General features: G+C 69.8%; 54 protein-coding genes (1 of these 54 only partly in view). 30 read left to right on the top strand and 24 right to left on the bottom strand.

Going from position 1 to position 54084, the window contains the following annotated elements; all coding sequences use genetic code 11:
• From glnK to K343_RS0116995, 4 genes are all read left to right on the top strand, one after another.
• Positions 1 to 114, top strand: partial view of a P-II family nitrogen regulator gene (gene glnK, locus K343_RS0117010; protein WP_020650661.1) — the end only. Its footprint begins 225 nt before the window's first position; the window shows 114 of its 339 coding nt (coding positions 226-339); the start codon falls outside the window, past its left edge; its stop codon occupies positions 112 to 114.
• Between the two features lie 19 nt (positions 115 to 133).
• Entirely contained in the window at positions 134 to 1573 is a 1440-nt protein-coding gene (locus K343_RS0117005) for an ammonium transporter (protein ID WP_043113060.1), read from the top strand.
• A 171-nt stretch (positions 1574 to 1744) separates the two neighbouring features.
• Complete coding sequence (locus K343_RS0117000) at positions 1745 to 2083, top strand: P-II family nitrogen regulator (protein ID WP_028009086.1); 339 nt, start codon at positions 1745 to 1747, stop codon at positions 2081 to 2083.
• 105 nt (positions 2084 to 2188) lie between these two features.
• Positions 2189 to 2557 (top strand): DUF4124 domain-containing protein, encoded by a 369-nt coding sequence (locus K343_RS0116995; RefSeq protein ID WP_154662632.1) that lies wholly within the window; start codon positions 2189 to 2191, stop codon positions 2555 to 2557.
• Between the two features lie 75 nt (positions 2558 to 2632).
• Here K343_RS0116995 and speE read toward each other — a convergent pair whose 3' ends face one another.
• Complete coding sequence (speE, locus tag K343_RS0116990) at positions 2633 to 3484, bottom strand: polyamine aminopropyltransferase (RefSeq protein WP_028009084.1); 852 nt, start codon at positions 3482 to 3484, stop codon at positions 2633 to 2635.
• Between the two features lie 140 nt (positions 3485 to 3624).
• Here speE and speA point away from each other — a divergent pair, with 140 nt between their 5' ends.
• From speA to K343_RS0116975, 3 genes are all read left to right on the top strand, one after another.
• Positions 3625 to 5529 (top strand): biosynthetic arginine decarboxylase, encoded by a 1905-nt coding sequence (speA, locus tag K343_RS0116985; protein ID WP_043113058.1) that lies wholly within the window; start codon positions 3625 to 3627, stop codon positions 5527 to 5529.
• 102 nt (positions 5530 to 5631) lie between these two features.
• Complete coding sequence (locus K343_RS0116980) at positions 5632 to 6081, top strand: SRPBCC family protein (RefSeq protein ID WP_028009082.1); 450 nt, start codon at positions 5632 to 5634, stop codon at positions 6079 to 6081.
• Between the two features lie 45 nt (positions 6082 to 6126).
• Positions 6127 to 7155 (top strand): DUF72 domain-containing protein, encoded by a 1029-nt coding sequence (locus tag K343_RS0116975; RefSeq protein ID WP_028009081.1) that lies wholly within the window; start codon positions 6127 to 6129, stop codon positions 7153 to 7155.
• On the opposite strand, the gene argH is transcribed toward K343_RS0116975, so the two are convergent.
• Positions 7152 to 8537 (bottom strand): argininosuccinate lyase, encoded by a 1386-nt coding sequence (argH, locus tag K343_RS0116970; RefSeq protein WP_028009080.1) that lies wholly within the window; start codon positions 8535 to 8537, stop codon positions 7152 to 7154. The two genes, K343_RS0116975 and argH, sit on opposite strands and share 4 nt — an antisense overlap.
• A gap of 116 nt (positions 8538 to 8653) precedes the next feature.
• Between argH and K343_RS0116965 the strand changes: the two genes are divergently transcribed.
• The 6 genes from K343_RS0116965 (at position 8654) to K343_RS0116940 (ending at position 14529) form a co-directional block, all read left to right on the top strand.
• Positions 8654 to 9739, top strand: a complete 1086-nt coding sequence (locus K343_RS0116965) for a sensor histidine kinase (RefSeq protein ID WP_028009079.1) — start codon at positions 8654 to 8656, stop codon at positions 9737 to 9739.
• 41 nt (positions 9740 to 9780) lie between these two features.
• Positions 9781 to 10524 (top strand): LytR/AlgR family response regulator transcription factor, encoded by a 744-nt coding sequence (locus K343_RS0116960; protein WP_028009078.1) that lies wholly within the window; start codon positions 9781 to 9783, stop codon positions 10522 to 10524.
• Positions 10525 to 10605: 81 nt separating this feature from the next.
• Complete coding sequence (hemC, locus tag K343_RS0116955) at positions 10606 to 11532, top strand: hydroxymethylbilane synthase (protein WP_028009077.1); 927 nt, start codon at positions 10606 to 10608, stop codon at positions 11530 to 11532.
• Positions 11529 to 12302, top strand: coding sequence for a uroporphyrinogen-III synthase (locus K343_RS0116950; protein ID WP_028009076.1), 774 nt, complete (start codon positions 11529 to 11531; stop codon positions 12300 to 12302). The genes hemC and K343_RS0116950 overlap by 4 nt, the downstream gene beginning before the upstream one ends.
• A complete protein-coding gene (locus K343_RS0116945; RefSeq protein WP_028009075.1) occupies positions 12299 to 13345 on the top strand; it encodes a uroporphyrinogen-III C-methyltransferase in 1047 nt (348 codons plus the stop codon). Before K343_RS0116950 ends, K343_RS0116945 begins: the two co-directional genes overlap by 4 nt.
• Entirely contained in the window at positions 13342 to 14529 is a 1188-nt protein-coding gene (locus K343_RS0116940; RefSeq protein ID WP_028009074.1) for a heme biosynthesis HemY N-terminal domain-containing protein, read from the top strand. The genes K343_RS0116945 and K343_RS0116940 overlap by 4 nt, the downstream gene beginning before the upstream one ends.
• A 128-nt stretch (positions 14530 to 14657) precedes the next feature.
• On the opposite strand, the gene K343_RS0116935 is transcribed toward K343_RS0116940, so the two are convergent.
• Complete coding sequence (locus K343_RS0116935; RefSeq protein WP_028009073.1) at positions 14658 to 15473, bottom strand: alpha/beta fold hydrolase; 816 nt, start codon at positions 15471 to 15473, stop codon at positions 14658 to 14660.
• A 73-nt stretch (positions 15474 to 15546) separates the two neighbouring features.
• Positions 15547 to 16707: a hypothetical protein gene (locus K343_RS0116930; RefSeq protein WP_161628915.1), complete on the bottom strand. Its 1161-nt coding sequence runs from the start codon at positions 16705 to 16707 to the stop codon at positions 15547 to 15549.
• Between the two features lie 65 nt (positions 16708 to 16772).
• Between K343_RS0116930 and K343_RS24820 the strand changes: the two genes are divergently transcribed.
• From K343_RS24820 to K343_RS0116910, 4 genes are all read left to right on the top strand, one after another.
• Positions 16773 to 17180: a DoxX family membrane protein gene (locus tag K343_RS24820; protein ID WP_161628914.1), complete on the top strand. Its 408-nt coding sequence runs from the start codon at positions 16773 to 16775 to the stop codon at positions 17178 to 17180.
• A gap of 78 nt (positions 17181 to 17258) precedes the next feature.
• Positions 17259 to 18344 carry a sensor histidine kinase gene (locus K343_RS23655; protein WP_161628913.1) on the top strand — a complete coding sequence of 362 codons (1086 nt, stop codon included), beginning with the start codon at positions 17259 to 17261 and terminating at the stop codon, positions 18342 to 18344.
• Positions 18341 to 19096, top strand: coding sequence for a LytR/AlgR family response regulator transcription factor (locus K343_RS22675; protein WP_051278639.1), 756 nt, complete (start codon positions 18341 to 18343; stop codon positions 19094 to 19096). Before K343_RS23655 ends, K343_RS22675 begins: the two co-directional genes overlap by 4 nt.
• A gap of 108 nt (positions 19097 to 19204) precedes the next feature.
• Positions 19205 to 19891 carry a hypothetical protein gene (locus K343_RS0116910; RefSeq protein ID WP_028009071.1) on the top strand — a complete coding sequence of 229 codons (687 nt, stop codon included), beginning with the start codon at positions 19205 to 19207 and terminating at the stop codon, positions 19889 to 19891.
• Positions 19892 to 19946: 55 nt separating this feature from the next.
• On the opposite strand, the gene K343_RS0116905 is transcribed toward K343_RS0116910, so the two are convergent.
• Entirely contained in the window at positions 19947 to 20966 is a 1020-nt protein-coding gene (locus K343_RS0116905) for a 2Fe-2S iron-sulfur cluster-binding protein (protein ID WP_028009070.1), read from the bottom strand.
• On the opposite strand from K343_RS0116905, the gene K343_RS0116900 reads away from it, so the two are divergent.
• On the top strand, positions 20965 to 21873 hold the full coding sequence (locus tag K343_RS0116900; RefSeq protein ID WP_028009069.1) for an NAD-dependent epimerase/dehydratase family protein: 909 nt from the start codon (positions 20965 to 20967) through the stop codon (positions 21871 to 21873). The genes K343_RS0116905 and K343_RS0116900 overlap by 2 nt on opposite strands.
• A complete protein-coding gene (mscL, locus tag K343_RS0116895; protein WP_028009068.1) occupies positions 21873 to 22280 on the top strand; it encodes a large-conductance mechanosensitive channel protein MscL in 408 nt (135 codons plus the stop codon). The genes K343_RS0116900 and mscL overlap by 1 nt, the downstream gene beginning before the upstream one ends.
• 20 nt (positions 22281 to 22300) lie before the next feature.
• On the opposite strand, the gene K343_RS0116890 is transcribed toward mscL, so the two are convergent.
• On the bottom strand, positions 22301 to 23539 hold the full coding sequence (locus K343_RS0116890) for an SGNH/GDSL hydrolase family protein (protein WP_028009067.1): 1239 nt from the start codon (positions 23537 to 23539) through the stop codon (positions 22301 to 22303).
• Positions 23540 to 23676: 137 nt separating this feature from the next.
• A complete protein-coding gene (locus K343_RS0116885; protein WP_028009066.1) occupies positions 23677 to 25161 on the bottom strand; it encodes a DUF3336 domain-containing protein in 1485 nt (494 codons plus the stop codon).
• Positions 25162 to 25226: 65 nt separating this feature from the next.
• Between K343_RS0116885 and K343_RS0116880 the strand changes: the two genes are divergently transcribed.
• Positions 25227 to 25718 carry a DUF456 domain-containing protein gene (locus K343_RS0116880; RefSeq protein ID WP_028009065.1) on the top strand — a complete coding sequence of 164 codons (492 nt, stop codon included), beginning with the start codon at positions 25227 to 25229 and terminating at the stop codon, positions 25716 to 25718.
• Positions 25719 to 25733: 15 nt separating this feature from the next.
• Here the strand turns inward: K343_RS0116880 and K343_RS0116875 are convergent, their stop codons facing one another.
• Complete coding sequence (locus K343_RS0116875) at positions 25734 to 27506, bottom strand: lytic transglycosylase domain-containing protein (protein ID WP_245585225.1); 1773 nt, start codon at positions 27504 to 27506, stop codon at positions 25734 to 25736.
• Between the two features lie 136 nt (positions 27507 to 27642).
• On the opposite strand from K343_RS0116875, the gene pip reads away from it, so the two are divergent.
• Both pip and K343_RS0116865 read left to right on the top strand, forming a co-directional pair.
• Positions 27643 to 28590 carry a prolyl aminopeptidase gene (gene pip, locus K343_RS0116870; protein WP_028009063.1) on the top strand — a complete coding sequence of 316 codons (948 nt, stop codon included), beginning with the start codon at positions 27643 to 27645 and terminating at the stop codon, positions 28588 to 28590.
• Positions 28591 to 28594: 4 nt separating this feature from the next.
• The gene (locus K343_RS0116865; protein ID WP_169716655.1) at positions 28595 to 30022 is read left to right on the top strand and encodes an FAD/NAD(P)-binding protein; all 1428 of its coding nucleotides are present in this window, start codon (positions 28595 to 28597) and stop codon (positions 30020 to 30022) included.
• 54 nt (positions 30023 to 30076) lie between these two features.
• On the opposite strand, the gene K343_RS0116860 is transcribed toward K343_RS0116865, so the two are convergent.
• The 4 genes from K343_RS0116860 to K343_RS0116845 all read right to left on the bottom strand — a co-directional run bounded on the left by K343_RS0116860 (position 30077) and on the right by K343_RS0116845 (position 33755).
• Positions 30077 to 31603, bottom strand: a complete 1527-nt coding sequence (locus tag K343_RS0116860; protein WP_028009061.1) for a DHA2 family efflux MFS transporter permease subunit — start codon at positions 31601 to 31603, stop codon at positions 30077 to 30079.
• Positions 31604 to 31613: 10 nt separating this feature from the next.
• Positions 31614 to 32711: an HlyD family secretion protein gene (locus tag K343_RS22670; protein ID WP_051278637.1), complete on the bottom strand. Its 1098-nt coding sequence runs from the start codon at positions 32709 to 32711 to the stop codon at positions 31614 to 31616.
• A 4-nt stretch (positions 32712 to 32715) separates the two neighbouring features.
• Complete coding sequence (locus tag K343_RS0116850; RefSeq protein WP_043113037.1) at positions 32716 to 33171, bottom strand: MarR family winged helix-turn-helix transcriptional regulator; 456 nt, start codon at positions 33169 to 33171, stop codon at positions 32716 to 32718.
• Between the two features lie 116 nt (positions 33172 to 33287).
• Complete coding sequence (locus K343_RS0116845; RefSeq protein ID WP_028009059.1) at positions 33288 to 33755, bottom strand: Lrp/AsnC family transcriptional regulator; 468 nt, start codon at positions 33753 to 33755, stop codon at positions 33288 to 33290.
• 144 nt (positions 33756 to 33899) lie between these two features.
• Here K343_RS0116845 and phhA point away from each other — a divergent pair, with 144 nt between their 5' ends.
• From phhA to maiA, 3 genes are read left to right on the top strand one after another with little or no spacing between them, the layout of a single operon-like run.
• Complete coding sequence (gene phhA, locus K343_RS0116840; RefSeq protein WP_028009058.1) at positions 33900 to 34757, top strand: phenylalanine 4-monooxygenase; 858 nt, start codon at positions 33900 to 33902, stop codon at positions 34755 to 34757.
• 38 nt (positions 34758 to 34795) lie between these two features.
• Entirely contained in the window at positions 34796 to 35896 is a 1101-nt protein-coding gene (gene hppD, locus K343_RS0116835) for a 4-hydroxyphenylpyruvate dioxygenase (protein WP_028009057.1), read from the top strand.
• 44 nt (positions 35897 to 35940) lie between these two features.
• Positions 35941 to 36585, top strand: a complete 645-nt coding sequence (gene maiA / locus K343_RS0116830; RefSeq protein ID WP_043113035.1) for a maleylacetoacetate isomerase — start codon at positions 35941 to 35943, stop codon at positions 36583 to 36585.
• Between the two features lie 157 nt (positions 36586 to 36742).
• Here the strand turns inward: maiA and K343_RS0116825 are convergent, their stop codons facing one another.
• The 3 genes from K343_RS0116825 to K343_RS0116815 are packed head-to-tail and all read right to left on the bottom strand — an operon-like array spanning position 36743 to position 39148.
• Positions 36743 to 37285, bottom strand: coding sequence for an acyl-CoA thioesterase (locus K343_RS0116825; protein WP_020650624.1), 543 nt, complete (start codon positions 37283 to 37285; stop codon positions 36743 to 36745).
• Between the two features lie 8 nt (positions 37286 to 37293).
• Positions 37294 to 37641 (bottom strand): carboxymuconolactone decarboxylase family protein, encoded by a 348-nt coding sequence (locus tag K343_RS0116820; RefSeq protein WP_020650623.1) that lies wholly within the window; start codon positions 37639 to 37641, stop codon positions 37294 to 37296.
• A 37-nt stretch (positions 37642 to 37678) separates the two neighbouring features.
• Positions 37679 to 39148 carry a WS/DGAT/MGAT family O-acyltransferase gene (locus K343_RS0116815; RefSeq protein WP_028009055.1) on the bottom strand — a complete coding sequence of 490 codons (1470 nt, stop codon included), beginning with the start codon at positions 39146 to 39148 and terminating at the stop codon, positions 37679 to 37681.
• 138 nt (positions 39149 to 39286) lie between these two features.
• Here K343_RS0116815 and K343_RS0116810 point away from each other — a divergent pair, with 138 nt between their 5' ends.
• Positions 39287 to 40045, top strand: a complete 759-nt coding sequence (locus K343_RS0116810) for a hypothetical protein (protein ID WP_154662630.1) — start codon at positions 39287 to 39289, stop codon at positions 40043 to 40045.
• Here the strand turns inward: K343_RS0116810 and K343_RS22665 are convergent.
• Positions 39988 to 40947, bottom strand: a complete 960-nt coding sequence (locus tag K343_RS22665) for a bile acid:sodium symporter (RefSeq protein ID WP_051278635.1) — start codon at positions 40945 to 40947, stop codon at positions 39988 to 39990. The genes K343_RS0116810 and K343_RS22665 overlap by 58 nt on opposite strands.
• Before the next feature lie 131 nt (positions 40948 to 41078).
• Here K343_RS22665 and K343_RS0116800 point away from each other — a divergent pair, with 131 nt between their 5' ends.
• Entirely contained in the window at positions 41079 to 41876 is a 798-nt protein-coding gene (locus tag K343_RS0116800) for an SDR family NAD(P)-dependent oxidoreductase (protein WP_028009053.1), read from the top strand.
• 124 nt (positions 41877 to 42000) lie between these two features.
• On the opposite strand, the gene K343_RS0116795 is transcribed toward K343_RS0116800, so the two are convergent.
• The 4 genes from K343_RS0116795 to K343_RS24870 form a co-directional block, all read right to left on the bottom strand.
• Complete coding sequence (locus K343_RS0116795; RefSeq protein ID WP_028009052.1) at positions 42001 to 42813, bottom strand: phytanoyl-CoA dioxygenase family protein; 813 nt, start codon at positions 42811 to 42813, stop codon at positions 42001 to 42003.
• A 19-nt stretch (positions 42814 to 42832) separates the two neighbouring features.
• Positions 42833 to 45295, bottom strand: coding sequence for a TonB-dependent receptor (locus K343_RS0116790; RefSeq protein ID WP_028009051.1), 2463 nt, complete (start codon positions 45293 to 45295; stop codon positions 42833 to 42835).
• 185 nt (positions 45296 to 45480) lie between these two features.
• The gene (locus tag K343_RS0116785; protein WP_028009050.1) at positions 45481 to 47193 is read right to left on the bottom strand and encodes a neutral/alkaline non-lysosomal ceramidase N-terminal domain-containing protein; all 1713 of its coding nucleotides are present in this window, start codon (positions 47191 to 47193) and stop codon (positions 45481 to 45483) included.
• A 232-nt stretch (positions 47194 to 47425) separates the two neighbouring features.
• Positions 47426 to 47689 (bottom strand): hypothetical protein, encoded by a 264-nt coding sequence (locus K343_RS24870; protein ID WP_028009049.1) that lies wholly within the window; start codon positions 47687 to 47689, stop codon positions 47426 to 47428.
• A gap of 106 nt (positions 47690 to 47795) precedes the next feature.
• On the opposite strand from K343_RS24870, the gene K343_RS0116775 reads away from it, so the two are divergent.
• A complete protein-coding gene (locus K343_RS0116775) occupies positions 47796 to 48827 on the top strand; it encodes a right-handed parallel beta-helix repeat-containing protein (RefSeq protein ID WP_245585224.1) in 1032 nt (343 codons plus the stop codon).
• A gap of 29 nt (positions 48828 to 48856) precedes the next feature.
• Here K343_RS0116775 and arfB read toward each other — a convergent pair whose 3' ends face one another.
• Positions 48857 to 49270 (bottom strand): alternative ribosome rescue aminoacyl-tRNA hydrolase ArfB, encoded by a 414-nt coding sequence (gene arfB / locus K343_RS0116770; RefSeq protein WP_028009047.1) that lies wholly within the window; start codon positions 49268 to 49270, stop codon positions 48857 to 48859.
• Positions 49271 to 49419: 149 nt separating this feature from the next.
• Between arfB and K343_RS0116765 the strand changes: the two genes are divergently transcribed.
• A complete protein-coding gene (locus K343_RS0116765; RefSeq protein ID WP_028009046.1) occupies positions 49420 to 50664 on the top strand; it encodes a patatin-like phospholipase family protein in 1245 nt (414 codons plus the stop codon).
• A 1-nt stretch (position 50665) separates the two neighbouring features.
• On the opposite strand, the gene K343_RS0116760 is transcribed toward K343_RS0116765, so the two are convergent.
• From K343_RS0116760 to K343_RS0116750, 3 genes are all read right to left on the bottom strand, one after another.
• Positions 50666 to 51292, bottom strand: a complete 627-nt coding sequence (locus tag K343_RS0116760; protein WP_028009045.1) for a cytochrome c oxidase assembly factor Coa1 family protein — start codon at positions 51290 to 51292, stop codon at positions 50666 to 50668.
• A gap of 78 nt (positions 51293 to 51370) precedes the next feature.
• Positions 51371 to 51964, bottom strand: a complete 594-nt coding sequence (gene yjgA / locus K343_RS22660) for a ribosome biogenesis factor YjgA (protein ID WP_051278634.1) — start codon at positions 51962 to 51964, stop codon at positions 51371 to 51373.
• Complete coding sequence (locus tag K343_RS0116750) at positions 51964 to 52515, bottom strand: DUF1415 domain-containing protein (protein ID WP_028009044.1); 552 nt, start codon at positions 52513 to 52515, stop codon at positions 51964 to 51966. The genes yjgA and K343_RS0116750 overlap by 1 nt, the downstream gene beginning before the upstream one ends.
• Before the next feature lie 122 nt (positions 52516 to 52637).
• Here K343_RS0116750 and K343_RS0116745 point away from each other — a divergent pair, with 122 nt between their 5' ends.
• The gene (locus tag K343_RS0116745; protein ID WP_028009043.1) at positions 52638 to 53939 is read left to right on the top strand and encodes an acetamidase/formamidase family protein; all 1302 of its coding nucleotides are present in this window, start codon (positions 52638 to 52640) and stop codon (positions 53937 to 53939) included.
• Positions 53940 to 54084: the final 145 nt, after the last annotated feature.

The following is a 54084-nucleotide window of genomic DNA, read 5'->3' as shown; positions in this document are numbered from 1 at the left end:
TCGATCAGCAAGGCCGCTCATACCGGCAAGATCGGCGACGGCAAGATCTTTGTTTACAGCCTGGACCAGGCCATCCGCATCCGCACCGGCGAAACCGGCAAAGACGCTCTCTGAGGGGGAACCAGCAATGACGATGCGCAAAATTTTGGGTGCCGCGCTGCTTGCGGCCATGTTCGGCCTCGCGCCCACGGCGTGGGCGCAGGATGAAACGCCGCCGCCTGCGGCCGAGGCTCCGGCTGCGGAAGCGCCGGCCGCCGAGGCGCCTGCGGCCGAAGCTCCGGCCGCTGAAGCTCCGGCTGCCGAGGAAGCCGCTCCGACGCCGACGCTGAATTCCGGCGACACCGCCTGGATGCTGACCTCGACGGCGCTCGTGCTGTTCATGACGATCCCGGGTCTGGCGCTGTTCTACGCCGGCATGGTGCGGGCCAAGAACGTGCTGTCGCTGATGATGCAGTGCTTCGCGATCACGTCGCTCGTGTCGGTGCTGTGGGTGGTCTATGGCTATAGCTTGGCCTTCGACACCACGGGCATGGAAGCCGGCGTCGTCAACCTCAACAGCTTCGTCGGCGGCTTGGGCAAGGCGTTCCTGTCCGGAACGACGCTTGAGAGCCTGACCGCGGCGGTTCCGGAGTCGGTGTTCGCGACCTTCCAGATGACCTTCGCGATCATCACCCCGGCGCTGATCGTCGGCGCCTTCGCCGAGCGCATGCGCTTCGCCGCGATGCTGGTATTCATCGCCCTCTGGGTGACGATTTGCTACTTCCCGATGGCTCACATGGTGTGGAGCGGCAACGGCGGCCTGCTGTGGGACTGGGGCGTGCTCGACTTCGCCGGCGGCACTGTCGTGCACATCAACGCCGGTATCGCTGGCCTCGTCGCCGCGTTGGTCCTCGGCAAGCGCAAGGGCTACGGCAAGGACGCGATGGCGCCCAACAACATGGGCTACACCGTCATGGGTGCCAGCATGCTGTGGGTCGGCTGGTTCGGCTTCAACGCCGGTTCGGCGGTCGCCGCCAACGGTGCGGCCGGCATGGCCATGTTCGTGACGCAGGTGGCGACGGCGATGGCCGCGCTGTCCTGGATGTTCGCCGAATGGATCTCGCACGGTAAGCCGTCGGTGCTAGGCATCGCGTCGGGTGCGGTTGCGGGCCTCGTCGCCATCACCCCGGCGTCCGGCACGGTCGGCCCGGCCGGCGCGCTGGCCATCGGCCTCGCCGCTGGCGTGATCTGCTTCCTGGCTTCGACCAAGCTCAAGAAGGCGATTGGCTATGACGACTCGCTCGACGTCTTCGGCGTGCACTGCGTGGGCGGCATCGTCGGCGCGATCCTGACCGGCGTGTTCTGCTTCCCGTCGATGGGCGGCGTGTGGTCGCCGACCGAGGGTGCGACGATCGGTAGTCAGCTCTGGATCCAGACCAAGGGTGTGTTGTTCACCCTGATCTACACCGGCGTTCTGACCTTCGTCATCCTCAAGGTCGTCGGCCTGTTCACCAAGCTGCGCGCGACGGACGAGGAAGAGAGCGAAGGCCTCGATATCAGCCAGCACAACGAGCGCGGCTACATTCTTTCGTAAGCGGTTAGACGATTCATCTCCGGTGGGTTGGGGCGGGTCCTTCGGGACTCGCCCCTTTTCTTTGCGCGATGTCGTGCGCGTCTGTCGCGGATGCGCATGATTCTTGCGGAACTGCCGGCAGGCGCGAGCGTGCGCTAAACTCCAAGCCCAACACAGACGCGAGTCCCGACCATGAAAATGCTCATCGCCATCATCAAGCCGTTCAAGCTCGACGCCGTGCGCGAGGCCTTGGCCGACATCGGTGTGCAGGGCATGACGGTCACCGAGGTGCGCGGTTTCGGTCGTCAGAAGGGCCACACCGAGCTGTACCGGGGCGCCGAGTACACCGTCGATCTGCTGCCGAAAGTGAAGATCGAAGTCGCCGTTTCGCCGGAGATGGCCGAGAAGGCTGCCGATGCGATTCTCAAGGCGGCCAAGACCGGCCAGATCGGCGACGGCAAGATTTTCATCTACGACCTGGAGCAGGCGGTGCGCATCCGCACCGGCGAAGCCGGCGTCGACGCGGTCTGAAGGCCTTCCGTCAGCCCGCGGTGCCCGTCGGCGCCGCGGGTTTTTTGCGTCCGCCGCGGCGAGCGGCGAGACTGTGAGTCATCGATCTTGCGGGGGAGGCGGGCAGTGCGCATAGCGGCAGTGGCGATGGGCATCCTGTTCAGCGCGTCGGCGCTGGCGGGGCCGGTATACAAGTGGGTCGATGCCGCGGGGCGCTTTCACTTCAGCGACACGCCGCAGCCGGGCTGGACGCGTGTCGAGGCCGGGCGCGTCAACACCGTCACCGCCGAGGTGCCCGCGGATGAGAGCCAGGGCGAGGCCGAGCGTGCCGCGCAGTGCAAGCAGAAGCAGGACACGCTGGCGAGCTTCCGAAACTCGTCCAAGGTGATCGAGCGCGATGCGCTGGGCAACGAACGCGAGTACACGCCGGAGCAGCGGCAGAAGCTGATCGAGCAGACCGAGCGGCAGGTGCGCGAGGCCTGCGGCGAACCCTGAGCCGGCGCCAGCGGGATGCTATAAAAAAGGCCGCCGTCTCCCGGGGAGACGGCGGCCTTTTCCGTGCCGGCCGGTTCAGCGCTGCAACGCGCGCTTGACGTAGGTCGGCAGCGCGAACGCGCCGTGGTGCGTGTCGGCGTTGTAGAAACGGCAGTCGAGCGCGTCGATCGCCTGGGCGTCGAGGCGGGCGGCGAGCGGGCCGGCCTTCTTGCAGGCGATCGAACCCGACCACCAGCCGGACGGATAGATCACCTGCGGGAAGTGCAGCAGATGCGTCTGCGCGAAGCCGGCTTCGCGCATCGCGGCGTGCATTTCCTGGATCAGTTCCAGATGCAGTAGCGGCGACTCGGACTGCTGGACCAGCATGCCGTCCGGCTTCAGGGCCTTGATGCAGTCGAGATAGAAGCGCTTGCCGAACAGGCCCTCGGCCGGGCCGACCGGGTCGGTCGAGTCGATGATGATCAGGTCGACCGAGCCCGGCGCCACATCCTTCATCCACTGGATGCCGTCGCCGAAGAACAGCGTCGCGCGCGGATCGTCGTTGCGATCGCACAGTTCCGGGAAATACTGCTCGGACAGGCGCGTGACGCGCTCGTCGATCTCGACCTGCGTCGCCGACTTCACTTCCGGGTGTTTGAGCACCTCGCGCAGCGTGCCGCAGTCGCCGCCGCCGACGATGACGACGGTCTCGGGATTCGGGTGCGAGTTCAGCGCCGGGTGCGACATCATCTCGTGATAGAGGAAGTTGTCGCGGGTCGAGACCATGGTGCAGCCGTCGATCGTCATCAGCCAGCCGAAGGTCTCGGTCTTCCAGATTTCGATCTTCTGGTACGGGGTCTGCTCCTCGTGGACTTTCTCGCCCTTCAGCGAAAACGCCGTGCCGGTGCTTTCCATCGGCTCGGTAAACCAGGTGCGATCCAGCGTCATGACGACCTCGTAGGCTGCAGATTCGGGAACAGGGTGGACGGGCGCTCGCGGGTGGGGCCCGTCGCTCCTACAATGGCCGCCCTCCGCTGCGAGGCGGCGCGAGTATATCGAGTGAATGAGGCCGGTGGGTGACGCGCGAGATGAATGACGAACGGGTGGCCGGCACGCCGGCGTGGGACGCGGCACAGGCCTGCGAGCTGTACAACGTTCCGCAGTGGGGCGAAGGCTATTTCGACGTGGCGGCCGACGGCCGTATGCGTGTGCGCCCCTACCGCGATCGTTCGGGTGTCGAGATCGACCTCTACGAACTGGCCAGGCGCCTGCCCGGCGAAGGCCTGCCGCTGCCGGTGCTGGTCCGCTTCGTCGACATCCTGCACGACCGCGTCGACCAGCTGACCGGCGCCTTCGCCTCGGTCATCGAGGAACTCGGCTACGAAGGGCGCTACACGGCCGTCTACCCGATCAAGGTCAACCAGCAGGGCGATGTCGTCGAGGAGATCGTCCGCCACGGCGGCGCGCGCGTCGGCATCGAAGCCGGCAGCAAGCCCGAGCTCGCCGCCGTGCTCGGCCTGGCGCGGCCGGGCAGCATCATCGTCTGCAACGGCTACAAGGACCGCGCCTACATCCGCCGCGCGCTGATCGGCAGCAAGCTCGGCCACCGCGTCTACATCGTCGTCGAGAAGCTCTCCGAGCTGCCGATCGTGCTCGAGGAGGCGCGTGCGCTCGACGTGGCGCCGCTGATCGGTCTGCGTGTGCGCCTGTCGTCGAACTTCACCAGCACGCAGCAGAACACCGGCGGCGAGAAGGCCAAGTTCGGCCTGTCGGCGCCGCAGATTCTCGAGGCGGTCGAAATGCTGCGCGCCGCCGGCCGCCTCGACGCCGTGCAGATGATCCACTTCCACCTCGGCTCGCAGGTCGCCAACGTCCAGGACGTCGCGCGCGGCCTGCGCGAGGCCTCGCGCTTCTACGTCGAGCTGCGCCGGCTCGGCGCGCCGGTGGAGGTCGTCGACGTCGGCGGCGGGCTGGGCGTCGACTACGAGGGCACGCGCTCGCGCTCGTTCTGCTCGATGAATTACTCGCTGCGCGAGTACGCGCGCAACATCCTGCGTACGCTGCAGGAAGTCTGCCTCGCCGAAGGGTTGCCGCAACCGAACGTGATTTCCGAGTCGGGGCGCGCCCTGACCGCGCACCACGCGGTGCTGATCGCCGACGTCGTCGAACACGACGAGGCGCCGACGCAGCGCGTCGAGGCCCCGGCCGCGGACGCGGCGGCGGTCCTGCAGGAGCTTTACGCGCTGTTCCGCGAGATCGACGTGCAGGGGCCGATCGAGAGCCTGCACGATGCCGCGCAGTACTTCGCCGACGCCCAGGCCCAGTACGCGCAGGGCCTGCTGACGCTGCCGGAGCGTGCCTACGCCGAGCGCGTCTACTACGCGCTGGCGCGGGCGGTGCTGCCGCAGCTCGATCCGACGATTCGCGCGCAGCGCGAGGCCTACGACGAACTGCGCGAGAAGCTCGCCGCGAAATATTTCTGCAACTTCTCGGTGTTCCAGTCGGTGCCGGACGCCTGGGCGATCGATCAGGTCTTCCCGATCATGCCGATCCACCGGCTCGACGAGCGGCCGCAGATCCGCGCGCGGCTCTGCGATCTGACCTGCGACTCCGACGGCCGGCTCGACCAGTACGTCGATCGCGAGGGCCTGATGCCGACGCTGGCGCTGCATCCGCTGCGCGCCGGCGAGCCGTACCTGATCGGTTTCTTCATGGTCGGCGCCTATCAGGAAATCCTCGGCGACATGCACAACCTGTTCGGCGATACCAACGCCGTCAACGTCGCGCTCGATGGCGACGGCGGCTGGCACCTCGAAGGCGCCGAGCAGGGCGACCGCACCGACGAGCTGTTGCGCTACGTGCATCTGGAGCCGGAGAAGCTGGCGGCCGCCTATCGCGCCAAGCTCGACGCGCTGGCCCTGCCGGATGCGCAGAAGGATGCGCTTTACGCCGAACTCGAAGCCGGTCTCAGCGGCTATACCTATCTGTCCTGAGCGTTTCGTTCAGCGAGGCGTCGGCTGGAGTGTGGTGTAGTTCGCGGCGTTGTCGCCTCGTTCGGGCGACACTGATTCCACGCTTTCGTTGCGTTGACGCCGATGATTACCGTCGCCTGCTCCATCCGCATTCACCGTCCGGCCGACGAGGTCTTCGCTTACGCCGGTGACTATCGCAACGATGCCCGCTGGCGCTCCGGGGTGAAGGCGATGCGTTGCGAGCCGGACGTCGAGCCGGCGCTTGGTGTGCAGACGCACGAGACCATGCAGATGTTCGGCCTGCGCGCCGAGACGCTCGCCGAGATCATCGCCTGGGAACCGGGCCGGCGTACCGCGTTCCGCTCGATCAGCGGCCCGGTGCCCTGCGAGGGGCGCCGCCTGTTCGAGCCGACCCCGGACGGCACCCGCGTGACCTACCAGTTGCATCTGCGCCCGCAGGGCAGCTGGCGCGTACTGGAGCCGCTGCTGGCGCTGCTGTTCCGTCTGCAGGCCTTCGCCGACCTGCGTCGCCTGCGCCGGCGGATCGAGGCGCCGCTCCTGCAGCCGGCTTAGGCATCGCGCTTTGCCGGCGCCCGGCCGGCCCCGCACAATCGGCGCATGCAGGACTCCCTGTTTCCCGACACCGCGCCCGCGCCGCTTGCCAGCGTTTTGCCGTCGCGCCGCCGCGTCGGCGGCGTCGAAGCGGCGACCCCGTCGGCCCGTTTACTCGCCCTGCGCGAGGCGCTGCCGGCGACGCTGCGCCTCGGGACCTCGTCGTGGAACTATCCGGGCTGGGTCGGCAGCGTCTGGGCGCAGGATTACGCCGAGGCGACGCTGTCGAAGAAGGGGCTGCGTGCCTATGCGCGCCATCCGCTGCTGCGCACGGTCAGTCTCGACCGCGCGTTCTATCGCCCGCTCGACGCCGGGCGCTACGCCGCCTACGCGGCGCAGGTCCCCGATGACTTCCGCTTCGTCGTCAAGGCGCCGAGCGTGGTGACCGACGCGCTGATCCGCGGCGAGGACGGTCGTGGCCTGGAGGCCAACCCGAACTTTCTCGATCCGAAGCTGGCGGTGCACGCCTGCGCCGCGCCTGCGCTCGAGGGCCTGGGCCACAAGCTCGGCGCGTTGGTGTTCCAGCTCAGCCCGCTGCCGGACACGCTGCTGCACGATCGCGACGCGCTGCTGCGGCGTCTGGCGGCGATGCTGCGGGCGCTGCCGGATCTGCGCGCGACGGCGCCGGATGCGGTCCTGGCCGTCGAGGTGCGCAACGCCGCCTGGCTCGGTCCCGATTTCGTCGCCGTGCTGCGCGAGTGCGGTGCGACCTACTGCCTGGGCCTGCACGCCAAGATGCCACCGATCGCCGAGCAGCTGCCGACCCTGCGCGCGCTGTGGCCGGGGCCGCTGGTCTGCCGCTGGAACCTGCACCGGCGCCACGGCGCCTACGGCTATGAAGAAGCGAAGCGGCTCTACGGCACCTTCGACCGCATCGTCGACGCCGATCCGCAGACGCGCGAGACGCTGGCGCGCGTCATCAAGGGCACGACCGCCGCCGGCTGGCCGGCGTACGTGACGATCGGCAACAAGGCCGAGGGCTCGGCGCCGCTGTCGGCGCTGGCGCTCGCCGAGGCGGTCGTGGCCTTGCCTTAAGCCTTCTTCGCGGCGCGCGCGCGGGCGATCGCGGCGCGCACCTGGGCCGGCGCGGTGGCGCCGTAGTGATTGCGTGCGTTGAGCGAGCCTTCGAGCGTGATGCGCGCGTAGACATCGGCCTCGACCAGCGGCGAGAACTGCTGCAGCTCGGCGAGCGTCAGCTCGGCGATGTCGCAACCCTTCTGCTGCGCGTAGGCGACCGTGCTGCCGACGGCGTGGTGCGCATCGCGGAACGGCAGGCCCTTCATCACCAGATAGTCGGCGAGGTCGGTCGCCGTCGAGTAGCCCTTGGCGGCGGCGGCGCGGCAGTTGTCGCGGCGGACTTCGATCGCCGGGATCATCTCGGCGTACACCGACAGGCAGATCGAGACGGTATCGACGGTGTCGAACAGCGGCGGCTTGTCTTCCTGGTTGTCGCGGTTGTACGCGAGCGGCTGGCCTTTCATCAGCACCAGCAGCGCGTTGAGGTTGCCGATCACGCGGCCGGTCTTGCCGCGCACCAGCTCCGGCACGTCCGGGTTCTTCTTCTGCGGCATGATCGAGCTGCCGGTGCAGAAGCGGTCCGGCAGGTTGACGAAGCCGAACATCGGCGTCGACCACAGGATCAGCTCCTCGCTCCAGCGCGACAGGTGCACGAGGATCAGGCTCGCGGCGGCGCAGAACTCGATCGCGAAGTCGCGATCGGAGACGGTGTCCAGCGAGTTCTCGGTGACGCCGTCGAAGCCGAGCAGCTCGGCGACGTAGTGGCGGTCGATCGGGTAGACCGTGCCGGCCAGCGCCGCCGCGCCGAGCGGCAGCAGGTTCATCCGCTTGCGGCAGTCCACCAGGCGCGAACGGTCGCGCAGCATCTGCTCGCGCCAGGCCAGCATGTGGTGGCCGAAGGTCACCGGCTGGGCGATCTGCAGATGCGTGAAGCCGGGCATCACGGTGTCGGCCTCGCGCTCGGCGAGGTCGAGCAGGCCGTCGGCAACGCGGTCGAGCAGCGCCAGCAGCTCGTCGATGACGTCGCGCACGTAGAGGCGCAGGTCGGTGGCGACCTGGTCGTTGCGCGAGCGGCCGGTGTGCAGGCGCTTGCCGGCGTCGCCGATCGCCGCCGTCAGCCGCGCCTCGATGTTCATGTGCACGTCTTCGAGCTTCTCGCTCCATTCGAAGCGGCCGGCTTCGATGTCGGCGAGGATGGCATCGAGCCCGGCGACGATCTGGCTCACGTCGTCGGCCGACAGCACGCCGACCTTGCCGAGCATCTTCGCGTGCGCCTGCGAGCCGCGAATGTCCTGGCGGTAGAGGCGCGCATCGAAGCTGACGGATTCGGAGAACTTCTCGACGAGCGCGGACGTGGATTCGGCGAAGCGGCCGCCCCAGAGTTTCTGGTTCCCGGACATGGACGCAGGATCGGTGATGGAAAAGGGGGCCGATTATAGGCGCGACGCTTGCCGGTAGCCCGCGCGGCACTGCAAAGTGGCGTCCGCCGGCAGGTGCCGGTGACCCGCCAGACCCCGTGCAGCAGATCGCGCCGTCGCCCCGCCATCGCCTCGACCTGATTCCGAACTTCTGCGAGGCGCGACCGGTCCTGTCGCTGGCCTTCATCATGGCGCTGGTGGCGGCCGTGCTGACGCTGGCGAACGGCGCCTCGGGCGAGCTGGCGCTGCAGCGCTGGCTGCTGATCACGCTGTACCTGCAATGGATCGGCTTCTGCGCGGCGGCGACGCTGTGCTGGGCGCGGCGCTGGCTGCGCTACGCGCGGCCCGGCGTCGTGTTCTTCGTCTGCTGGGGGCTGCTGGTCGTCATCGTCACGCTGATTTCGGACATCGCCTACCGACTCAGCGCGTACATGCACTGGGATTTCGCCGCCATCGGCGAGTCGCGGCTGATCTTCATCCTGCGCCACGCAGTGATCGCCGCGATCGTCGCGCTGATGCTGCTGCGCTACTTCTGGGTCCGCCACCAGTGGACGATGCAGGTCCGCGCCGAGGGTGAGGCGCGCTACCAGGCGCTCAACGCGCGCATCCGGCCGCACTTTCTGTTCAACTCGCTGAACAGCCTCGCGGCGCTGATCCAGGTGCGTCCGGACGAAGCGGAAATGATGGTCGAGGATCTTTCCGACCTGTTCCGCGCCAGCCTGCAGAAGGGCCTGCAGATCGCCCAGCTGCTCGAGGAGATCGGCCTCTGCCACGCCTATCTGCGCATCGAGAAGCTGCGGCTCGGCGACAAGCTGGTGGTCGAGTGGGACATTCCCGAGGAAGTGCTCGAGTGGCCGGTGCCGAAGCTGATCCTGCAGCCGGTCATCGAGAATGCGATCCATCACGGCATTTCGCGGCTCGCCGGGCGCGGCACCATCCGTATCGCCGCGCGCGAGATCTTCGGGCGGCTCGTCATCGAGGTCAGCAACCCGATGCCGCCGCAGAACGAACCGATGGTGCACGGCAACCGTGTCGCCACCGACAATATTGCCCAACGCCTCAAGCTGATTTACGGTGGCGGTGCGCGGCTCGAACTGGGCCGCGACCTGCGCCTGGAAGGCGGCGTGTTCCGGGCGCGGCTGGTACTGCCGCGCATCAGCATGCCGGAGCCGGTGCCGGTCTGAATTCGAACCAGGGAAGCGGGACAGGGGAGAGGCAAGAACCAATGCGCGTCGTAATCGTCGATGACGAACCGCTGGCGCGGGAGCGCCTGAAACGGCTGCTGCAGGAATTTCCGGGCTACGAGGTGGTGGGCGAGGCCGACAACGGCGAAGCCGCCCTCGACGTCATCGATGACGAAGAGCCGGATCTGGTCCTGCTCGACATCCGCATGGGCGGCATCGACGGCCTGCAGGTCGGCCGCCAGCTCGCCGAGATGGACGTGCCGCCGGCGGTGATCTTCACCACCGCCTACTCCGAGCATGCGCTGTCGGCCTTCGACGCCAATGCCTCGGCCTATCTGCTCAAGCCGATCCGCATCGAGAAGCTGCGCGACGCGCTGCAGCGCGTGCGCAAGCCGACGCGCGCGCACAAGCCGCAGGCCCAGCCCGGGGCCGAGACCAAGCCGCTGAAGCGCGAGTTCATTCTGGCGACGACGCGCGACGGCCTGATCCGCGTGCCGACCCACGAAGTCGTCTACTTCCTCGCCGACCAGAAGTACACGACGGTCGCCCACCTGCACGGCGAGGTGCTGATCGAGGAGTCGCTGAAGACGCTGGAGGAAGACCTGCAGCCGCAGTTCCTGCGCATTCATCGCAAGGCGCTGGTCAACACCAACTTCATCGCCAGCCTCGAACGCGACCGCCACGGTGAGCAGCATCACTGGCTGAAGATGAAGCACGCCTCGCAGTCGCTGCCGGTGTCGCGCCGCCGTCTGGCCGAGGTGCGCCGCTTCCTCACCGAGACCTGAGCCGACCGGCGCGACCGCGGTTCCGCGGCGGCGGAATCGTGTGACAATGCGCGCCCCGCATCGTCACGTTCCCCGAGCCCGATGAATCTCCGCATCGCGACCCGCGAATCGCCGCTGGCGCTCTGGCAGGCCCAGCACGTCAAAGCCCGCCTCGAGGCTGCCCATCCGGGGCTCGAGGTCAGCCTCGTGCCGATGACCACGCGCGGCGACCAGCTGCTCGGCAGCCCGCTCGCCGCCGCCGGCGGCAAGGGGCTGTTCGTCAAGGAACTCGAGCAGGCCATGCTCGAGGATCGCGCCGACATCGCCGTGCACTCGATGAAGGACGTGCCGGTGCAGCAGCCGGAGGGCCTCGCGCTCAGCGCCTATCTCGACGGCGAGGACCCGCGCGATGCCTTCGTCTCGAACCGTTTCGCGACGCTCGACGCGCTGCCGCAAGGCGCCGTCGTCGGCACGTCGAGCCTGCGCCGGCAGGCGCAGCTGCGCGCGCAGCGTCCGGATCTGACGGTGCGCGATCTGCGCGGCAACGTCGGCACGCGGCTGCGCAAGCTCGACGAGAACCAGTACGACGCGATCCTGCTCGCGCACGCCGGTCTCGCCCGGCTCGGGCTCGGCGAGCGCATTCGCGAAAGCTTCGCGGTGACGCGCTTCGTGCCGGCGATCGGCCAGGGCATCATCGGCATCGAATGCCGCGCCGGCGACGCGCCCACGCAGGCGCTGCTCGCGCCGCTCGCCAGCGCGGCTTCGGCAGCGCGGCTGGCGGCCGAGCGGGCGATGAACGCCAGGCTCGGCGGCGCCTGTCAGGTTCCGGTGGCCGGTCATGCCGTGATCGACGGCGGGCGCCTGCGCCTGACCGGTCTGGTGGGCGCGCCCGACGGCTCGCAGCTGATTCGCGACGCCGTCGAAGGCGCGGTCGCCGATGCCGCCGCGCTCGGCGGCGAGCTGGCCGAGCGCCTGCTGGCACGCGGCGCACGTGCCATCCTCACCGCACTGGGTATCGCGCTGGCGTGAACGCGAGCGCGCCGCTGCAAGGCCTGCGCGTGCTGGTGACGCGTCCGGCCGCGCAGGCGGATGCGCTGTGCCGTCTGCTCGAGGCGCGCGGCGCGCAGGTGCAGCGCCTGCCGCTGCAGGCGATCGAGCCGGTGCGCCAGCCGGCGCTTGCGGCGCGCGCGCTGGCCGGCATGCGCGATGCGGTCGCCTGGATCTTCACCAGCGCCAACGCCGTGCGCTACGCGCAGCAGCTCGATGCCGGCGTCTGGCCGGCGACCGTCGCCGTCGGCGCCGCGACCGCCGCGGCGCTCGAAAGACTCGGCCACGCGCCGCTGGTGCCGGCCCAGGACTTCAGCACCGAAGGCTTGCTCGAAATGCCGGAGCTGCAGGATCTGGCCGGCCGCCGCGTCGCCGTGATCAGCGGCGAGGGCGGCCGCGAGGCGCTGGCGCCGGCGCTGCGCGCGCGCGGCGCCGAGGTCGAACGGATCGCCGTCTATCGCCGCGTGCCGCTGCCGCACGACGCGGACGCCGTCGCCCGCGCACTGGCCCAGGCCGACGCGCTGGTCGTCACCGGCGGCGAGGCGCTCGCCCAACTGCTGCAACTGGCGCCGGCCGCGGAGCGCCCGCACCTGCTCGGCCTGCAACTGGTTGTGCCGAGCCGGCGTGTGGTAGAACAGGCCCGGCAGCTCGGCTTCGGGCGCGAGCCGCTGGTGCCGGATCAGGTTGCCGACGCGGCTTTCGTGCGCTGCCTCGAAGCCTGGCGTCGCGCCGACAACAAGTTCATGCAATGACCGAACCGGAAGTCTCCAAGCCGTTCTCCGTCGAACCTGCGCCCGCTTCGCGGGCGTACGGCCGCTGGTTGCTGCTGATCGTCGCCGCGGCGCTGCTGGCCGGCGGCGGCGCCTGGCTCTACGCGCGCGTCGGCAGTCTGTTCGCCGCGCAGGAAGAAGCGCTGCGCCGCACCGGGCGCGACCTCAATGCGCTCGAAGTGCAGGCCGACCGGCTCGAGTCGCGGCAGACCGATCTGGCCGCCGCCAATCAGCGCAACGCCGCGGAAATCGCCGAGTTCGCGAGCCGCATCGACGCGCACGACCAGATCGTCGGCCAGCTCAAGGAGCAGCTCGCCGGCGGGCGCGGCCACTTCCAGCTGGCCGCGGTCGAACAGCTGCTGCTGCTCGCCAACGACCGCCTGCAACTGGCGCGCGACGTGCCGGCGGCGATCGTCGCGATCGACGAGGCCGACACGCGCCTGGTCGCGCTCAAGGAGCCGCGCCTGTTCCCGGTGCGCCAGGCGCTGGCGCAGGAGAAGGCGGCACTGCAGGCGGTACCGCTGCCGGACTACGCCGGCGCCGCGCTGACGCTGTCGAGCCTGATCGAGCGTGCGCCGCGCCTGCCGCTGGTGGCGCGCGTGCCCTCGCATTTCGAGGCGACGCCGGAGCATGTGCTGCTGCCGGACGACGCGCGCTGGTATCAGCGTGCCGCCGCGTCCATCCGCGAAGCGCTGTCCGGCGTGTTCAGCGTGCGTCGCGACGCCGGTCCGTCGCCGCGCCTGCTCGATGCCGAGCAGGAAGCCCTGGTCGTGCAGGTGCTGGCGCTCAAGCTCGAAGGCGCGCGCGTGGCGCTGCTGCGCGGCGACACCACCAGCTTCCGCGATCTCTGCGAGTCGGCCGCCAGCTGGCTCGATACCTACTTCCAGCGCGACGACCCGAGCGTCGCCGCGGCGCGCGCCGAGCTCGAACGGCTGCGGCCGCTGGAGCTGTCGCCGCCGCTGCCCGACATCAGCCGCAGCCTGAGCCTGCTGCGCGCCTTCATGCGGCCGGCCGAGACGCCATGATCCGCCTGCTGCTCGTTGCGCTCGCCGTGCTCGCCTGCGGCGCCGCCGCGGCGTTCTACCTGCGTGCCGAAACCGGCTACGTGCTGATCAGCTTTCATCACTGGATCGTCGAGACCTCGCTGCTCGGCCTGATGACGGCGATCGTCGCCGCGCTGTTCGGCGCCTATGCGCTGCTGCGCCTGCTGGTCGCCGGCGTCAGCCTGCCGCTCACGGTGCGCCGCGTTCTGCAGCGCCGCCGCGAGGAAAAGGCGCAGGCCTCGTTCGAGACCGGTCTGCTGCGGCTGCTCGAGGGCAACTGGAAACGCGCCGAGATCGAGCTCGTGCGCCGTGCCGCCGATCATCACGCCGGCCATCTCAACTATCTGGCCGCGGCCCGCGCCGCGCAGCGGCTCGGCGCCGGCGACCGCCGCGACCACTACCTGCGGCTGGCCGGCGAGATCGCGCCGGAGATGGAGTTCGTGACCTTGCTGACGCAGACCGAGCTGCAGATCGAGCGCGGCGAGTTCGCCGCCGCGCGCGATACGGCCCTGAAGCTGCGCGGCATCAACGCGCACCACCCGTACGTGATCGAGCTGCTGGCGTCGAGCTACGACGGCCTGCAGGCCTGGGAGTCGTTGCGCCAGCTGCTGCTCGACGCCGGTACCCGCGAGGCGCTCGGCGAGGAACGCTACCGCGAGCTGATGACGCGCACCCTGCGCGAATGTCTGCTGGAGGCGCAGCGCCTGGCGCGCCTCGATCGCCTGAAGACGGTGTGGGATGCGGCGCCCAAGGATTTCCGTCTCGTGCCGGAGGTTCGCAACGAGTATGTGCGGGGCCTGGCGCGTCTCAACGCGCATGCCGAGGCGCTGGCCTTCGTCGCCGACGTGCTGGCCAGGAACTGGGATCCGCAGCTTGCAGAGCTGTACGGCGAACTGCATGCGAGCGATCCGCTGACGCAGCTGGCGGCGATCGAGGAATGGCTCAAGCAGTACGGCGAGCGGCCGGAGCTGCTGATCACCGCCGGCCGCGTCTGTCTGCGCAATCGCCTGTGGGGCAAGGCGCGCAGCTACCTCGATGCGGTCGTTCGCGTCGCGCCCTCGGCCGGTGCCTATCTGGAGCTGGCGCGGCTGTGCGAGATGACGCAGAACGGCGAGGAAGCGCAGCGCTTCTATAAGCAGGGCCTGGAATTCTCCGCGGGCCTTTGACACTCGGCGGATGCCTCGCGATCGGCATTTCCTGCCCGTCGCGCCGGCGATCGACGTTCAGCGCGACGGCGGCCCCGTCACGTCCGGCGCCGACGGGTAGCCAGGCGCAGCTGTCGGAGACGCCGCGCTCATTCGCTCGGCGCGGCCGCTGATTCCGCCAGCGCTTCGCGTATCGCCGAAATCACCGCGTCGGGCTTTTCCAGCGGAATGCCGTGCCCGCTGTCCACCCATATCTGCCTGGCGCCCGGATAAAGCCGCTGGATGTCTTCGCGCTTCGCGTTCGCATCGGCGGCTTGCCGCGATGTCTGTTTCAGCGGCTCGGCCGCGCTCAGAACGAATACCGGCCTGCCGGCGAAGGTGGGCAGGTCAAGAACCTGCTGCCCGGTTTGCGGCAGCAAGGCGAGCTCCTGCTCGGCTGCCCCCGACAGCGACACGTCCAGCACGGCACGGACCAGGAACGACTGCCGGTTCAGGGCGCCGTCGCCGTCGAGCTGCCGGGGGTGCGTGGAGTCGACGAGAACGAGTGCGGCGACCTCGTCCGGATAGCGGCGAGCATAAAGCTGCATGTAGAGACCGCCGAGCGAGTGTCCGACCAGAACGTACGGAGGCTTCAGCCCTTCGCTGCGCAGCAACGCTCGAAGCTCGTCGACGATATGGACGCCGTCACGCGGCGACGAAACCGGATCGCTTTTGCCGTAGCCGGGGCGGTTGTAGGCGAAGGTCGTGGTGTCTTTCGAGATCTCGGGGATGACTTTCTTCCACCATTCCATTCTGCCGCCAAGCCCGTTTTCGAAGACGACTGCGATGGTGGGGTGACGGGTCAGCGCGAACTCGACACGGCGATCGCCGACTTTCCCGGTCGTCGCTTCCGGCAGCGACGCGCAACCGGACAGCAGCGCCACCAGAAAGACAGCGACATGGGCGACGGGAAATCTGTTTCTCATGGTTGCAGGCGGTTGCTGACGAAAGGCCGGCGCGGGAGTGTTCCCCGGTCGCCGAGCGCCTGATCGCGGGTGCTCAAGGGGCTTGCCGGCAGTCGGCGAGCTTCATGCTGCCCGGATATATCGCGGTGACGGTGCCCATGAGCTTGATCCAGTTTCCGTCATTCAAGGTCGCGAACAGCTTGGCCTGGTCTGCGGCGAGCACGCATGTGACGGCGAAATTGAGATCGTTGTAGGACGACTCCTGGCGAATGCCGAGCAAGCCTCTCGTTTTCGTCACCAGATAAGCGAGCTGCATCTCGCCGGTGATGCGATCTTGCGACACCGTATAGATCTGACCGTCGATGCGATAATTTCTGCCGATGTACTTGGCGCGTATCGGCGCGAAAGCATCTTCGTAGTCCTTGCTGGTCGCCGACGGGCCGGTGCCGATGAGAAACTTGCTGAAACGGCCGATGCTGGCGACCGGTGCCAGCGTTTTTTTCACGTCGCCGCCCACGTCAGCCGAAAGTTTCTCGGCTTTGACGTCGATGAACTGGTCGGTGTGGGTTTTTGCGCGGGCTGCGGATGCAATCGCTTCGCCCTCCGGTCCGGTTTTTAGCTTGCCCAGCATGGAGCAGAATTCCGTCCTCACGGCTTCTTCTTTGACCGTTTGCCCGGCGGCTAGTTTCATGGCCAGCGACACTTGGCCGACGTCACTGGCGGTCGCGCGCACGACGACGGCGGGATGGTTGCTGGTTTGCAGGAAGGACAACTCCCCCGCGTTGCCCCTGATCAGCTCGCCGCCGACCTCATAGCCGCCGTCGAGGGCCAGCTGCTGGAGCTGGCCCAGCGCGCTTGCGGCACGCAGTCCAGGCAGCCGGACTTGCCCGGTGAAGAGCAGGCCGTTGCGCGCGTCGCCGATCGCCTGAAAACTCTCCTCGCAGGTGCCGGCTTCCGCGCAGATCGATGCCGTCAGCAAGCAGAGCGCGCCGATCACTTTCCTCATTTTCTGGCTCCTTGAACTTTTCGCCGTTTCAGAATCGGCCCATTCACCCGTGCCTTTCCGCTGGCGCCATGAGCGGCGCTGCGAGGCGCGCGTCGGCGCAGTGGCGAAATTCCATGCGGGTTGTTCGGGCGGATCAGTCTGCTTTTGTTGTGCAGTTCGCCGCGGCCGCGCCGGGACGAACCGCACGCGGAGATGGGCGAACGTCCTGCGGCGCAGGGTGCCGGCATGCGCAAACGTGCTGTTGGTCACGTTCGGCTTGCCGGGCGTGGCGTCTCCGCGTATTTGCTCGGTGCAGACCCTGTCCGGACCCGACGATGCCGTTACCCGTACCGACGCTGTCGCACGCCCTGTTGATGTTGCGCGGCACCGTTGCGCTGATGTTCCTCGCGCACGCCGTGGTGCGCGTCGTCAGCGGCAGCATTGCCCAGTTCGGGGCCTTCATGGAGGCGCACGGTTTCGCGCAAGGTCTGGTCTGGGTGCTGCTGATCACGGTCTATGAAATCGGCGGCGGCTTGCTGCTCGCGCTCGGCCTCGGCGTCACCTGGGTTTGTGCCGGGCTGGCGTTCATTGTCCTGATGGGCATCGTCATCATTCACGTGCACCTCGGCTGGTTCGTCGGCGAGCACGGCGTCGGCGGCATGGAGTACAGCGTGCTGCTGCTGGCCAGCTTGCTGGTCGTCGCCGCCGCCGATCGTGCCGAGCGGCCTGCGGCGCCGGCATGAGCGGTCCTGCGGTGGCCGAGAGTTGGCGTCCGGCCGCCGCTGCGGGATAGTGCGGCCTGCGCTCCAAGACCGATGCCGATGTCCAAACGCCTGCTCTTCGTGCTGGGGATCGTCCTGCTCTGGTGGACGGCGTATGCGCTGATGTTCGCGAGTCAGGTCGTCGGCATGGGCGAGGAGCAGGGCGCGCCGGTGTCGTGGCGCGAGGCGCTGCGCTACAGCTTCGGTGGCTGGATGACCTGGGTGCCGCTGAGCCTGGGGCTGTATCTGGCGGTGCGCCGCTTCCCGCTCGAACGCGGCCGTTTTTTTGCGTCGGCCGCGGCGCTGGCGCTGGCGGCGCTGCTGGTGGTCGTGCTGCGCGCCGTACATGTCTACTGCACGAACCCGATCTTCGGCTGGTATGCGCAGCTGCCCGATTTCGGCAGCGTGCTCGCGGCCAGTCTCAGCAAGAATTTCATGATGGCCTGGACCGTCATCGGCGCGGCGCACGCGCTGCTTTTTTACGAGCAGGCGCGCGAGCGGGAACAGCGCGTCGCAGATCTCGAGCGCGGCCTGACCACGGCGCGCCTCGAAGCCCTGCGTGCGCAATTGCATCCGCACTTTCTGTTCAACGCGCTGAACTCGGTCGCCGAGATGGTGCACGAGGATGTCGAGCTCGCCGATCGCATGCTGGTCTCGCTGTCGGCGCTGCTGCGCGATGCGCTGTCGCTCGAACGGGAGCAGGAGCGTCCGCTGCGCCGCGAGCTCGAACTGCTGCGCCACTACCTGACGATCGAGAAGATCCGCCTCGGCGAGCGTCTGCGCATCGACTGGTCGGTGCCCGAGGAATGCCTCGACGTGCCGGTGCCGGCGCTGATCCTGCAACCGCTGGTCGAGAACGCGATCGTTCATGCGCTCGCGCGCCGCCGCGAGCCGGGCGTGCTGTCCTTGTCGGCGGCGCGATGCGACGGTCTGCTGCAGCTGCGTGTCGAGAACAGCCTGGCGCCGGGCGAACCGCCGGCGCCGGGCTTCGGCGTCGGTTTGCGCAGCGTCGAATCGCGGCTGCAATTGCTATACGGCGGCCGCGCCCGCTTCGAGCGGCGGAAAATCGGGCACGAGCGCCATGTCGTGGCGATCGGCATTCCGCTGCCGGTGGCGGCGCCGGGCGTGGCGGGCCTGGCGGCATGAGCGCGCCGCTGCAGGTGGCGATCGTCGACGACGAGCCGCTGGCGCGCGCGCGCCTGCGCCGCCTGCTGCAGAAGATCGACGGCGAGCGGATTCGCATCGCGCTGGAATGCGTCGATGCCGAGGAATTGCTGCACGAGGCCGGCCGCGTGCCGCTCGACGCATTGTTCCTCGATATCGAGATGCCGGGCGGCGGCGGTTTCGGCGCGCTGCAGCGCTGGCCCGGGACGCCGCCGGTGGTGGTCTTCGTGACCGCCTACTCGGAACATGCCGTGCGCGCCTTCGACGCGCGCGCGCTCGACTACCTCGTCAAGCCGGTCGCCGAGGACCGTCTGCGCGACACCGTTGCGCGCCTGCGGGCGCTGGACGGACGCTCACCGCCGGCGGCGGATGCGCCGCACGCGCGCATCGCCTTGCCGCTCGGCCCCAGCACGCATCTGGTCGCGCTTGACGACATCGATCTGATCGTCGCGCGCGGTAACTATCTCGACATTCACGCGATCGACCGGACCTACGTCGTGCGGCGCACGCTGCGCGAATTTCTCGCCGGCCTCGATCCGGCGCGCTTTGTGCAGCTGCACCGTTCGGCGGTGGTGCGCGTCGGCGCGATCCGAGCGATCCGGCCGCAGGGCTCCGGGCGCTTTCGCCTGGAGCTGCGTGGCGAGCGGCGGGTCCATACCGGGCGCAATTTCCGCGCGCGCGTGCAGGCGCTGCTGGTCACGCCGGTCGCCGGTTCCGCCGGCGAGACCGACTGAGCGATGTGTGGCCATTCGCACACTTGCGCGACAACTGAGGACTGCCGCGCAACAAGGCCGGTGATGGCTACCTAGACTGCGCGCCGTCATACACAGGGAGCGTGGCTCATGTTCAAGGAAATCCTGCGCGGCGGTCTGCTGCTCGGTCTGGCCGCCACCGTCGCCTGTGGCAAGAAATCGCAGGATGCCGTGCCGGACGCCAGCGCGGCGGCGCCGAGCGCCGAGTCCGCCGCTGCCGCCGGCACGGAGGCCGCCGATCCGGCCATGCGCGAGGCGCTGCAGAAAAAGCGTGCCATCGAGCGGGCGCTGGCCGAGCAGGCGATCCTCGACGAGGCCAAGGGCCAGTGGGCCGTGGCGGCAAGCGCGAGCTCGACCTATTCCGCCGAGAAGGATGCGACATCGACCGACGGCTATGCGCCGATGCAGGCGACCGGCAAGCCCGACGTCGAACACTACGGCGACGATGCGCGCGCGTGGGCGGCGGCGCGCGCCGACGGCGGCATCGAGTGGCTGGAGGCCTCGTTCGCGACGCCGGTCAGCGCGCGCGAACTGCGCGTACGCCAGAACTCGGCGCCGGGCGCGATCATCAAGGTCGAATTGATCGACGAGGCCGGCGGCCGGCACACGGTCTGGGAAGGCACCGACGACACCGTCTACGAGAGCGGCGAGATCCAGTGGTTCGTGCGCAGCTTCGCGCCGACCGCATACAAGACCAGGGGCGCGCGACTGACGCTGGCGACCAGTGCGGTCGAAGGCTGGAACGAGATCGACGCGGTGCAGCTGATCGGAGAGTGAACGAGGCGCCGGCCGCGGCCGCGCGCCTTTTTCGCGATGCGGATGCCGGCCGCGCTCAGCCGAGCTGCGGCCAGGTCTCGAAGGCGTAATCGAAGGAGTCGTAGTAGAGGTGGTCGGCATCGAGGCCGGCGCGCACGAAAGCCTCCTTGCCGGCGCGCACCATGACCGGCGGTCCGGACAGGTAGGCTTCATAGCCGCTCAGCACCGGATATGCGGCGAGCACGGCTTCGTGCACCAGGCCGCGCGCGCCGGTCCATGCGGCGTCGGCATCCGACAGCACCGGCGTGTAGCGGAATTGCGGGTGCGCCGCCGCCCAGCCGCGCAGGCGCGCGTCGAGATAAAGATCGCGCTCGCCGCGCACGCCCCAGAACAGGTGCACGCTGCGCGGCCGGCCGCCCGACAGCAGTTCGCCGAGCATGGCGTGGATCGGCGCGATGCCGGTGCCGCCGGCGACCATGACGATCGGGCGTGACGAATCCTCGCGCAGATAGAACGCGCCAAGCGGACCTTCGAGACGCAGGATCGCGCGCTCCGGCATTTCGTTGGCGGCCCAGTTCGCGAAGCGGCCGTTCGGTGTCACGCGCACGTGCAGCTCCAGCGTCTCGCCGTTCGGTCGATTGGCGACCGAGAAGCTGCGCCGGCGGCCATCATCGAGCAGCAGGTCGATGTACTGGCCGGGCAGATACTGGAAGCCGTCGCCCTTCGGCAGCTTCAGCGTCAGGCCGAGCACGTCGTGCGCGAGCCATTCCTTCTTCACGGCGCGCACCGGCAGCTGGCGCGGCCGCAGGCTGTCGATCTGCGGCGGCTGGTGCAGCGCGATCGTCAGGTCCGAGGTGGCGCGCGTCAGGCACATCAGGATGTAGCCGGCGTCGCGCTCGGCCTGCGACAGCGCCGGCGGCGGAAACGGATAGTCGATCGTGCCGGACACCAGCCGCACGCGGCAGGAGCCGCAGCCGCCCGACTGGCAGCCGAACGGCAGCGCGAAGCCATGGCGCAGACCCGCCGTCAGCAGGGGCTCGCCTTCGGCGACGTCGAAATGCTGCGGCCGGTCGGCCAGGTAAACTCTGTGACTCATGGATACCCTGCAAGCGAAGCTGCCGCCGTCGGCGCTGATTGCCGGATGCGGCGACGTCGGTCTGCGCGTCGCCCGGCGGCTGCGCGCGCTGGGCCGCGAGGTTACGGCAATCGTCCGCGACCGGCAAAAGGCGGCGCCGCTCGCCGCGCTCGGCGTGCGGCCGCGCATCGAGGATCTCGACGCGCCGGGCGACGTCGGCGATGTGCCGCTGCTGTTCTGGTTCGCGCCGCCGCCCGACGGCGGCGAGCGGGACGCGCGCCTGCGTGGCTGGCTCGCCGCGCAGCGCGGTCGCATCGACCGCATCGTCTACATCTCGACCTCGGCGGTCTACGGCGATTGCGGCGGCCGCTGGATCGACGAGGACGAGCCGCTGGCGCCGCGCAGCGCGCGCGGCCTGCGCCGCGCCGACGCCGAACGCGCGCTGCTCGATGCGCAGGCGCAGGGCGGCGCCGCGGCCGTGATCCTGCGTGTGCCGGGCATCTACGGTCCCGGGCGTCTGCCGGTCGAGCGCCTGCGCCGCGGCCTGCCGGTGCTGCGCGCAGCGGAATCTCCGTACAGCAATCGCATTCACGCCGACGATCTCGCCGAAGCGGCGCTGCACGCCGCCGCGTTCGGTCGTGCCGGCCGCGCGTACCACGTCGCCGACGGGACGCCGACGACGATGGCCGACTACTTCATCCGCTGCGCGCGTCTGCTCGGTTTGCCGGAACCGCCGCAGCTCGGCCTCGAGGACGCGCGCCGGGCGCTGACTCCCGCGATGTGGTCGTTTATGGAAGAATCGAAGCGGCTGCGGACGGAGCGCCTGCGCGAGGAGCTGCATTTTTCGCCGCGCTACCCCGATCTCGAGCACGGCTTGCCGGCCTGCCTGGCAGCCGAAGATACGATACGCACGAAAGGAGTGGCGTGATGGGCATGATCCAGGAGTTCAGGGATTTCGCGATGCGCGGCAACGTCGTCGACCTCGCGGTCGGCGTCGTGATCGGTGCCGCGTTCGGCAAGATCGTCTCCTCGCTGGTCGCCGACGTCATCACGCCGGCGATCGGCGTGCTGGTCGGCGGGGTCGACTTCTCCGATCTGGCGATCACGCTCAAGCCGGCCGCCGGCGAGCAGGCCGCGGTGCTGCTCAGCTACGGCAAGTTCCTGCAGACCATCTTCGACTTCATCATCATCGCCTTCGCGATCTTCCTGTTCGTCAAGCTGATGAACAAGCTGCACCAGAAGAAGGCTGCCGAGCCCGCGCCGCCGGCGCCGCCGCCGGCGCAGGAAGTGCTGCTGACCGAGATCCGCGATCTGCTCAAGCAGCAGCGCGGCTGACGCGCCGCGGCGGCAAGGGTTCAGCCGCCGCCGAACAGCCGGCCGGCATCGAGCGCGTCGGCCATCGCCCGATAGCCGGCGTCGCCCGGATGCAGATGATCGCCGGAGTCGTAGCGCGGCAGCATCCGTTGCGGACGCTGCGGGTCGCGCAGCAGCGCATCGAAGTCGACGACTGCGTCGAACTCGCCGCCGTCGCGTATCCAGCGATTGACGTCCCGGCGCAGCGCATCGCGCTCGGCGCGGTAATAGCCGGCGAACGGCGTGCCGGCGAGCGCGCCTTCGAACGGCGTCAGAGTCGCGCCGACGATGCGAACGCCGCGCAAATGCGCGCGGGCGATCAGCTGGCGGTAGGCATCGATGATCGCGTCGGCCGTGACCGGCGCGTCCGTCGGCGCGAACACATGGCCGGGCCAGGCGATGTCGTTGATGCCCATCAGCACGATGACCGTGCGCAGATGCGGCTGGCTCAGCACGTCGCGATCGAAGCGTGCGAGCGCGCTGGCGCCCATGCGGTCGCGCAGCAGCCGCGCGCCCGAGATGCCGGCGTTGAGCACGGCGACCTGGTCGCCGGCGAGCCTTGCCGCGAGGAAATCCGGCCAGCGGTGCTGGGCATCCGGCGTCGAGCCGTTGCCGTCGGTGATCGAATCGCCGAACGCGACGACGGTGCGCGCGGTGGCCGGCGCTTCGACGATGATGTCGCGCACGAACAGGCGCGACTGCAGCTGCGCATCGGTGCTCAGCAGCGCTGCGCCGGTCTGGTCGCCGTTGCCGACAAAGGCGGTCTGCCGTGCGTCCCAGTGGAAAGTCGACACGGGTGTCGGCTGCGGCAGGTAGAGGCTGACGCTGACGGTCGCGAGCGCGCCGACGTCGAGATCGACCGCGTCGCTGAGCAGCGGCGCGCCCGGCGGGATGAGCGCCGTCGGCTGGCCGCCGAAGGTCAGCACGCGATCGCTGCCGGCGACGATCGCCGCACCGGGGCCGGCGAGCGCCAGATGCGCGGCGCCGATCAGCAGCGGCTGCGTGCCGTACTCGTTCGACAGCAGCACGCGGACGCGATGACCGCCGATGCTGATGCGGGCCTTCTGGCGGATCGTCTGTTGCCATAGCCGTTCGGGTACGCCGAGCGGCAGCGGAAAATCACCGGTCCAGGGGGCCTGCGGGCTGGCGGTCCAGGTCACCAGCCAGGCCGTGTCGCCGGCGAGGGCGCGCAAGGGCAGCAGCAGACAGGCGAGCAGCACGACGAGCAGCTGGCGCGGCACGGGGTTTCTCCACGGCGGATGGCGGGCGGCAGCATGCCGTTGCCATCACGCGGCGGACAGCCGCTGCGGCGGCAAAACCTTCGTGCCGCGGATGCAACAATCGCCGTGCGGCGATCGGCGGCTTCGGTCGGCGGCGCTCAGCCGGCTGCGCGCAGCGGCTTGCGCGGCCGCGGCTTGACCCGCGCGTGCTCGCGTTCCTTGAGCAGACGGATGCAGTCCTCGAAGGTGCGCGAGATCCGCGTCTGCAGGCGGATGCGCTCCAGCTTCGGCCAGGTCGCGCGCTCGCCCTCGACGATGTAATGCTGGATGTCGTCGTGGCTGGGGTTGCTGAACAGGCGCAGGATGCGGCGGTGCGACGGCACCGGGAAGATGTTGACGTCGCCCGAGTAGCGCTGCTGCACGATGTTGTCGATCTGGCCGAGCAGGCGGCCGCCGCCGTACGGGTCCAGATGCTTTCGTGCCAGGCGCAGGGCACCGCTGCCGCCCTGCTTGATCAGATCCGCCGCCAGCGGCGCGAGGCCGCGGCGCTCGAGTTCGGCCTTCGCCAGCAGCGGCACGATGTGCGGGTTGGTCTGACTGGCGATGTAGTGATTGACGTTGTGCAGGCGCGCGAGGCGCAGCATCGGCAGGTCCGAGGACAGCGTGCCGTCGATCCAGCGCTTGCTCGGCAGGTACGGCACGATGCGCCGCTCGTAGTCGCGCGCCTCCAGCTGCACCGGCGGGAAGATGCCCGGCACGGCGCAGGATGCGAGCACCGCCTTGCGCATCAGCACGTGCGGCGCCGTCAGGTAATTCAGCAGGCGGCCCTGCTGGTGCGCCTCGGCCGGCGACACGGTGATGCTGACGATGCGGCGCGTGCGCTCGAAGGCGTCGACGAAGCTGTCGTCGCCGATGTTGGCGGCGAGGCAGCGTTCGAGCTGGGCGCCGTCCATCACGAAACCCTTGCGCATCATTTCGCGCCAGCCGAGTGCCTGGAAGGCCTCAAGGTTGAGGCCGCCCGGCGCCAACATCGCGCTGATCTCGTCGTCGCTGCGCACCGCGACCGCGCTGGCGATGATCGAGCCGGCCGAGGCGCCGGACAGCACGCGTGGCAGCAGGCGCTCGCCGTGCAGGGCCTTGATGACGCCGAGGTGGAACATGCCGAGCGTGCCGCCGCCGGACAGCATCAGCGCCGAGCGGCCGAACGTCGTCGCCGTGCGCTTGAAGAACTGGATCTTGTCCTCGAAGCCGAAGTCGGGGAAGTCGCCGGCGCAGAGGAAATCGAGGCAGCGCGCGACCTCGGCGATGTACTCCTCGATCAGGCGCTTGGTGCCGAGGCGGGCGACGCCGTACAGCGCCGGATTGGAGATATTGCCGAGATTGCCATGCAGGCCTTCGTACAGGTCGAAGGCCAGCTGGCGCGCGTCGCCGCGCTTGCGCAGCGCGCGCATCTGCCGCAGGCGTTCCTGGATCAGCAGGTAGTCGTAGTCGTCGCTGGTGTCGTCCTGCTTCCAGGCGTCGCCGCCTTCGAGGTGGTCCAGCTCGGTGGCGATTTCCCGCCAGCTGCGATAGTCCGGTGCGGCAGCCAGATCGCGCAGACGATCGCGAACAACGCGGCGGGCGAGGCGGGGCGGGTTCTTCATTTGGCTTGAGTGTAGGACCAAAGCCGCGCACAGTGCAGCGCCGTTCAACTGGGAAAATCGCACCGATGGAAAGCTTGTGGCCGATCCTCGGCTGGACCCTCGCGCTCGTGCTCATCGTCGCTGGCCTGATCGGCACGCTGCTGCCGATCCTGCCCGGCGCGCCGCTGGTGTTCTTCGGCCTGTGGCTGATCGCGCTGATCGACGGCTATCGCCATGTCGGCTGGCCGACGCTGACGCTGCTCGGGCTGATCGTCGTGCTGACGGTGGTGATCGACTTCGTCGCCTCGGCGCTCGGCGCCCGCAAGGTCGGCGCCAGCCGGCAGGCGGTGAGCGGCGCGCTGCTCGGCAGCATCATCGGCCTGTTCTTCGGATTGCCCGGCCTGCTGCTCGGGCCTTTCGTCGGCGCCGTGATCGGCGAGCTGGTCGCGCAGAGCCGCGTCGAGCATGCGGCGCGCGTCGGCATCGCGACCTGGCTCGGCCTGCTCGCCGGCAGCATCGCCAAGCTCGCGCTGTGCCTGACGATGCTGCTGGTGTTCGGTTTTGCCTGGTGGCTGTGAGCGCGCGGCCGCGCTTCAGCTGTCGAGCGGCACGCGCAGCTTCTGACCGACGCGGATCGTCGAGCCCTTCAGATTGTTGGCGGCACGCAGGTCGGCGACGCTGACGTTGTAGCGGTCGGCGATGCCGCTGAGCGTCTGTCCGGAGCGGACCTGATGCGTGCGGTACGACGGCTTGCTGCGGCTGCGGGCCTTGGTGCGCGCGCTGGCGTTGTCGCTCTGTTCCTTGCGTGCTTCGCTCAGCTTCTGCTGCAGCGTCTGCTGCGGCGTCGAATCGCCGACGGCGACGGTGATCGGTCCGGGCCGCGATTCGGTCTTCGGCGGAATCTTCAGCACCTCGCCGACGCGCAGCTTGTGCGCCGACTTCAGATCGTTGACCTTGAGGATCGCGCTCTGCGCGATGCCGTAGCGGCGCGCGATCTTGCCGAGGCTGTCGCCGCTGGCGACGCGATGCAGCAGGAACATCGCCCGCTGGTTGTCGAAGCGCTCGTGGTTGCCGAGCTTGGCGTAGCCGACTTCGAAGGTGCGCGCGCTGCCGTACGGGACGCGGATCAGATGACCGGGCGGCACGTAGAGCTTGCCTTCGATCACTTCCGGCCGGTACGCCGGGTTAAGGCGCTGGAAGGTCTCGTCGCTGGCGCCGCAGAGCCGCCGCAGCGTTTCGTACGGGACGTAGTGCTGGGTTTCGACGATCTCGAACTCCAGCGGATTGGCGTTGCGCGCCTGGCCGGCGCGCTCGCGGTAGGCGCGCTCGACGTCGACCGCGGCGAGGAACTCCGCATAGTAGTTGCGCGACGCGAAGCCGAAGCGCGGGCCGTCGTAGCGCTCGATCAGGTCGATCAGCGTGCGGCCGTTGACCGCGTCGAGCGCGCGCGCGATGCCGTTGCGGCCGTGGTTGTACGCGGTGATCGCCAGCGGCCAGTCCTGCAGGCGGGCGTAGTCGTCGCGCAGATGGCGCGCGGCGCCGTCGGTCGAGGTCCATGGATCGCGGCGGTCATCGACGACGTCGTTGAGGCGCATGTAGATGCGCGCCGACGACGGGATGAACTGCCAGATGCCGGCGGCGCCGGACTTCGAGTAGGCGTCGAGATTGAAGCTCGATTCGACCAGCGGCAGCCGCGTCAGCTGGGCCGGCAGGTTGTAGCCGCGGAAGGTCTGCTCCATCGACGGCAGGTAACGGTTCGAGACCTCGAGCGCGTTCTCGGTGCGTTCCTTGAGGCCGCGCTGGACGCGCGCCGTGCCGATCTGCTGCTTGAACTTGTCGGCGCCCGGCACGTCGGCGAACAGGTCGTAGAGGCGCCGCTCCTCGATCGTCATCGTCTCGGGCGCGTACTGCTTGGCCTGCACCTGCTTGAGCAGTTCGTCGACGCGGTCCTTGGCGGCCTGCTCTTCGGCGCGCCGGCGCTTGTCGAGCACGAAGCGGTCGGTGACGGTCGCGGCGTCGCGGTAGTCGAGCACCGTGAAGACCTTGTTCGGATAGACCGACGAGTGCACGACGCTCTGCAGATCGGAGTACTGGCTGAAGACCTTGGTCCAGAACTGCACCGCCGGCTTGAGCGCGTCATAGCGGGGGAAGTCCCGGCCGATCGCCGGCGTACCGAGCCCGGGCGTCGCGAAGCCGGGCACCGAGCTTGGCAAGGCGGCAGCAGCGCTCGAGGCGGGCGCCGCGGCCTCGCTGTGCAAGGGGGCGGCCGTCTCCGGGGGGGCTTTGACATCGTCCTGCGCGGCGGCGACCGCGACGCCGGCTGCGAGCATGCCGAACGCGAACCAAGCGGTCCTGAATCTGTACACCTGCACTCCGAGAAACTGGTCGTCTGAATGCGACGTGGCCCTGGGTGCGATGTTACTGCCGGCGCCTACAGGCAGCAATCGACGGAGACGTTAAGCTACGCATATCCCCACGCAACGCAATGCAAGAAGCGACGCCATGCCGCAGCCGTATCCGCCGATCGAGCCCTACCAGACCCACCGCCTGCGCGTCTCGGAGCTGCACGAGATCTACTTCGAGGAAAGCGGCAACCGCGCCGGCACGCCGGTCATCTTCGTGCACGGCGGGCCGGGCGGCGGTTCGGAGCCCTGGCACCGGCAGTTCTTCAATCCGCAGAAGTACCGCATCGTGCTGTTCGATCAGCGCGGCTGCGGCCGCTCGACGCCGCACGCCGAGCTGCGCGAGAACACGACCTGGGATCTGGTCGCCGACATGGAGCGCATCCGCCAGCAGCTCGGCATTGACCGCTGGGTCGTGTTCGGCGGCTCCTGGGGCTCGACGCTGGGGCTCGCCTATGCCCAGACACATCCGCAGGCGGTGCGCGCGCTGGTGCTGCGCGGCATCTTCCTGCTGCGGCGCGCCGAGATCGACTGGTTCTACCAGCAGGGCGCGAGCTGGATCTATCCCGACGCCTGGGAAGCCTACGAGTCGGCGATTCCGCCGGCGGAGCGCGGCGATTACCTGTCCGCGTTCCATCGCCGCCTGACCAGCGACGATCCGGCGGTGCGCACGGCCGCGGCGCGGGCCTGGAGCGTCTGGGAGGGTTCGACAAGCAAGCTGTTCCAGAACACCGACATGGTGACGCGCTTCGGCGAAAGCCGCTTCGCCGAGGCGTTCGCGCGCATCGAGTGTCACTACTTCACCAACCGCGGCTTCTTCGAGCGCGACGACCAGCTGCTCGCCAACATCGACCGCATCCGCCATATCCCGGGCGTGATCGTGCAGGGGCGCTACGACGTCGTCTGTCCGATGCGCTCGGCCTGGGACCTGCATCGGGCCTGGCCGGAAGCGGCGTTCGAGGTCGTCGGCGACGCCGGCCATGCCGCCAGCGAGCCGGGCACCCTGTCGAAGCTGGTCGAGTGGACCGACCGCTTCGCTTCCGTCTGAGGGCATCTTCATGACCACGATCGTCATCATCGGCGCCGGTTTCTGCGGCACCACGCTGGCCGTGCAGCTGCTGCGCCGGCCGCCGGTCACGCCGCTCGACGTGGTGCTGGTCAATCGTTCCGGCCTGCTCGCGCGCGGCGTCGCCTACGGCACGCGCACCGCGAGCCACGTCCTCAACGTGCCGGCCGGCCGCATGGGCGCGCTGCCCGGCGAGGAGGACGGCTTCCTGCGCTTCGCGCAGCGGCACGATCCGAAGGTCGGCGCCGGCAGCTTCGTCGCGCGCCGCACCTACGGCGATTACCTCGAAAGCCTGCTGGCCGACGCCGCAGTGCACGCGCCGAGCGGCTGTCGCTTCCGCGCCGTGGTCGGCGACGTCAATCGCATCCAGCCGCTGGCCGCCGGCGGCGCCCGCGTGATGCTGAACAACGGCGACGCGCTGCTGGCCGACAAGGTCGTGCTGAGCATGGGCAACTACGCGCCGGCCGATCCGCCGCTCGCCGACGAGCAGCGCGCGTTCTATTCGAGCCCGCGCTACGTGCGCAATCCCTGGAACCCGGACGCGCTGTGGGTCGTCAAGCCGGACCAGCCGGTGCTGCTGGTCGGCACCGGCCTGACCATGCTCGACGTCGTGCTCGACCTGCGCGATCGCGGCCATACGGCGCCGATCTACGCGCTGTCGCGCCGCGGCCTGATGCCGCAGGCGCACCGCGATCTGGAAACGCCGCCGGTCTACGACGAGCAGCTGCCGCGGCGCATGTTCGCGCGGCCGACGGCGCGCAACTATCTGCGCGCCGTGCGCACGGCGGTCGCCGTGCACGCGCGCGCCGGCGGCGACTGGCGCGACGTGATCGGCGCGCTGCGCGCGCTGACGCCGCAGCTCTGGCAGGCGCTGCCGCTCGCCGAGCGCCAGCGCTTCCTGCGCCACGTGCGGCCGTACTGGGAAATCCACCGGCATCGCTGCGCGCCGGAGCTGGGCCGGCGCCTGCAGGCCGAAGTCGACAGCGGCGGCCTGACGCTGATCGCCGGCCGGCTCGGCGCTTACGACGAGCGGCCGGAGGCGGTGCGCGTGCGTTTCCGCCGCCGCGGCCGTGCCGCGAGCGAAGCGCTGAGCGTCGGCACCGTCATCAACTGCACCGGTCCGGACGGCGACACGCGCCGCCTGCGCGATCCGCTGATCACCGGTCTGCGTGACGACGGCCTGGTGCGCGCCGACCGCCTCGGCCTCGGCTTCGAGGTCGACGCGCACTACGCGCTGCGCGACCACGACGGCGTCGCCGCGTCGTGGCTGCACTACGTCGGTCCGTTCCTGAAGTACCGCGACTGGGAAGCGACGGCGGTGCCCGAGCTGCGCCAGCACGTCGCCGCGCTCGCCGAGGTGCTGCACCGCGAGCTCGCGCAGCAGGCGCCGCCGATCAGCGGCTTCGCGTCCTGATCGCGTTCGCGGCGCGCGGCGCGGTGGCGCCGCGCGCCGCGCGCTCTGCCGGCGTCAGTCCAGCGCCGCCGGTTCGCTCGACGTCGTCAGCTCCAGCGGCCGGCGGAACAGGAACAGCAGCGGCGCGGCGATCAGCACGCCCCACATCATCACTTTGAAGTCGGCGATCGTGCCGAGCATGCCGGCCTGACGCTGCAGCTCGGCGGCGACGTCGACGAGCCCGAGCGACGACTCGATCCCGCCGCTGGCGTTGACGTACTGCGCCAGCGCCGGATTGAACGGCGTGACGTGCTCGGCGAGATAGGCGTGGTTGGTCGTCGTCATCCGCGTCTGGTACGCGAACGCCGCGGCGATGCCGATGCTGCTGCCGACGTTGCGCACCAGGCTGAACAGCGCGGCGCCGTCGGCGCGGTCCTGCGCGATCAGCGTCGCGAAGGTGATCGTCGACAGCGGCACGAACACCAGGCCGATGCCGAGTCCCTGCAGCACGCAGGCGCCGACCAGCCCGGAGATCGGCACGTCGAGCGTGTAGCCGGCCATCCAGTACAGCGAGTAGGCGGTCAGCAGCATGCCGACGAACATCAGCCAGCGTGAATCGACGTAGCGGATCAGGCGGCCGACGGCGAACATCGCCAGCATCGTGCCGGCGCCGCGCGGCGCGACCGCGAGGCCGGTGGTGATGACCGGAAAGCCGCGCAGGTTCTGCAGGAACGGCGGCAGCAGCGCCGAGGTCGCGAACAGCACCACGCCCATCACCGCGACCATGACCAGGCCGGAGACGAAGTTGCGATCGGCGAACAGGCGCAGCGGCATGAACGGATGCGGCGTCGTCACCGTGTGCACGAGGAACAGGTACAGCGCCAGCAGCGTCAGGCCGGCGTAGATCAGGATCTCGGTCGACTCGAACCAGTCCTTGGTCTCGCCGCGGTCGAGCATCAGCTGCAGCGCGGCGATCGTCAGCGACAGCAGCGCGAAGCCGAACAGGTCGAGCCTCGGCTGCGGCGCTTCCTGGTCGTTCGGCAGTCCGGCCGACAGGCCGAGGAAGGCGAGGACGCCGAACGGCACGTTGATGTAGAACACCCAGCGCCAGTTGTAGACCTCGGTCAGCCAGCCGCCGAGCGTCGGGCCGAGGATCGGGCCGAGCATCACGCCCATGCCCCACAGCGCCATCGCCGAGCCGTGCTGCTCCTTGGGATAGCTGTTGAGCAGCACGACCTGCGACAGTGGCACCAGCGCCGCGCCGCACAGGCCCTGCAGCAGGCGGAACAGCACCATCTGCGGCAGCGTCGCGGCGACGCCGCACAGCATCGAGGTGATCGTGAAGCCGGTGATCGCGACCAGGAACAGGCGCTTGAGGCCGAAGCGCGCGGCGAGGTAGCCGGTCGGCGCGGTGGCGATCGCCGCCGCGACCATGTACGAGGTCAGCACCCAGGAGATCTGGTCGGACGCCGCGCCGAGCGAACCCTGCATGTGCGGCAGCGCGACGTTGGCGATCGTCGAATCGAGCGCCTGCATCAGCGTCGCCGCCATCACCGAGACGGTCAGCAGGCTGCGCTGCGCGGCCGACATCGTCGTGCTCATGACCGGCCGCTCACTGTCCCGCCTGCGCGTCCTCGAGGCCGAGCCACGACAGCATGCGATGCACGCCGCCGGCGCGCGCGCTGCCGGTATCGATGCTGATCTCGGTGCTCATGCCGGCGCGCAGCGGCGGCTCGCCGTCCTGATGCTCGATGCGGATGCGCACCGGCACGCGCTGCACGACCTTGACCCAGTTGCCGCTGGCGTTCTGTGGCGGCAGCAGCGAGAACTCGGCGCCGGTCGCCTGGCCGATGCTGTCGACGGTGCCGTGCCAGCGCGTCTGCGAATAGGCGTCGACGTCGATCTCCACCTTCTGGCCCGCGCGCACGCGTTCGAGCTGCGATTCCTTGAGGTTGGCCTCGACCCACGGTCCCTGCGCGTCGACCACGCTCAGCACCGGCAGGCCCGGCAGCACGTAGCCGCCGACTTCGGGAACCTTGCTGGCGATGCCGTCGATCGGCGCGCGCACTTCGGTGCGTGCCAGATCGAGGCGCGCCTTGTCGAGCGCCGCGAGCGCGGCCTTGTACGCGGGATGATCCTCGACGGCGATGTCCGGATTGCCGTCGAGCTGCGCGCGCACTTCGCCGACTTCGTGCTCGGACTCGTTGATGCTGCTCTGCGCGACCTGCAGCGCGTGCGTGGCCGCGTCGAGCGTCGAGGTCGAGCTGGCGCCGAGCGCCTGCAGTTCCTTGGCGCGCTGGTGGTCGACTTCGCGGAAGCGCAGATCGGCCTGCGCCGAGCGCAGCGCCGCCTGCTTCTGCGCGTAGGTCGCCTTCAGCGCGCCGATCTGCAGCCGCGTCTGCGTCAGCGCCGCCTCGGCCTGCTGCACGGCGACGGCGTACGGCGCCGGGTCGATGCGGAACAGCGGCGCGCCGTGCTTGACCGGCTCGTTCTCGTGCACGTAGATCGTGTCGACCTTGCCGCTGACGTCGGCGCTGACGTTGACGAGGTTGGCCTTCACGTAGGCGTTGTCGGTCGACACGTAACGGCCGCCGAACACATAGACGTAGACGGCGACGGCCGCGGCCGCGGCGATGCCGGCGCTGAACAGCAGGCGCCGCATGCGCTCGCGACGCGGCGCGTCGGGGGGGGTTTCGGGATCGGTGTTCATGCGTTCATCCACGGTGGCAGGCCGCATCGGGGCCGGCGAGGTTGCTCTTGACCTGATTCAGCAGCGCGTGCAGCTGCTCGCGCTCGTCGACGCTGAGACCGCGGAACGCGTGCTCGCGCGCGTCGGCGGCGATCTTCCAGACTTCCGACAGGATCGGGTCGGCCTTGTCGGTGACGTAGAGGCGGAACGCGCGGCGGTCGTCCTCGTGCACTTCGCGGCGCACCCAGCCGGCACGCTGCAGGCGGTCGATCAGCTGCGTGACCGTGACCGGATGGATTTCCATCTTGGCGGCGAGGCCGATCTGCGTCAGGCCCGGCTGCTTGGCGAGGCAGGCCAGCGCCGCAGTCTGCGACTGCGTCAGCTTCAGATGCTTGGCGCGGCGGCGGAAATCCTCGCGATACAGGCGGCCGACTTCGAGCAACAGGCCGCTGGTCGTGTTCCACGGGGGCGGAGTCTTCATCGATAAAGAACCTGCAGGACAAAAAACGGATCGACGACGGTCCCCCGACCCCCGCGTCCGGATTTGATAAGTCTACTTACTATTAGCAGGCATAGTAAAGCCGGCGCCGCTCGGCTTCACGGCAGGCGCACGCCCTCATCCTTCTTGATCGCGTCGAGCACCAGGCTGGAGCGCACGTCCTTGACGCCGGGCAGGGCGATCAGCACCTGCATCGAGAACTCGGCGAAGGCCTGCAGGTCGGCGACGGCGACGTGCAGCAGGTAATCGAGTTCGCCGGTCATCACGTAGCAGGCGCGCACTTCCGGCCGCTGCCGCACGGCGTCCTGGAATGCCAGCGTGGTGTCCTTGGACTGGCGCTCGATGTTGACGCGTACGAAGGCCTGTACCTGCTGGCCGAGCGCGACCGGGTCGAGCACCGCGGCGTAGCGGGCGATGACGCCGCTGTCCTCGAGCTTGCGCACGCGGCGCTGGCAGGCGGTGGCCGACAGCGACACGCGCTCGGCCAGCTCGACGATCGGCAGGCGCCCGTCCTTCTGCAGCTCGCGCAGGATGCGCAGGTCGGTGCGGTCGAGGTCGTTTCGCATGAATTCACCATGATTCTTTCGATTCGTGGAGATTATGTGCTTGTCGGGCGCTTCAATGCGCATCGATCGCCGCCATTCCCGCCGGAACGACGCGTAAAGTGGGCGGCAGCGGCGAGGGCGAAAACGCCCGCCGGAGGAGAACCCATGTACGGCGCCCACACCGACAACGAGCTGCGCGGCGATTACACGAAGGCGAAGGCCGACTTCACGGTCGAGCAGCGCGATCACGTCTACGGCGAGGCCGACCACGCGCTCTGGCGGCGGCTGTACGCGCGCCAGGCGCAGCTGCTGCAGACCTATGCCTGCCGCGAGTTCCGCGACGGGCTCGCGCGCATGGCGGCCGCCGACGGCGTGCCCGATCTGGATGCCGTCAACGCGCGCCTGGTGCCGGCCAGCGGCTGGCGGCTGGTCGCGGTGCCGGGCTTCATTCCGGACGAACAGTTCTTCCGTCACCTGGCGGCGCGCCGCTTTCCGGTCACCGTCTGGCTGCGCCGGCCGGAGGAGTTCGACTACCTCGTCGAGCCGGACATCTTCCATGACTTCTTCGGCCACGTGCCGATGCTGTTCGATCGTCGCTTCGGCGATTACGTGCAGCGTTACGGCGAGCAGGCCTTGCGCCTGCTGCCGCACGGCGCGCTGCCGCTGCTGGCGCGCCTGTACTGGTACACGGTTGAGTTCGGCCTGATCGACGGCGACGAGGGCCTGCGCGTCTACGGCGCCGGCATCCTGTCGTCGGGCGGCGAGACGCCGTACGCGGTCGACAGCGACGAGCCGCGGCGCCTGCGCTTCGAGCTGTCGCGCTGCCTGCGCACGGCGTATCGCATCGACAGCTACCAGAAGACCTACTTCGTGATCCGCTCGCTCGCCGCGCTGGCCGACGTCATGACGCGCGATCTGTCGGCGCTCGTCGAGACGCTGCAGGCGCAGCCGGCGCTGAGCCCGGATCGCCTCTACGACGGCGACGAGCCGGTGCCGCCGCGCGGCCGGCGCCTCGCCGCCTGAGTGCCTTTTCCCGCCTTGTCCCTGAACGAGCGACTGCCATGAACGACGCCACGCCCGCCACCGCCAATCCGCTCGCGACCGACGGTTTCGAGTTCGTCGAGTTCACCGCGCCGAGCGTCGACGGCATCCGCCAGCTGCATGCCCTGTTCGAGATGATGGGCTTCACCGCGGTCGCCCGGCATCGCCGCAAGGACGTGACACTGTTCCGGCAGGGCGACATCAACTTTCTCGTCAACGGCACGCCGTACACGCACTTCGAGCAGTTCGCGCGCACGCACGGGCCTTCGGCCTGCGCGATGGGCTGGCGCGTGCGCGACGCCGCGGCCGCGCAGGACTACGCGCTGGCGCACGGCGCGGTCGCCTTCGACACGCGGCCGGGGCCGATGGAGCTGAACCTGCCGGCGGTCTACGGCATCGGCAACAGCGTGCTCTACCTGGTCGACCGCTACGAGGCCGGCGGCGGCGCGCGCGGCGACGGCGAGCATACGATCTACGACGTCGACTTCCTTTTCTTCGACGGCGTCGAGCGCTGGCCGCAAGGCGTCGGCCTCACCGGCATCGACCATCTGACGCACAACGTCTCGCGCGGCAACATGAACACCTGGGCCGGCTTCTACGAGCGCATCGCCAACTTCCGCGAGATTCGCTACTTCGACATCGAGGGCAAGCAGACCGGCCTGGTGTCGCGGGCGATGACCTCGCCCTGCGGCAAGATCCGCATCCCGATCAACGAGTCGTCCGACGACAAGTCGCAGATCGAGGAGTTCATCCGCGAATACCGCGGCGAGGGCATCCAGCACATCGCGCTGGCGACCGACGACATCTACGCCACGGTCGCCGCGCTGCGCGCGCGCGGCGTGCAGTTCATGGACACGCCGGATACCTACTACGCGCGCGTCGACGCGCGCGTGCCGGGGCACGGCGAGCCGCTGGCGCGCCTGCGCGAGCTCAGCATCCTCATCGACGGCGCGCCGGTCGACGGCATCCTGCTGCAGATCTTCACGAGCACGGTGATCGGCCCGATCTTCTTCGAGATCATCCAGCGCAAGGGCAACGAGGGCTTCGGCGAAGGCAATTTCAAGGCGCTGTTCGAGAGCATCGAGGAAGACCAGATCCGCCGCGGTGTGCTCGCAGCGTAAACAATCTTTAAGCTGGCGCGCCCGCCACTGACCGGATCGGCCCGATGCTGACCCTCTACTCGTACTGGCGCTCGTCGGCGAGCTACCGCGTGCGCATCGCCCTCAATCTCAAGGGCCTCGACTACCGCATCGTGCCGATTCATCTGCTGCGCGCCGGCGGCGAGCAGAACGCGCCGGCCTATCGCGCGCTGAATCCGCAGGGCCGCGTGCCGCTGCTGGTCGACGGCGAGCTGCGCTGCGCGCAGTCGCTGGCGATCATCGACTACCTCGATGCGCGCTACCCGGCGCCGCGCCTGATCCCGGCCGAGCCCTTGCAGCGCGCGCCGGTGCTGGCCTTCGCGCAGGCGATCGTTGCCGACATCCAGCCGCTGCAGAACACCGGCACGCTGAACTATCTGCGCGACACGCTCGGCCTCGACGACGCCGGGCGCGGCGCCTGGCTGCGCCACTTCATCGACCGCGTGCTGAGCCGGCTCGAAGCCGAGGCCGCCGCGCGGCCGCGCACGCCGTTCCTGTTCGGCGACGCGCCGACGCTCGCCGACTGCGTGCTGGTGCCGCAGCTGTATGCGGCGGCGCGCTTCGGCTGCGATCCGGCGCGCTACCCGGCGCTGGCCCGCGTCGCCGCGCACTGTGAGACGCTGCCGGCGTTTCAGCGCGCGCATCCGGCGCAGCAGCCGGACGCCGAATAGCGCGCCGCCGCTGCGTTCCGGGGAAGCTCCGAAAAAATCCGTCGTGTCGCGTCGCGCAGCAGCGGTCCGGTTGCGCCGTTGAAGTCGCACGCCGCCGGATTGCTTCGTCGCCGGCGGCGCCTCGCAATGACGGCGTCTGGACCGGATCGAATCGTCCTTAGCGCTCGGTATCGGGCAGCGCGCGCGCCGGGCGCTGGCCGCGCAGCTTCTTCAGCGCTTCGGCGTGCTGCAGGCGCATTTCGCGGCGCAGCTGCGCTTCCTCGTAGCGGTAGTGCTCGGTGTCGGTCTCGGGCCGCAGCGGCGGCACCGGGCGCGGCTTGCCGCTGCTGTCGAGCGCGACGAAGGTCAGGTATGCGGACAGGATGTGGCGGCGGTTGTTGCCGTCGTAGCTCTGCGCCTCGACTTTCACGCCGACTTCCATCGAGGTATGCCAGGCGCGGTTCACCGAGGCGTTGAACAGCAGCACGTCGCCGCGCCCGGCCGGGGCGATGAAGTGCACGGCGTCGACGCTGGCGGTGACGCAGACGCCGCCGGCGTGACGGTCGGCGACGACCGCCGCGAAGCGGTCCATCTGCGCCATGATCAGGCCGCCGAACACCGTGTCGTTCGAGTTCAGGTCGTTCGGAAACACCATGTAGACCTGCTCGCGCACGGCCGAGTACGAGACGCTGCGCGCCGGCAGCAAGGAGGTTTCGCTCATCGGTGTGCTCACGCGCCCGGCGCGGCGTCGTCGCCGTAGAGCTTCATCGCCATGGCGCCGTGCGTCGCCGCGGCGCCGGCGCGCAGCGCGGCGGCGATGAACGAGGTTTCGGCCAGTTCGGTCGCGGTGGCGCCGGCGCGCTTGGCGGCGCGCGTGTGCACCTCGATGCAGTACGGGCACTGCGTGGTCAGCGCCACGGCGATCGCCATCAGCTCGCGGTATTTCTGCGGGATCGCGCCGTCGCTGCGGCCGACGATCCGGTCGAGGCCGAGCCAGGCGTCGTGTTCGACGGGGGCCAGTTCGCGCATGCGGCGCAGCTGGGCGAGATCGCCCGGATCGTGATAGTGACTGCTCATCGGTGAGAAAGCTCCGGCTAGGGAAGATGCGAAAAGCTCAGGGCCGTGTCCGCGGCGGCGCGCGGCGGTGCGGACGGCGCGTTGCCGGTTCCGCTGCGCCGGCGGCAACGCCGGCCTCGTCCGTCGCCGCCGCCGGCACCGCCGCCGGCGTGTCTTCGAGTTCGGCGAGCCCCTCCTCGAAGTAGTCGAGCAGGCGCTGCACGCGCGGCAGTGTACGCCGGCAGGCGATGACGCCGAACTCGACGCGGTCGACGTAGCTGGTCAGCGTGATGTTCAGCGCCAGGCCGTCGGTGACGACCGACACCGGATACATGCCGTCGAGCGGCGCGCCGCTCCAGTACAGCGGGCGCTTCGGGCCGGGCACGTTGGAAATGATGACGTTGAACGACTGCCAGCGCGGCGCCAGCCCGGTCGCGATGTTGAGCCCGGCCGGCGCCATCACCGCGGCGACGTAGTTCAGCATCGCCGTCGCGCCCATGCGCGCGTAGCGGCGCTTGGCGTCGAGCACCGAGCCCTGGATGGTCGTCAGCCGCGCCAGCGGATCGGCGAGATGCGTGCCGAGATTGGCGAGGATCAGGGCGATGCGGTTGCCTTCCTCGGATTCGTCGCGGCGCAGCGACAGCGGCACCATCGCGATCAGCGGCCGTGCCGGCAGCGCGTCGAGTTCGAGCAGGTAGCGGCGCAGCGCCGAGGCGCACATCGCCAGCACGATGTCGTTGACCGTGGCGTGATGGCGGCGTACGACGGCGCGGATGCGCGCCAGCGGGTACGACTGCGCGGCGAAGCGGCGCGAGCCGCTGATGCGCTGGTTGAGGATGCTGCGCGGCGCCTGGAACGCGGATACGTGATCGGGGTTGTCGCGCGCTTCGCGAATCGAGCGGATCAGCTCGCGCGCCACCGCCGGCAGGCTCGACGCCTGCTCGCGTACGCTGGCGAGCAGCTGCGCGGTATTCGACAGCGCGCCCGGCGGATACGGCGCGCCGTCGCGGCCGGCGCGGCGCTGCATGGTCCACGGCGGAATCGCCTCGACCTGCGCGTCCTCGCTCATCGAGCGGCGCAGCAGGCGCATCGCCGCGACGCCGTCGACCATCGCGTGGTGGACCTTGGCGTAGATCGCGAAGCGGCCGTCCTCGAGGCCGCTGATGATGTAGAACTCCCACAGCGGGCGGGCGCGATCGAGATGCGCGGCATGCAGCTGCGAGACCAGCGCCAGCAGCTCGCGGATGCGGCCGGGCGCCGGCAGCGCCAGATAGCGGAAATGCGCTTCGAGGTCGAAGTCGCTGTCCTCGGTCCAGAACCAGCTGCCGAGGCGGCGCACCAGACGCTGGTTGAACGGCGGCTGCGCGACGACTGCCTGGCGCAGGCGCTCGACCTGCGTGGCGATCCACTCCGGGCCCTGGCCCGGCGGCAGCTTCAGCAGCTCCAGTCCGCCGACGTGCATCGGCTGCGTGCGACGCTCCAGCCACAGGAACATCTGATCGACCGGGCTCAGCGGCTTCAGGTACATCGTGCCTCCGGGGGCAGGCGCGTGACGTCGCGGCCACTGTAAGCGCTGGGCCCCGCGAACGCTATCGGCGTCGCGACGGCTTGCGACGACGGCGCCGGGCGGGCGACCATCGCCGCTCGATCACGGGGAGCGGGTGCGATGCGGCGGATGGCGGGCTGGGCGCTGATGATGCTGGCGGCGACGCTGCCGTCGTGGCCGGCGCGCGCCGCCGAGGACGCGGTGCGCCGCTTCTACGGCTACGCCTACGACATGGACAGCGGCCGCTACGCGTATACCGAGGTGCATGCGCAGCGCATCGTCGACGGCCGCTGGCGCAGCGGCCGCATCGACTACTACGCGCCGGACGGCCGCAAGCTCGGCGACAAGCGCATCGAGTTCGGCGCCGACCCGTACGTGGCGCGCTATCGCATGGAAATGGCCGGCGGCTACGGCTCGGCGATCGCCGAGGACGGCGGCGTCATCGTCGCGTCGCGGACCGAGAACGGCCGCACCGAGAGCGGCCGCATCGACAAGCCGGCGACGACCTGTGCCGACGCCGGCTTCCACGTCTATCTGCGCGATCATTTCGACGCGCTGCTCGGCGGTCAGACGCTGCGCTTCAACCTGGTCGCCGCCGCGCGGCTGCAGCGCTACCGCTTCCGCGCCAGCAAGGTCGCCGACACGCAGTTCGACGGCCGGCCGGCGGTGGTGATCCGCTTCGAGCCGGATTCGCTGCTGCGTCTGTTCGCCGGACCGGTCGAGATGGTCTACGAGCCGCGCGAGCGCGAGCTGGTCGAATTCCGCGGGCCGTCGAACGTCGTCGACCCCGGTACCGGCAAGCCGTACGCGGTGCGCGTGATCTATCCGGCGCGGCCGCCGGCCGACGCGCCGGCCGCGCTGCCGCCGCTCGGCGCCTGAGCCGCGGCCGGCGCCCGCCGCGCCCATCCCAGCGTCAGCGCGCCGCACGCCAGCAGGCGCCAGACGCCCCACCAGGCGACCAGCGCCGCCATCGCGCCGTTGCCGCCGAAGAAGCTGAACACCAGCAACAGCGACAGGCCGGCATTGCTGATGCCGGCCGACAGAGTGATCGCGCGCCGTTCCGGCGCCGGCAGGCGCAGCGCCGCGGCGAGCAGCCAGCTGCCGAGCAGCACGGCGCCGTGAAAGCCGCCGACCAGCGGCGTCAGCGTCAGCACCAGGGTCTGCAGCGAGCGGGCGTTGGCCTGCACGGCGCCGAGCAGGAATACGCCGAGCATGAGGCCCAGCGCCAGCTTCAGCGGACCGCGCAGGCGCGTGGCCAGACGCGGACGCCAGCGCTGCAGCGCGAGGCCGGCGCCGAGCGGCAGCAGCAGATAGACGAGCGCCGTGCGCACCACCATCGCGGTGTCGAGTTCGAGGCCGGTGGCGGCGCCGTCGAGCCCGGCCAGCGCGCGCGTCAGCGTGAACAGCAGCGGCGTCAGCAGCGCGGTCGCCAGCGTCGAGACGGTGGTCGCCGTGACCGCGACCGCGGCGTGACCGCGCGCGAACAGGCTCAGGAACGCCGCTGCGCTGCCGCCCGGACAGCAGGCGATCAGCAACAGGCCGAGCGCCGGCGCGCTCGGCAGGCGCAGCAGCACGATCGCCAGCAGCGCGAGCGCCGGCACCAGCAGCCATTGCGCGGCGAGCGCCGCCAGCACCGCGCGCGGATGCTCGCCGACGCGGCGCAGGCCGCCGAGATCGAGATGCAGGCTGACGACGAACATCATCAGCGCCTGCGCGATGTTCATCAGCCGCAGCTGCGCCGGACTGAACAGCACGACGGCCTGATCGAGCGCTTCGAACATCAGGCGCGCCCGGCCGTCATCGCCGCGTCAGCGACGGCGGCGAAGCTGGGAGCGAATTTCCCAGTGTCGCGGCGTCGCGCCTCGACTACCCTTCGCATCCGGCGTCTCCGCTTCGAGTCCAAGGAAGAACCATGCTTCGCTATACCCTGATCACCGGCGCCAGCAGCGGCATCGGTCTGGCGCTGGCCGAGGCCTTCGCCGCGCGCGGCGACGCGCTGCTGCTGGTCGCCCGCCGCGCCGACGCGCTGGCCCGCGTCGCCGAGGATCTGCAGCGCCGCTACGACGCCGTGGTCGAGTCGCGGGCCTGCGACCTCGCCGACGCCGCGCAGCTCGACGCTTTCTGCGAGGAACTCGCCGGCGGCGTCTACGAGATCGGCACGCTGGTCAACAACGCCGGCTTCGCGACCAGCGGCGCCTTCGTCGACAACGACTGGGACGACGAGCGCGAGCTGATCCGCGTCAACGTCACCGCGCTCGCGCAGCTGTGCCACGTCGTCGGCCGGCGCATGGCGGCGGCCGGCCACGGCCAGATCCTCAACGTCTCGTCGATCTCGGGGATGATGCCCGGCCCGTGGATGGCCAACTACGCCGCCGCCAAGGCCTATGTGCTGAACCTGTCCGAAGGCCTGCGCGAGGAGCTGGCGCCGCGCGGCGTGAAGGTGTCGGTGCTGTGCCCGGGTACGACGCGCAGCCCGTTCTTCGAGCGCGCCGGCATCGACCTCGCCAAGCTCGAGAAGGAAGCGCTGGTGATGACGCCGGAAGCGGTCGCGAAGATCACCGTCGCCGCGCTCGAGCGCGACGTCGCGATCATCGTGCCGCGCTGGTACAACAAGCTGCTGGCGATCAGCCCGCGCCTCGGGCCGCGCTGGCTGCTGCGCAAGGTCGTCGGCTCGCTCTACAAGGGTGTCGCCAGGCCGGCGGCGAACTAGCCGTCCTGCGCCGGCGCCCGCCGCAGGCACGGCCGGCGCGCACCGGCCGGCGCGACCACGCCGCTGCGGGGCGCCGCCCATCAGCCGCGCCGGTGCGGCGCGTGCCGCAGCCCGATCGTCGCGTTCACTTGTTGGTGATGCCGGCGAAGCGCTGATACAGCGGCGTCGGACTCTTGTCGGTCTTCGGCGCGTACGGGCCGGAAATCACCGGAATGTAGATGACGCGGCGGCGGCTGGCCTCGCCGCTGACCGTCGACTGCGCGACGCGATGCCAGAGGCGGCCGTCGTGCACGGTGAGGTCGCCGGCCTTCGGCACGATCGCGATCTCGTCCGGATCGGTGTCGTGGTCGAGGAAGTAGCGCTTGCGGAACAGCATCTTCCACAGCCCCTGCCGGTGCGTGCCCGGCAGCAGGCGCAGGCCGCCGTGCTCGGGCCCGAGATTCGACAGGTGCACGCCGACGTTCAGCAGCGGGTTCAGGCGCGTGCCGAGGAAGATGTCGCGCAGGCCGTCGGTGTGCCAGCCGAGGCGGCTGTATGCGCTGCCCGGCGCGTGCACGTAATGGTTCAGCACCATGCCGTCCTTCTCGTGATGGCCGATGCGGGTGTCCGCCGAGCCGATCAGCGGGAACAGCACCTTGAAGCGCGGATCGTCGAGGAAGCGCGCCAGCTCCGGGTGATGCAGATTGGCGAACGCGAAGCGCTGCACGAGCGGGCTGCCGTCGAGATCCTTGCCGTACTTGATCGGCACGCCGTTGACCTTGTCGACGCCGTCGGCGACCCAGCGCCGCTGCACCTCGGTGGAGGCGTCGATCAGCGCCTGCACGCGGGCGGCGTCGATGAAGTTGCGGAAGTGCAGGAAGCCGAAGGTCTCGAAATGCTCGATCTGCTCGCGCGTCAGCTCGTCGCCGAGTACGAAGGTCTGGTAGGGCGGGTTCATGGCAGCCTCCGGAAAGGCATCAGCGGAAATTCAGGCGCAGCGTCACGCCGTAGGTACGCGGATCGGCGGCGGTGGCGCCGTAGTCGCCGACACCATACAGCGCGTAGACGGCGGCGAGATAGTCCTCGTCGAACACGTTGCGGACCCAGGCCGAGACGTCCCAGACCTGTGCGGCGTCGCGCACGCCGAGGCGCAGGTTGGTCAGATCGTAGCTGTGGATGTAGCTGCCCTTGCCGTGCTCGACGGTGGCCCAGTAGCCACTGCGGAACGAGTAGTCGACGCCGCCGTAGCCTTCGAGCGGGCCGATCGGCCGGCTGTATTCGAGGCCGGCGGTCGCCGTCCAGCGCGGCGCGTTGTAGAGATCCTTGCCGCTGAGGTCCTTGGTGTTCTGGCCGGTGTCCTCGTTCGGCGCGTCCGGGAAGTCCTCGGAGATGGCCTGGTTGTAGGCGACGCCGGCGCGTGCCGCGAGCCCGCGCGCGAGCAGGGCCTGGGCTTCGAGCTCGGCGCCGCGCAGGCGCACCTTGCCGACGTTCAGCAGATTGATCTGGCGCGGGTTGGGAATCAGCGTCTGCTCCTCGTCGAAAGTCAGCGCCTGGTAGTCGCGCACGTCGGTCTGGTAGAGCGCCAGCGAAACCTGCGCGCGGCGGCCGAGCATGGCTTTGGTGCCGATCTCGTACGAGGTCGCCTCTTCCGGTTCGAAGGTCGGCTGCACCGAGTCGCCGGTGACGCCGAGATTGATGCCGCCGCTCTTGTAGCCGCGCGCCGCCGAGGCGTAGGCGAGCAGGTTCGGCGTCCAGCGGTAGCTGAGCGCGAGCTGGCCGGACCAGTTGCCCTCGTCGTAGCGCGTCGTGCGCTGGTATTCGCCGCCGGCGACCGCGTCGAGCAGACCGTCGACCGTCAGATCGTCGAGGCCGAGCGCCTGGAAGATCGGGCTGACCAGCGACAGCACCGTGCAGTTCGGGCAGCCGCCGCTGCGGTGGCGCTCGACGGCGGCGTCCTTCCACTCGTGCGTGTAGCGCAAGCCGGTGGTGAGGTCGAGCTTGTCGGTGAGATGCCAGTCGACCGAGCCGAACGTCGCGGCGCTGTCGGAGACCTGGTGCGCCTTGGTGCGGATCGTCATGCCGTCGAGCGTCGCCGGCGGCACCGCCAGATACAGCACCGGGCCGAAGTTCGATTCGGTGGCGAACGGCAGCAGGTTCTCGCGGATCAGGCCGCCGAAAGTCCAGCCGACCATGTCGCGGCCGAGGATGTTGCGCTCGAAGGAATTGATGCGCTGGCGCAGGTAGTAGAGGCCGAACACCGAATCGAAGAGATCGGTCTTCGAGCTCAGGCGCAGCTCCTCGCTGAACTGGTGCTGGGCGTTGCTGGTGCCGGTCTCGGGCACCAGCTTGAGCGAGGTCGCATCGTCGCTGTACGGCGTGAACCACCAGTCGCGGTAGGCGGTGATGCTGGTCAGGCGGTGGCGCTCGCCGAGGTCCCAGTTGAACTCGGCGGATACCGCGCTCTGCTCGACGAGGCTGTCGGTGCGCGTGTCGGTGTCGGTCTTGCGCTGGTACGGATCGATCGGCGCGCGCGTGTACTCCATGAACTCGTCGCGGGCACGGACCTTGTCGCGGTAGATCACCAGCGGGTACACGCAGCAGTTCTCGTGGGCGTGCGCGTATTCGGCGATGAAGCGGCCGCTGACTGATGCGGCCGGCGTCCACAGCAGCTGGCCGCGCAGGCCGTACTTGTTGCGGTTGTTGAGATCCTTGCCGTCGTAGAGGTTCTCGATGGTGCCGTCGCGGCCGGTGTAGTAGCCGGTCAGGCGGCCGGCGAGCGTCTCGTCGCCGAAGATCTCGCCGGTGACGGTGCCGCGCAGCTGGCGCAGATCGTAGTTGCCGTAGGTGCCTTCGAGCGTCGAGTCGTAGGCGTGCTGCGGCGCCTTGGTGACGACGCTGACGGCGCCGGCCGTGGTGTTCTTGCCGAACAGCGTGCCCTGCGGACCGCGCAGCACCTCGACGCGGTCGAGATCGACGAGGTCGAACATCGACAGGCCCTGGCGGCCGAGATAGACGCCGTCGAGGAACAGGCCGACGCTGCTTTCCATGCCGTCGTTCTGCGAGGTCGAGCCGAGGCCGCGGATCGTGTACTGCGTCAGGCGCGCGCTCGCCGACATCACCACCAGCGCCGGCACGCGTTCCTGGATGTCGGTCGGCAGCGTCAGGCCGGCTTCGCCGAGCGCGCCGCCGTCGAGCACCGACATCGAGATCGGTACGTCGAGCGCGCGTTCCTCGCGCCGCCGCGCGGTGACGACCACGGTTTGCAGCTGCACGTCGTCGTCGGCAGCGGGGTCCGTGGCCGGCAGCGGCGCGGCGGCCTGCGGCAGCGGGATCGTCGGCAGCGGCCCGTCGGCCTCGTCCGCCGCCTGCGCGGCGGTGAGCGTCGGCCATGGCAACAGAACGAGCAGGCAGACGCCCGCCCTCTGGCGAAAACTCTTCATTCCCCGATTCCCTTTCGTTCGCTGTGTGCCACTGCCGGTCGCTGGCGAGCCAGTGGCCGGCACGCGGCGCGCGGGTGGTGTGGACCGGCGCCGTTCAGGCCGAAGCATGACGCAGGCCGCCGGCGCTGGCCAGAAGCCACCCGCATTTGTTTCATGCATATGCCGGCGCGGGGGCGCGCCGCGTGTCAGCTGCCGACGGTGCGCAGCGCCAGCGTCGCCGCCGAGAAGGTCTGCTCCGGGGTGTCCGCCGGCCGGCGCTCGGCCGGCGCGCGCGCGAACTCGCGCAGCAGCCGGCGATACTCGGTGCGGAAGGCGTCGTGCGTGCGGCTGCCGAAGGTGGTGTGGCCGCCCTCGTACTGCTGGGCCTGGTATTCGTGCCAGGTCGTGCAGTAGCCGAAATAGGAATTCGCGTACGACGAGACCACGACGTCGGTGACGCCGAGCGGCGCCAGCAGTTCGCGGCCCAGCGCGCGCAGCTGGCGTCCGGCTTCGGTCGTGATCTCGCCGGGAAAGCCGATCAGCGCCAGCGGCCCGAGCCGCCAGACCTGCAGCGGCAGCACGCTCGGCACCCACGGTTTTTCGTCGAGCGCGCCGCTTTCCTCCTGGCGGCGCAGCTCGGCGACCATCTTGTCGAGAAAGCCGGGCAGGCGGCGCAGGCGCGTGATGCCGACGACCTTGCCGAGCGCGGTTTCGGCGACGATCAGCTTCGGCGCCTGCGCGCGGTACTTGGCCTCGACCGCGGCGAGCGCGGCGCCGCCGGCCTGGCGTGCGGCGCGCAGCTCGCGCCAGCGCGCCAGCCGCGCGAACTGGCCGAGCAGCGCGACCACCGGCGCCGGCGCGCCGGGGCCGTCGACCGGCGAGCCGGCGAAGAACGCCAGGCCGTGGCACGGCGCCGAGGTGCGCTCGCCGCGCACGCCGCCGGCGAAATCGGCATCGACCTCGACGTCGGCGAAGTCGCGGCGCGCCAGCAGCGCGTCGGTCGTGCCGGGCGCGAGCGGCGCCGCCGTCTGCAGCTCGGCGAGGATGCGCTGCGCCTGCTCGCACTGCAGGCGGCCGTTGAACTGGGCGCTCTCGACATCGTCCGCGTAGCGGCCGTGCGGCCAGCCCTTGTCCGGGCTTTGCGCGTTCGGCGACACGTCGCCGGCGAACTGCTGCGCGAAGATCGCGATCGCGCCGTGGCCGAGCTCGGCTTCGAGGTAGTCGGCCGCGTAGCCCTTGTTGTCGTAGGAGACGAAGCGGTTCTTGTTGCTGATGCTGGTCGGATGCACGCCGAACCAGTTGATCTGCCCGATCGGCCGGCCGTCCGGCGTCTGCGCCGACAGCAGCCACATCGTGCGCTCGATCGCCCGATGCGCATCGCGCGCGGCCTGCGCGGCGACGCCGGGGTTGCGGTTGTAGGCGACGATCGAGCGGTTGAAGGCGACGTCGGCGTCGTCCGGAAAATCGCCGTGGCCGAACTTCAGCAGCGCCGGCTGGCGCCGCAGCCAGGCGTCTTCGAGCGCCCCGGCGAGGCTGGCGACGATGCCCTCGAAGACCTGCGGCCGGAAGCCCGGGATCGAGATGTTGTAGAACGGAAAATGCGAGTAGCCGCCGGGTGCCGAGTGCGTGTGCTGCGAGCACAGCAGCAGGCGCTCGTCGCGGAACACGCCGGGATAGCTCGCGCCGAGCCGTTCGAGCAGCGCGCGCTTGAGCTCCGGGAACACCATGCAGATCTCGGCCTGCGCGAAGAACAGCGGCGCGCCGTCGCGGCCGATGAAGCAGAACGCGCGGCTGTAGAGCGGCGTCGAGCGGGCGCGGATCACGTGCTCGGCGCGGCCGTAGCCCATCATGCCGAAGCCTTCGCCCTCGAACACGATCTCGCGCTTGCCGGCGCCGGCCTGCCAGTGGTCTGCTTCCATGCCGCCCCTCTCCTTGGTTCGCGCGCAGCATCGCCAAGCGCGCCGGCAGCGGCAAGCGAGAAATCCGCCCCACGCGCCACTTGCGCGCGGCCGCGAGCCGTCACGATCCTGTCGACGCCCGACGCCCGACGCCCGACGCCCGACGCCCGACGCCCGACGCCCGACGCCCGACGCCCGACGCGGCGCTCGGTCGGGCCGCTTCGTCGCGGCCCTGTGCGCCCCTGCGCGGCGCTCAGCGCCGGTCGGGCTTCGGGAAGTGCTGCGGGTCGTCGTCGTCGGGGCGCGTCGGCGGCGGCAGCAGCGGCGCGTCCGGGTCGTTCAGCGCGCGCCGCGCGAGCGCCAGCGACTCGAATTCGTCGGCGACCGCCTCGGCCGTTTCACCGCGCCGGCGCCGGCGCAGGGCCTCGGCCTGATGGCCCGGCCCGAGCGTCCAGCCCAGGCGTTCCTCGATCGCCTTCAGGAAGCGTTCATCGTCGTCTGCGGAGCGTATCGGCATCGCTGTACTCCGTTGCGGTCGCGGCGCAGAATCCGCGCCCTCGCCGGAGCGCGGCCCACGCCGCGGATGGACCGGCGACGACTGTAACGCGGATTTGCCTGAATCCATGACTTCGATGATGCGATGCACCCTGCGCGGCCTGGCCGCGCTGTCGCTGCTGGCCGGCGCGCTCGTGACTGTGCCGGCGCACGCCGGCTGCGACGCGCGGCCGCGGCCCGGCGACGATCTGCAGCAGGCGCTCGATGCGCTGCCGGCCGACGGCGCCGCCAAAACGGTGTGCCTGGCGGCCGGCGAGTATCGCCTGCACGGTCTGGTCGCGATCCGCCGCGACGGCGTCACCCTGCGCGGCGCCGGCCCGCGCACGGTGCTGCGCATGCAGGACGGCGTTGCCCAGCCGCTGCTCGTCGTCGGCGAGCCGGCCGAGGAAGTGCCCTCGCGCGCGATCCGCGACGTGACGATCGAGCAGATGCGCCTGATCGGCGCGCCGGCGCCGCAGGAGTTCATGCCCGAGCATCCGTACCTCAGCAACAGCGGCGTCGTCGTGCGCCGCGGCGAGCGCGTCACGCTGCGCCGCCTGGAGCTGGACGCCTGCCGCAGCGCCTGCATCCTCACCGAGCGCGACACGCGCGACGTCACCATCGAGGACAGCCGCGTGATCGGCGCGGTCTGGGACGGCGTCTCGTTCAACCGCACCGCCGGCGTGAAGATGATCGGCAACGAAGTGCGCGGCAACGTCGCCGCCGGCATCACCGCCGAACATCTGGAAGACAGCGAGATCCGCGACAACACCATTGCCGCCAACGGCTCGCATGGCATCTATCTGTCGGATTCGCTGCGCAATCGCTTCGAAGGCAACCGCTTCGAGCGCAACCGTCACGCCGGCGTGTTCCTGACCTGTGCGGTGCGCTTTCGCGATCCGGGGCCGGTGCTGTGCTGGGACAACAGCATGAGCCAGGCCAACGTCTTCGAGGACAACCGCTTCGAGCGCAACCAGTACGGCTATGATGTCGGCGCCGACCGCGCCGCCAACTGCGCGCTGCCGCAGTGGCAGCCGAACCTCTGGCGTGGCAACCGCAGCGACGCGCCGAACCGCGATCCGCAGCCCGCCCAGCTCGGCCGCTGCACGCGCGCCGCGTAGCGTGCCGGCGCGGCGCGGAAAGCGCCGCCTTAGTCTTTGACGCGGGTGCGCAGCGCCTTGACGCGGCCGCGCCGGGTCTTGTCGTCGGTGCGCTGCCGTTTCGCCGCGCGGCTCGGCTTCGTCGCCCGGCGCACGCGCGGCACGACCGCGGCGGCGGCGAGCAGTTCGCGCAGCCGTTCGAGCGCGGCCGCGCGGTTCTGGTCCTGGCGGCGGAACTGCTGGGCCTTGATGACGACCACGCCGTCCTCGGTCAGGCGCCGGTCGCGGCGCGCCAGCAGGCGCTCCTTGACGGCTTCCGGCAGCGACGAGGCATGCACGTCGAAACGCAGCTGCACCGCGCTTTCCGTTTTGTTGACGTGCTGGCCGCCGGCGCCCTGCGAGCGCATCGCGGCGAACTCGATTTCGGCGAGCGGAACGGCAAGCGTGGGCGTGATGGTCAGCATGGGGGCGGTTCTCGTCGCGCGATGATGGCCGAAGACGCTGTCGCGGCGCGAGCTGGCATCGGATTTGCCGTGGATTACCGGCGGCGTCCGGCCGCGCCGCGGAGCCCGCCGATGACTGTCTCGTCCTGCATCGCCGAAGGGTGGACGGCATGAGCGCGAACCCGATGCCGCCGCCGGGCATGACCGGCCTGGTGCTGACCGCCGGCGGCGCGCGCGGCGCCTACCAGGCCGGCGTCATCAAGCGCATCAGCGAGATTCCGGCGCTGCGCGACGGTCCGTCGCCGTTCCGCATCATCGCCGGCGCCTCGGCCGGCGCGATCAACGGCGCCGGGCTGGCGGCGTCGGCCTCCAGCTTCGCCGAAGGCGCGGCGCTGCTCGCCCGGCTGTGGTCGCAGCTGACGTTCAAGGACGTGTTCCGCACCGATGCGCGCGCGCTGGCGCGCACCGGCGGCAAGCTCGCGCTCGACATGGCGCTCGGCGGCCTGATCGGCGCCGGCCGCGTCGACGCACTGGTCGACGCCGCGCCGCTGCGCCGCTTCCTCGGCGGGCATCTGCGCTTCGAGGGCATCGCCGAGGCGATCGCCAGGGGCCATCTCCACGCCGTCGCCATCACCGCCACCGGCTACCACTCCGGCAAGGCCTTCACCTTCATCCAGGGCCAGCCCGGCCATGCCGTCTGGAACAAAAGCCGGCGCGTCGCGCTGCCGGCGACGCTGACGCTCGACCACGTGCTCGCCTCGTCGTCGATCCCGCTGGTGTTTCCGCCGGTCGCGCTCGCCGCCGCCGGTTCGACCGCGTACTTCGGCGATGGCGCGCTGCGCCTGACGACGCCGATGTCACCGGCGATCCGCCTCGGCGCCGATCGCGTGTTCGCGATCGGCGTGCGCTGCCAGGAGGCCGCCGACAGCCTGCTGCGCTCGGAGCTGTCCGCCGATCCGGATCTGGTCGCCAGGCTGCAGCGCCCGCCGCTGTCGCAGATCTGCGGCGTGTTCCTCAACGCCATCTTCCTCGACCATCTCGATGCCGACGTCGACCACCTGCGCCGCATGAACGAGCTGGTCACCGCGTTCCACAATGCCGCGCACACGCACGAAGCGGTACAGAACAGCGTCAGCGAGCCGATGCGCATCGTCGAGCCGCTGATCGTCTCGCCGTCGGCCGATCTGGCGATCATCGCCAAGACCCTCGCGCACCGCATGCCGCGCGCGATCCGCTATGTGATGGATGGCCTCGGCACGCCCGACGCGCAGAGCGCGGACCTGACCAGCTACCTGCTGTTCGACAAGGCGTTCACCAGCGAGCTGATCCAGCTCGGCTACCGCGACGCGGCGCAGCGGATCGACGAGATCGAAGCGTTCCTGGTCGGGGCAAGGAGCCAGGCACAGAGCGCCTGAGCTAAATGCCCGGTCCGTCGTCCGCGACCACCGAAATGCGTTTGCCGAGGCTCGGCACCTCGACCACGATCCGTTTCATGTCCCACCGGCCGACGTGCCGCGCGGCGTATACGTAAGCCGTGCCCTCGGCCTGGGGGCCGTGCACCGAATACTGCAGCGCTGCCGTGCCATCGGGGCCGTCGGTCGAAATGCGTCCCGTCACGAGCAGGCCGGCTTCGACCGGGCTGCCGAGCGCCGCGATCACTTCCGGGTCTGAGCGGATCGCCGCGAAACTGTCGCGGAACGCGTCGTTGCGTCGTAATGCCGACAGCGGGAAGGCGATACACGAAGGGATAACGACCAGCGCCACCAGCAGGCCTGCCCAGGCCCACTTCCGCTGCGCGGACTTGAACTCGGCCACGCTTTGCCAGCGGCGGTTCCGCCAGGCCCATTCGTTGCCCTTGGCGCCGAGGACGAACGGCATCACGAAGTTCACGAACGGGACGAACATCAGCAGCGCGATGAACGTGCCGTTGCCGATGCCCCAGATCCAGTTGAGCAGGAACGCGCCCCAGTTCCAGCCGCGTATTTCGGTGGGAACGGCCGCGGCTTTGCCCTCGCCGGAGGTGTTGCCCGCTGGCTGATCCATCTGCGCACCCTTTTGTCGACTCTCATGTGCCGGGCTCGGCGGCTCGGCGCAGGTTCGCATGATACGTTTGGCGACGCCTTATTCGACGCGATTTTCGTCCGCGTCCGCCGCCGCCTTCGTTTTCCGCAGCGCCTCGCGCACCAGCACCAGCAGTTCCTTTGCAAACCGCGCGTTCGCCTTCGGCGGCGGCGTGTCCGGGTGCTCGGCGGCGTGCTTCGCGGCGGCTTCGGCGAGCTGTGCCTGCTCGCGGCGCGCGTTGCGGATCAGCGTGCGCAGCGGCTGCACCTCGATGCCCGGATGGGCGGCGATCCATTCGGTGACGGCGGCGTCGTCCGCGAGCAGGCGCTCGCGCCAGCGCTCGGCGTTCTGCTGCACGCGCTCGCGGCCGCGCCAGTAGCTGGCGATGCCGTCGCGCAGCTGCTGCACGTCGGCGACGCGCAGCAGCTTGCCGACATACTGGCCGTGGCGGCGGCGGGCCTCGTGCGAGCGGATCGTGCGCAGGGTGCGCAGCGCTTCCAGCAGGCGCTCGTCGGCGACGATGCGCGCCATCACGTCGTCCGGCAGTTCGAGCAGCGCGTTGCCGACGTCCTGCAGCTCGTGCGCCTCGCGCTTGAGCTGCGACTTGCTCGGGCCGTCGAACTCGAACTCCAGCGGCGGCGGACGCTTGGCCATCAGCGCGCTCCGCGGGCGAGGTAGGCGAACAGGCGCGTGCGCGTGGCGTCGTCCATCTCGCGCAGCTTGCGGATGTTGGCGTCGGGGATGCCGTCGACGTCCGGATGGCTGGCGATCGCCGCCTCGACGCTGTCCTCGCGCAGCAGGTGCAGCAGCGGGTAGGGCGCGCGGTTCGTCAGGTTCTCCGCGTCGTCCGGCAGCGTGCCCTCGAACTGGTAGTCCGGATGGAAGCTGGCGACCTGATAGAGCCCGCTCCATTCGAACTGGTCGAGCAGGCCGTCGACCTGATCGAAGAAATCGTTGTACTCGGCGAAGTCGGCGAGCATGTGCGGCACCGCGATCAGCGTCGTCTCGATCTCGGCGGTCGGCGTGTCATCGAGCTTGGCCAGCTCCAGCTGCAGCTCGGCGAGCAGGTCCAGCTCCTCGCGCGACTCGCTGACGACCACGCGCACGCGGCCGGCGCGGGCCGGACGGGCGGCGAAAGGACAGAGGTTGAGGCCGATGACGATGTCATCGAGCCACTGGCGAACTTCGGCTTCGATCGGGTGCACGGCTGCGGTACGGCGGTTACGGGCGCGTAGCGTAATGGCTTTGCCCGGCGCGTGCCCGGGGCGCGTTGCCGCAGCCGCCCGGCGCGGGCAAGCTCGGGGCTCCATCCGTTCGGGAATCCGCCATGCGCCTGCATGCCCTGCTGCTGTGCCTGCTGCCGCTGCCCGCCGTCGCCGCCGCGACGGACTGGCTCGTCGTCAGCGACTACTGGGGCAACCCCGTCTACCAGCCGCTGCATCTGGAAGAGCAGGACGGCAAGCTGGCCGGCATCTTCGACGGCGACCCGCTGAGCGGCGAGCGCCACGGCCGCACGCTGCGCTACCACGTCACCGATGCGCACGGCGCCCGCTACACCTTCGAGGCCAGACTGCAGGGCGATACGTTCAGCGGCAGTGCCGAGGTGCCCGACCCGAACGACGCGCAGCGCCGCGTCACGCACCGCTTCACCGCGCGCCGCCTGCCGGAGCGGCCGGCCGGCCCGCCGCGAACGATCGACTACGCGCCGACGAGCTGGTCCAACGAGTTCTCGCCGCATCGCGCGCCGGCGCTGACGCTGTGGCCGGGCGACACCATCCGCACCAAGACCATCGACTCCGGCGGCGTCGACGAGCGCGGCGTCACCGTCGCGCTGTTCGGCAATCCGCAGACCGGGCCGTTCTATATCGCCGGTGCCGCGCCGGGCGACACGCTGGCGGTGACGATCCGGCGCCTGCAGCTCAACCGCGACTACGCCGACAGCCTCGACATGATCGTCGGCCGCGCGCAGAGCGTGCGCCTTGCCGGCCGCACCGCCGAACTCGGCAAGCCGGTCCGCTGGACGCTCGACCGCGAGCGCGGGGTCGGCTATCCGCAAAAGGCCGACGGCAAGCTGAAGCACTTCGAAGTGCCGCTGAGGCCGATGCTCGGCGGACTCGCCGTCGCGCCCGGCTTCGGCTCCGCGCCGATCTCGACCGGCGATACCGGCAGCTTCGGCGGCAACATGGACTTCAACGAGATCGTCGAAGGCAACACCGTCTACCTGCCGGTGCAGCAGCCCGGCGCGCTGCTCTACGTCGGCGACGCGCACGCGCTGCAGGGCGACGGCGAAACGACGCAATACGCGCTGGAGACGTCGATGGACGTCGAGCTGACGGTCGACCTCATCAGGGGCAAACCGATCCCGATGCCGCGCGTCGAATCGCCGACGCAGATCATGACGCTCGGCCAGGCCGGCTCGCTCGACGAAGCGCTGCGTCAGGCCACCGCCGGCCTCGTGCTATGGCTGCAGCAGGATTACGGCCTGAGCCTGTCCGAAAGCGCGCAGCTGCTCGGCACCTCCGTGCAGTACAGCGTGCCGAATCTGGCGGGGCGCAGCGTGGGCGTGGCGGCGAAGATCGACAAGGCGCGGCTGGCGACGCTCGAGCGCGCCACCGCGCCGGCATCGTGACGAGTGCGCGCTTTCTTCGTAGACCGGAATAGCGCAGCGTATTCCAACGCCGGATTTCTGTGTCGAGGCCGTTGAAGAAGCCATCGCCAGGCACGGGTGCCCGGAGATTTTCAACACCGACCAGGGCAGTCAATTCACCAGCTTC

The sequence above is a fragment of the Solimonas flava DSM 18980 genome (assembly GCF_000426685.1).
Classification (GTDB): Bacteria; Pseudomonadota; Gammaproteobacteria; order Nevskiales; family Nevskiaceae; genus Solimonas; species Solimonas flava.
The sequence above is the reverse complement of the archived record's forward strand: the minus strand, read 5'-3'. Positions and strand labels throughout refer to the sequence as shown.

What these genes read in the sequence shown, in the direction of transcription:
- K343_RS0116785 (WP_028009050.1), bottom strand. Translation starts at nt 47,193, where the DNA reads ATGGAAGCAGACCACTGGCAGGCCGGCGCCGGCAAGCGCGAGATCGTG.
- K343_RS0116860 (WP_028009061.1), bottom strand. Translation starts at nt 31,603, where the DNA reads ATGAGCACGACGATGTCGGCCGCGCAGCGCAGCCTGCTGACCGTCTCG.
- K343_RS0117000 (WP_028009086.1), top strand. Translation starts at nt 1,745, where the DNA reads ATGAAAATGCTCATCGCCATCATCAAGCCGTTCAAGCTCGACGCCGTG.
- maiA (WP_043113035.1), top strand. Translation starts at nt 35,941, where the DNA reads ATGCTGACCCTCTACTCGTACTGGCGCTCGTCGGCGAGCTACCGCGTG.
- speE (WP_028009084.1), bottom strand. Translation starts at nt 3,484, where the DNA reads ATGACGCTGGATCGCACCTGGTTTACCGAGCCGATGGAAAGCACCGGC.
- K343_RS0116945 (WP_028009075.1), top strand. Translation starts at nt 12,299, where the DNA reads ATGACCGAACCGGAAGTCTCCAAGCCGTTCTCCGTCGAACCTGCGCCC.
- K343_RS0116960 (WP_028009078.1), top strand. Translation starts at nt 9,781, where the DNA reads ATGCGCGTCGTAATCGTCGATGACGAACCGCTGGCGCGGGAGCGCCTG.
- K343_RS0116975 (WP_028009081.1), top strand. Translation starts at nt 6,127, where the DNA reads ATGCAGGACTCCCTGTTTCCCGACACCGCGCCCGCGCCGCTTGCCAGC.
- K343_RS0116760 (WP_028009045.1), bottom strand. Translation starts at nt 51,292, where the DNA reads ATGGATCAGCCAGCGGGCAACACCTCCGGCGAGGGCAAAGCCGCGGCC.
- K343_RS0116745 (WP_028009043.1), top strand. Translation starts at nt 52,638, where the DNA reads ATGCGCCTGCATGCCCTGCTGCTGTGCCTGCTGCCGCTGCCCGCCGTC.
- K343_RS0116845 (WP_028009059.1), bottom strand. Translation starts at nt 33,755, where the DNA reads ATGCGAAACGACCTCGACCGCACCGACCTGCGCATCCTGCGCGAGCTG.
- K343_RS0116885 (WP_028009066.1), bottom strand. Translation starts at nt 25,161, where the DNA reads ATGAAGAACCCGCCCCGCCTCGCCCGCCGCGTTGTTCGCGATCGTCTG.
- K343_RS0116795 (WP_028009052.1), bottom strand. Translation starts at nt 42,813, where the DNA reads ATGAACCCGCCCTACCAGACCTTCGTACTCGGCGACGAGCTGACGCGC.
- K343_RS0116790 (WP_028009051.1), bottom strand. Translation starts at nt 45,295, where the DNA reads ATGAAGAGTTTTCGCCAGAGGGCGGGCGTCTGCCTGCTCGTTCTGTTG.
- K343_RS0116905 (WP_028009070.1), bottom strand. Translation starts at nt 20,966, where the DNA reads ATGAGTCACAGAGTTTACCTGGCCGACCGGCCGCAGCATTTCGACGTC.
- argH (WP_028009080.1), bottom strand. Translation starts at nt 8,537, where the DNA reads ATGTCCGGGAACCAGAAACTCTGGGGCGGCCGCTTCGCCGAATCCACG.
- K343_RS22670 (WP_051278637.1), bottom strand. Translation starts at nt 32,711, where the DNA reads ATGAACACCGATCCCGAAACCCCCCCCGACGCGCCGCGTCGCGAGCGC.
- K343_RS0116810 (WP_154662630.1), top strand. Translation starts at nt 39,287, where the DNA reads ATGCGGCGGATGGCGGGCTGGGCGCTGATGATGCTGGCGGCGACGCTG.
- K343_RS22675 (WP_051278639.1), top strand. Translation starts at nt 18,341, where the DNA reads ATGAGCGCGCCGCTGCAGGTGGCGATCGTCGACGACGAGCCGCTGGCG.
- phhA (WP_028009058.1), top strand. Translation starts at nt 33,900, where the DNA reads ATGTACGGCGCCCACACCGACAACGAGCTGCGCGGCGATTACACGAAG.
- K343_RS0116850 (WP_043113037.1), bottom strand. Translation starts at nt 33,171, where the DNA reads ATGAAGACTCCGCCCCCGTGGAACACGACCAGCGGCCTGTTGCTCGAA.
- K343_RS23655 (WP_161628913.1), top strand. Translation starts at nt 17,259, where the DNA reads ATGTCCAAACGCCTGCTCTTCGTGCTGGGGATCGTCCTGCTCTGGTGG.
- K343_RS0116880 (WP_028009065.1), top strand. Translation starts at nt 25,227, where the DNA reads ATGGAAAGCTTGTGGCCGATCCTCGGCTGGACCCTCGCGCTCGTGCTC.
- speA (WP_043113058.1), top strand. Translation starts at nt 3,625, where the DNA reads ATGAATGACGAACGGGTGGCCGGCACGCCGGCGTGGGACGCGGCACAG.
- K343_RS0116765 (WP_028009046.1), top strand. Translation starts at nt 49,420, where the DNA reads ATGAGCGCGAACCCGATGCCGCCGCCGGGCATGACCGGCCTGGTGCTG.
- arfB (WP_028009047.1), bottom strand. Translation starts at nt 49,270, where the DNA reads ATGCTGACCATCACGCCCACGCTTGCCGTTCCGCTCGCCGAAATCGAG.
- pip (WP_028009063.1), top strand. Translation starts at nt 27,643, where the DNA reads ATGCCGCAGCCGTATCCGCCGATCGAGCCCTACCAGACCCACCGCCTG.
- K343_RS0116815 (WP_028009055.1), bottom strand. Translation starts at nt 39,148, where the DNA reads ATGTACCTGAAGCCGCTGAGCCCGGTCGATCAGATGTTCCTGTGGCTG.
- K343_RS24820 (WP_161628914.1), top strand. Translation starts at nt 16,773, where the DNA reads ATGCCGTTACCCGTACCGACGCTGTCGCACGCCCTGTTGATGTTGCGC.
- hppD (WP_028009057.1), top strand. Translation starts at nt 34,796, where the DNA reads ATGAACGACGCCACGCCCGCCACCGCCAATCCGCTCGCGACCGACGGT.
- K343_RS0116910 (WP_028009071.1), top strand. Translation starts at nt 19,205, where the DNA reads ATGTTCAAGGAAATCCTGCGCGGCGGTCTGCTGCTCGGTCTGGCCGCC.
- K343_RS24870 (WP_028009049.1), bottom strand. Translation starts at nt 47,689, where the DNA reads ATGCCGATACGCTCCGCAGACGACGATGAACGCTTCCTGAAGGCGATC.
- K343_RS0116820 (WP_020650623.1), bottom strand. Translation starts at nt 37,641, where the DNA reads ATGAGCAGTCACTATCACGATCCGGGCGATCTCGCCCAGCTGCGCCGC.
- K343_RS0116940 (WP_028009074.1), top strand. Translation starts at nt 13,342, where the DNA reads ATGATCCGCCTGCTGCTCGTTGCGCTCGCCGTGCTCGCCTGCGGCGCC.
- yjgA (WP_051278634.1), bottom strand. Translation starts at nt 51,964, where the DNA reads ATGGCCAAGCGTCCGCCGCCGCTGGAGTTCGAGTTCGACGGCCCGAGC.
- mscL (WP_028009068.1), top strand. Translation starts at nt 21,873, where the DNA reads ATGGGCATGATCCAGGAGTTCAGGGATTTCGCGATGCGCGGCAACGTC.
- K343_RS0116775 (WP_245585224.1), top strand. Translation starts at nt 47,796, where the DNA reads ATGACTTCGATGATGCGATGCACCCTGCGCGGCCTGGCCGCGCTGTCG.
- K343_RS0116825 (WP_020650624.1), bottom strand. Translation starts at nt 37,285, where the DNA reads ATGAGCGAAACCTCCTTGCTGCCGGCGCGCAGCGTCTCGTACTCGGCC.
- K343_RS0117005 (WP_043113060.1), top strand. Translation starts at nt 134, where the DNA reads ATGCGCAAAATTTTGGGTGCCGCGCTGCTTGCGGCCATGTTCGGCCTC.
- hemC (WP_028009077.1), top strand. Translation starts at nt 10,606, where the DNA reads ATGAATCTCCGCATCGCGACCCGCGAATCGCCGCTGGCGCTCTGGCAG.
- K343_RS0116900 (WP_028009069.1), top strand. Translation starts at nt 20,965, where the DNA reads ATGGATACCCTGCAAGCGAAGCTGCCGCCGTCGGCGCTGATTGCCGGA.
- K343_RS0116800 (WP_028009053.1), top strand. Translation starts at nt 41,079, where the DNA reads ATGCTTCGCTATACCCTGATCACCGGCGCCAGCAGCGGCATCGGTCTG.
- K343_RS0116935 (WP_028009073.1), bottom strand. Translation starts at nt 15,473, where the DNA reads ATGAGAAACAGATTTCCCGTCGCCCATGTCGCTGTCTTTCTGGTGGCG.
- K343_RS0116980 (WP_028009082.1), top strand. Translation starts at nt 5,632, where the DNA reads ATGATTACCGTCGCCTGCTCCATCCGCATTCACCGTCCGGCCGACGAG.
- K343_RS22665 (WP_051278635.1), bottom strand. Translation starts at nt 40,947, where the DNA reads ATGTTCGAAGCGCTCGATCAGGCCGTCGTGCTGTTCAGTCCGGCGCAG.